Here is a 57,671-nt window from a genome sequence, read left to right as displayed (position 1 = left end):
CTGGCTTCGATGCAGCGCATGCAGCACCAGCTCAAAGCGGTGATCGCCGCGCAGTCGGACATGGCGCGCGAGCACGACCAGGGCCAGATCAGCTACCGCATCGACGAATCCCGCTTCCCCGGCGAGTACGGGCGCATGGTGCGCGAGGTCAATGCCCTGGTCGCCCAGCACATCGGCGTGAAGATGCGGGTGGTCGAGGTGATGCGCCACTACGCCCGTGGCGACCTGTCGGTGGACATGGACCGCCTGCCCGGCGAGAAGGCCGCCATCACCGACGCGATGGACGGCACCAAGGCCAGCCTGTCGGCCATCAACAACGAGATCAAGCGCCTGTCGCGCGCCGCCGCGGCCGGTGATTTCAGCCAGCGTGGCGACATCGACCGTTACGAACACGACTTCCGCGAGATGGTCGGCGGGCTCAACGCGCTGATGCAGACCACCGAGGACAACCTCGGCCACATCTCGCGGCTGCTGCAGGCCATTGCCGAGGGTGACCTGACCCGTCGTGTCGAAGGCGACTTCCACGGCATCTTCGCGCGCATGCGTGACGACGGCAACGCCAGCATCGACCAGCTCGCCAGCATCGTCTCCGGCATCCAGGCCGCCAGCGGCAGCATCAGCCTGTCCGCCAGCGAGATCGCCACCGGCAACAGCGACCTGTCGCGCCGCACCGAGACGCAGGCCGCCAACCTGGAGGAAACCGCCGCCTCGATGGAGGAACTGACCTCCACCGTGCGCCAGAACGCCGAGCATGCCCGCCAGGCCGACCAGCTGGCGCGCGGTGCCGCCGACGTGGCCGCGCAGGGCGGCGAAGTGGTCGGGCGCGTGGTCAACACCATGAGCTCGATCGAGCAGTCCTCCCAACGCATCGCCGACATCATCAGCGTGATCGACGGCATCGCCTTCCAGACCAACATCCTGGCCTTGAACGCGGCGGTGGAAGCGGCCCGGGCCGGCGACCAGGGCCGTGGTTTCGCGGTGGTGGCCTCGGAAGTGCGCACCCTGGCCCAGCGCTCGGCCGGCGCGGCCAAGGAGATCAAGGGCCTGATCGAGGACTCGGTGGACAAGGTCGGCGAAGGCTCGCAACTGGTCCGCCGTGCCGGCAGCACCATGGACGACATCGTGGCCTCGGTGCAGCGCGTGACCACGATCATGGCCGACATCGCCGCCGCCTCGCAGGAACAGACCGCCGGCATCGAACAGGTCAACCAGACCGTGATGCAGATGGACGAGAGCACCCAGCAGAATGCCGCGCTGGTCGAGGAAGCCTCCGCGGCGGCACGCTCGATGGAAGACCAGGCGCGCCAGCTGACCGATGCAGTGGCCCAGTTCCGCCTCTCCGACGCCGTCAGCGCATCACTGGCCCGCGTTGCCGCCAGCGTACCGCCGCCGGCCGCCCCACGGCCACGCCCCACCCTGCGCGCCATCCCGGGCAAGCCGGCAGCCCACGCACCGGTCAGCAGTGACGAGGACTGGCAGGAGTTCTGATCCGTTGCTTGCCGGCGGTGGTCGGGAACTCTCCGGCCTGTCCACCGCCGGCCTCTTTGGCTTCATCCAGGGTCATCGTGTGACGCCTCGTGGACATGGGCCGGCAAAAGGATCGAAGATCCCAGGACGGTCCCTCCCACGCGACGTCCCATGCCCCGCATCACGCGCATTCTCATCGGGCTTGCCGCCCTGCTGGTGGTCGGTGTGGCCGGCAGCCTGCTCATCGGCCAGGCACTGATCACTCCGGTGCCGCGCACCATAGGGCCCCCGCCGGCCTCGCTCGGCGCCCGTCCGGTGCGTATTGATTCGGCTGCCGGCCCGGTCTCTGGATGGTTTGTCCCTGGGCAGGCGGACAAGGGCAGCGTGCTTCTTCTGCACGGCGTGCGCTCGGACCGGCGCCAGATGCTCCCCCGCGCGCAGTGGCTCAAGCAGTTGGGCTACTCCGTGCTGCTCATCGATCTTCCGGCGCATGGCCAATCCCCCGCCGCGCACATCACCTTCGGCGCCAACGAGTCCAAGGCGGTCGACGCGGCAGTCGCGTTCCTTGGCCAACAGGCGCCGGGCCGGCCCGCCGCGGTGATCGGGGTGTCCTTGGGGGCCGCATCCACAGTGTTGTCCGCTTCCACGCGGCAACTGGCCGCCGTTGTCCTGGAATCGATGTACCCCAGCCTCGCTCAAGCCGTCGCCGACCGCCTGGCCATCCGTCTGGGCGCCCCCGGACGTCCGCTGGCGCCGCTGCTGCTGTGGCAGCTGCCGTTGCGCCTGCAGCTCTCGGCCGACGACCTTCGGCCCATCGATCACCTGGCCGCAATCGGCGCCCCGGTGTTGATCGCGTCCGGTTCACGGGACCGCCACACCCCCATCGACGAAGCCCGCGCGCTCTATCGTGCCGCCGCTGCGCCCAAGCAGTTCTGGGAGGTGCCCGGCGCGGCCCATGTCGACCTCTACGCGCATGACCCCGCCGCATACCAGCGGGTGGTCGGGGCGTTCCTCCAGTCGCGCCTGCAGCCATAGCCGCGCCTCTTCCAAGGCCGAAACTGCCCTCCACGTACCCCGCCGGCCAGTGACAGAATTCCGTCTCCGGAATCGCCAGCCGGTGCCAACGGCCACCTGCTTCACAAAAGGCTCGTAACAGTGCGCCTAAAGAGTTAGAAAGAGCGGCCGATATCACAGTTTCCAGGAGACCGATTGCGGGTTCCCTGGCTTCGACCCTCTGCAAGCGCCTCCATGTCCGTACCCGAATCCTTCGAGTCGAGCCCGTCCACCGTCGCCGGCAACCTGTATGCCGATGAACGCTACATGGTGCGCAGCCCGCACCAGATCCGGCACCTGCTGCAGCAGATGATCGACCAGCGGTCGATGGTCAACGCGCACCCGGATGGACGCGACCAGTCCTTCCCCAGCGCCGTGCTGGAAGTGGACGAGGACGGCCTGCTGCTCGATGCCAGCCCGCTGCCGGCGATCAACCGCAGCGCGGAGGTCGCCGCTTCCCTGCTGTGCTTTGGCCAGGTCGACAAGGTCACCGTGCGCTTCCAGCTGCATGGCCACCGTCGCATCGAACAGGACGGCCGGGTGGCATTCCGGGTACCGCTGCCGGAGGAGGTCTACCACCTGCAGCGCCGTGAGTTCTACCGGCTGGAAACCCCGGTGGGCGACTCACCCTACTGCCTGATCCCCGACCCGGACGGCGGCGAGCCCAGCCGCTGGCGGGTGATCGACATCAGCGCCGGCGGCATGGCCCTGATGCTGCCCTCGCCGCAGGACCTGCTCGCCCTGCAGGGCCGCTATCGCGGCTGCGGGCTGCTGATCCCCGACGCGCCGCCGGTGACCACCACCCTGGTGGTCTGCAACCTGCGCCAGCAGAAGCAGGCCAACGGCTTGGAAACCATCCGCGCCGGCCTGCGCTTCGACGACCTGCCACGCGGCGCCGACACGCTGATCCAGCGGTACATCTTCCGCATCGATCGGCTGCGCAAGGCGCGCAGCAACGGCGACTGACCCGGCCCGGGCGCCATCGTGCGCCCGGCCTGGCCGAACGCGCCCCGCCGTCCGCGGCCGTCCGTCGCTAAAGTCCCGCCTCCTGGCGCCGATACCGGTGCAACAGCCACCGGCGCCACGCCAGGACCAGGACCTGCCATGAACGATACGCGTACCACTTCCGCCGAAGGCACCGGCGGCGAGTACCTCAGCTTCACCCTCGGCGCCGAGCACTACGGCGTGGACATCCTCAAGGTGCAGGAGATCCGCGGCTACGACGCGGTCACCCGCGTGCCCGATGCCCCGGACTACATCAAGGGCGTCATCAACCTGCGCGGCACCATCGTGCCGGTCATCGACCTGCGCCTGAAGCTGCGCCTGGACGAGGCACGCTACGACGCCTTCACCGTGATGATCGTGCTCAACGTCGAGGACCGCGTGGTCGGCATCGTCGTGGACAGCGTCTCGGACGTGATCCCGCTGTCGGCCGAGCAGATCCGCCCGACCCCGGAATTCGGTGCCGCGGTGGACACCCGCTTCATCTCCGGCATCGGCACCCAGGACGACCGCATGCTGATCCTGCTGGACATCGAAACCCTGCTTGACACCGCCGACCTCGGGCAGGCCGCGGTGACCGAAGAAGCCGCGGCCTGACCCAACCAACCGGGAGGCGCATCACATTTCCGAACATGCGCCCTCAGCCGCCTGCCCTGTCGGCCGATAGCCCATTGCATGCCCGTCCTCCCCGACTGGCGCCCTCTCGTCATCCCCGGAGATTTTGATGTCCAAGCACCTGATTTGCCTGCTGTCGGCAGCCGTCCTAGCCACCGCCTCGTTCCACGTCGCCGCCGACCCGGCCGAGATGATCCCGCCGGAAAACGCCGCCCGCTTCGCCGGCAAGGACGGCATGGTCTGCGGCAAGGTCGAGAAGGCCCGCTACGCCGAAGGTTCCGAAGGCCAGCCGACCTTCCTGCACATGGGTGGCCAGTTCCCGCGCCACACCTTCTCCGCGCGCATCTCCGGCGCCAACCGTGGCAACTTCGGCTTCCCGCTGGAATCGCTGGAAGGCAAGACCGTCTGCGTCATCGGCAAGATCCAGCGTGACTCCTCGCGCGCCGAGATCGAAGTCAGCTCGCCGGCCAGCCTGAAGCTGGCAAACATCAAGTAATCCCAGCCTGGTGCCGCGCCGGCCCCGCCGGTGCGGCGCACGCTGCCCGTGCGCGCGCGGGACGTCACCGGAGATCTCCAAGATGCAGTGGGTCAACTCGCTCAAACTCAAGCCGAAGCTGATGCTTACCTTCGGCGTCGTGCTGTTCGTCATGCTGTTGCAGGGCATCGTCGCGTTCCGTGGCCTGTACACCCTCAATGAAGCCACCACCGACCTGGCCGACAACCGCATGCCCAGCCTGCGCGCGACCGGTGAACTGAGCGGGATGGTCAGCGAGTACCGCAACGCGTCCTACCAGGGCCTGGTGCGTGCCAGTGACGAGGTCAAGGCCGACGCCAAACGCCGCGCCGAGGAGCTGCGCAAGGAGATCGACGCAACCATCGCCAGCTATCCCAAGCTGATCGACAACCCCGAGCAGAAGAAGCTGTTCGACGCCTTCGCCGCCGACTGGAAGGCCGCCACGGTGTCCTACGACTCGGTGACGGAGATGCTGTCGCTGGACCTGCCCGATGACGCCATCGACACTTTCGTCGGCGAAACCCGCAACCTGCACCGCAAGGCCTACGTGTCGCTGGAAGCACTGGCCGCCAACGACAATGCCCGCGCCCAGGCCGGCGCCAAGGCCGCCGCGGAGACCTACACCACCTCGGCCATCCTGACCGCCATCGCCATCCTGGTCGGTGCGGCCGGCGGCGTGCTGCTGGTATGGCTGTTCGCCCGCTCGCTGGTCGGCTCGGTGCGCGGCGCCGTGGACGTGGCCAACGAAGTGGCCAGCGGCAAGCTCGACGGCCATATCGACGTCAACCGTGCCGATGAAGTCGGCGACCTGCTGCGCGCCATGCAGCGCATGCAGCGCGACCTGCGCGAGCGCATCGAGCGCGACCAGGCCGTGGCCGCGGAGAACCTGCGCATCCGTACCGCGCTGGACTACTCCTCCACCGGCGTGTACCTGACCAACGAAGACCTGGAAATCGTCTACGCCAACCGTGCCCTGCTGGACACGCTGGCCCAGTACAACGACGCGCTGACCGGCGCCCTGTCCCACTACGACGCCAGCACCCCTCTGGTTGGCCAACCGGTCACCGCGCTGGAGCACAACGGCCAGGTCGACAACAAAGTGCTCGAAGCACTGGAAAAGAACGGCGTGGCCCGCCGCCAGATGAGCTTCGGCGATGCCCAGTTCGCGCAGGCGATCTCGGTCATTCGCAACGACGGCGGCGTGGCCGTCGGCCACGTGGTCGAATGGCGCGACCGCACCACCGAGGCGCTGGTGGAGAAGGAAGTAGCGCGCGTGATCGAAGCCGCCGCCGCCGGCGACCTCAGCGGCCGCATCGAGACCAGCGACAAGGACGGCTTCTTCCTGCAGCTGGCCGGCCAGATCAACAGCCTGCTCGACGCCAACGCCAGCAGCCTGGAACAGATTTCCGCGTTGCTCTCGGCGCTGTCGCGCGGCGACCTCACCGTGCGCATGCATGGCCAGTACCAGGGCGTGTTCGCCACCATGCGTGACGACGCCAACGCCACCGCCGAGCAGCTGACCGGCATCGTTGGCCGCATCAAGCAATCCTCGGTTGCCATCAATGCGGCCGCCACCGAGATCGCCAGCGGCAACAACGACCTGTCGCGCCGTACCGAGCAGCAGGCCGCCAACCTGGAGGAAACCGCCGCCTCGATGGAGGAACTGACCTCCACCGTGCGCCAGAACGCCGAATCGGCCCGCCAAGCCAACCAGCTCGCCATCGGTGCCGCCTCGGTGGCCTCGCAGGGTGGCGAGGTGGTCAGCCAGGTGGTGACCACGATGAGCGCCATCGAAGCCTCGTCCAAGAAGATCGCCGAGATCATCTCGGTCATCGATGGCATCGCTTTCCAGACCAACATCCTGGCCTTGAACGCCGCAGTCGAAGCGGCGCGTGCCGGCGAGCAGGGCCGCGGCTTCGCCGTGGTCGCCTCGGAAGTGCGGACCCTGGCCCAGCGCTCGGCCGGTGCCGCCAAGGAGATCAAAGGCCTGATCGATGACTCGGTCGGCAAGGTGTCCGACGGCTCGGCGCTGGTCCGCAAGGCCGGCACCACCATGGGCGAGATCGTGGCCTCGGTGCAGCGCGTGACCGACATCATGGCCGAGATCTCCGCCGCCTCGCAGGAACAGAGCGCCGGCATCGAGCAGGTCAACCAGACCGTCACCCAGATGGATGAGACCACCCAGCAGAACGCCGCGCTGGTGGAGGAAGCCACCGCCGCGGCCCGTTCGATGGAAGAACAGGCCGGCCACCTGGCCACCGTCGTGTCGGTGTTCCGCCTCGATGACAGCCAGCCGGAAGAACCCATCGCCGCGCCACCGCTCGCCAGCAAGCCCGAGCCGCGTCGCCCGGCACCCGCACCGGAACCGGTACGCCGGCGGGTGGCCGGCAACCGCACCGCGGTTGCCGAGCTGGCCGATTCGGACTGGCAGGAGTTCTGACCCACACGACCCCGGCTCCGGCCGGGGTCGTGCGTTATGCGCCGGCTAAACATTCGGCTCCCGCGGCCGATACACCCGTAACTTCCCCTTTCCCGCTCGCCCCCCACGGGCGCTGCCCTTTGCCATGAATCCCTACCGTCTCTGGTCGAACTACATCAGCAACATCTCCGTGCGGCGCAAGCTGAACCTGTTGACGGTGCTGATCGCGCTGGGCGTGATCGCGCTGTCGGTGATCGCCGCCCGCATGCAGTACGTGGATCTGTACGAAACCCGCAAGGAGTCGCTCAAGGCCCAAGTGGAGATGAGCCAGGGCGTGCTGGACTACTACGCCAACCGCGTGAAGGCCGGTGAGCTGTCGCTGCACGACGCACAGCAGCAGGCGCTGGCCGCGCTGCAGAGCATGCGCTCCAACGCCGACGTCAACTACCTCAACGTCTACAACACCGACTACGTGCTGCTGATGCATCCGTTCCGCGCCGACCTGGTCGGCAAGGACATGAAGGACTTCCGTGGCGAGGACGGCGTGCGCCTGTACTACGACCAGGTCGAGGCCGCGCGCCGCGGTGGCGGCTACGTCGGCTACACCTGGGCCAAGCCCGGTACGCAAGGCCCGGTCGCCAAGCTGGCCTACGCCGGCCTGTACGGCCCGTGGAACTGGGTGGTGTCCAGCGGCGTCTACATGGACGAGGTGCAGGGCCAGGCGCTGAAGTTCACCGCCATCATGACCGTCGCCGGTGGCGTGCTGGTGCTGCTGGTGGTCAGCCTGAGCTGGGTCATCGGCAGCCGCATCGTCACGCCGCTGCGCAACGCCACCGCGGTGGCCAATGCCATCGCGCGCGGCCGCATGGACAACACCATCCCCGCACCCAGCCGCGACGAGACCGGCCAGCTGCTCACCAGCATGCAGCGCATGCAGGACCAGCTGCGCGCGGTGATCGAGGCCCAGAATGAGATGGCCCGCCAGCACGACGCCGGCATCATCAGCTACCGCATCGACGCCGAGGCGTTCCCGGGCGACTACGGCGTGATGGTGGCCGAAACCAACGTACTGGTGGCCAACCACATCGATGTGAAGATGCAGGTCATCGCCATCGCGCAGCGCTACGCGGTGGGCGACCTCACCCCGGACATGCCGCTGCTGCCGGGCGAGAAGCGCGTCATCACCGAAACCATGGCCACCATCAAGCAGAATCTGTCGGCCATCAACAGCGAGATCAAGCGGCTGGGCAACGCGGCCGCCGCCGGCGACTTCAGCCTGCGCGGCGACGAGCAGCGCTTCGAGCACGATTTCCTGGACATGGTGCGCAGCCTCAACGCGATGATGCGCACCAGCGACCACAACCTGGAAAAGATCTCGCAGTTGCTGCGCGCCCTGGCCCAGGGCGATCTGACCGCCACCATGCACGGTGACTTCCAGGGCGTGTTCGCCCGCATGCGCGAGGACGCGGACAGCACCATCGCCCAGCTTTCGGGCATCGTCTCGCGCATCCAGTCCGCCGCCGACAGCATCAACCTGGCCGCCGGCGAGATCGCCACCGGCAACAGCGACCTGTCGCGCCGCACCGAAGTGCAGGCGGCCAACCTGGAAGAAACCGCTGCCTCCATGGAGGAACTGACCTCCACCGTGCGCCAGAACGCCGACTCCGCCCGCCAGGCCAACCAGCTGGCCATCGGCGCGGCCGGCGTCGCCGCCCGCGGCGGCAACGTGGTCGAGGAAGTGGTGGTCACGATGGGCCAGATCGAGCAGTCCTCGCGCCGCATCGCCGACATCATCTCGGTGATCGACGGCATCGCCTTCCAGACCAACATCCTGGCCTTGAACGCCGCGGTGGAAGCCGCGCGTGCCGGCGAACAGGGCCGCGGCTTCGCCGTGGTGGCCAGTGAAGTGCGTACCCTGGCGCAGCGCTCGGCGGCGGCCGCCAAGGAGATCAAGGGCCTGATCGATGACTCCACCCAGCGTGTCTCCGAAGGCTCGCAGCTGGTGCACCAGGCCGGTGCGACCATGGGCGAGATCGTCACCTCGGTGCAGCGCGTGACCGACATCATGGCCGAGATCTCCGCCGCCTCGCAGGAACAGAGCGCCGGCATCGAGCAAGTCAACCAGACCATCGTGCAGATGGACGAAACCACCCAGCAGAACGCCGCCCTGGTCGAGGAAGCCAGTGCCGCGGCGCGCCTGCTGGAAGAACAGGCCATCCAGCTCGACCAGGCCGTGGCGGTGTTCCGCATCGAGGCCACCGGCGCCGGCGCGCCGGCCGAGGTCCCGGCCGCGCTGGCGTTGGCCAGTTGAACGGAGCACCTGTCAGCATGTCCAGCGTCGACACCACCCAGCGCGATTTCGAGTTCAACGACCGCGACTTCCGCCGCGTCTGCGAGCTGATCCATGCCCGTGCCGGGATCGCGCTGGCACCGGCCAAGCGCGACATGGTGTACGGCCGGCTGTCGCGCCGGCTGCGCTCGCTGGGCCTGCAGTCATTCAAGGACTACCTGGACCAGCTCGAGCAGCACGGCGGCGAGGAATGGCAGGCGTTCACCAACGCCCTGACCACCAACCTGACCTCGTTCTTCCGTGAGCCGCACCACTTCGACAAGCTGCACGAGGAACTGCAGCAGCGCGCCTCGCATGCGCCGATCAAGTTGTGGTCGTGCGCCGCCTCCACCGGTGAAGAGCCCTACTCCATGGCCATCACCGCCTGCGAGACGTTCGGAACGATGACCCCGCCGGTACGCATCCTCGCTACTGACGTGGACACCCAGGTGCTGGCCACCGCCAGCCAGGGCGTGTACGCGATCGAACGCATCGCCGGGCTGGATGCGGAGACCAAGCGCCGCTATTTCCAGCGCGGCACCGGCCCGAACGAGGGCAAGTGCCGGGTGGTGCCGGCGCTGCGTGCGCTGGTGGAGTTCCGCCAGCTCAACCTGCTCAGCTCCCGCTATGACGTCGGCGGCCCATTCGACGCGCTGTTCTGCCGCAACGTGATGATCTACTTCGACAAACCCACCCAGCGCGCCATCCTGTCGCGGCTGGTCGAGCACATGGGCGACGACGGGCTGCTCTACACCGGCCATTCGGAGAACTACCTGCATGCGGCCGACCTGATCCAGCCATGCGGCCGCACCCTGTACCGCCGTACCCGCCGGAGCGGTGCATGAAGCCTTCCCAGTCCTATCCCGACGAGGTCATGCGCTACCGCGACAGTCGCTTCCAGACCGTCGCCGCCAAGCTGCTGCCCACCCAGTACCTGGTCGTGGACGATGACACCGCGCTGACCACCACGCTCGGCTCCTGCGTGGCCGCCTGCATCCGCGACCCGATCCTCGGCATCGGCGGCATGAACCACTTCCTGCTGCCGGACGGCAACGTCGGCGACGGCGCGCCGGCGCGCTACGGCAGCTACGCGATGGAACTGCTGATCAACGACCTGCTCAAGCGCGGCGCGCACCGCAAACGCCTGGAAGCCAAGGTCTTCGGCGGCGCCAACGTGCTCAAGGGCTTCACCAGCAACCCGGTCGGCACCCGCAACGCCGAGTTCGTGCGCCAGTACCTGCAGGCCGAGCACATCCCCATCGTGGCCGAGGACCTGTGCGGCATCCACCCGCGCAAGGTGTGGTTCTTCCCGATCACCGGCCGGGTCGTGGTGCAGCGCCTGCCGCATGCGCACGATGCTGAAGTGCTGGCCGCCGAAACCGCGGTGCGCGCCAAGCTGTCGCGCACGCCGGTCAGCGGTGGCGTGGAGCTGTTCGAATGAGCCTGGCCCCGCCTTGCCGCGTGCTGGTGGTGGACGACTCGGCGCTGGTGCGCCAGGTCCTCACCGAACTGCTGGCCGCCGACCCCGGCATCGAGGTGGTCGGCACCGCCGCCGACCCGTTGCTGGCACGCGAGAAGATCAAGCGCCTGAACCCGGACGTGCTGACCCTGGACGTGGAAATGCCACGCATGGACGGGCTGGCCTTCCTCGAGAACCTCATGCGCCTGCACCCGATGCCGGTGGTGATGGTGTCCTCGCTGACCGAGCGCGGCGCCGATACCACCCTGCAGGCCCTGGCCCTGGGCGCGGTGGACTTCGTGGCCAAGCCCAAGCTGGACATCGCCCGCGGCCTGGAAGCCTACGCCGACGAGATCCGCGCCAAGGTCAAGATGGCCGCGCGCTCGCGCGTACGTGCCTCGGCCTCACCGCTGCGCCGCCTGCCCGTGCAGAACGCTTCCAGCCACATCGGCTTCCGCACCACCGACCGGTTGATCGCCATCGGTGCCTCCGCCGGCGGCACCGAAGCACTGCGAACCGTACTGGAGACCCTGCCCGCCGACGCGCCGGCCGTGGTGCTCACCCAGCACTTGCCTGCGGCCTTCAGCGCCGCCTTCGCCGAGCGCCTGGATCGCCATTCGGCCATGTCGGTACGCGAGGCCAGCGACGGCGAAGCCATCCTGCCTGGCCATGCCTACCTGCCGGCCGGCGGCAAGCACCTGCGCATCATCCGCGACGGCGCCCGCTGGCGCTGCCGCGTGGACGACACCGCGCCGGTCAACCTGCACAAGCCGGCGGTGGACGTGCTGTTCCGTTCGGTGGCGCAGAACGCCGGCGCCAACGCCATCGGCGCCATCCTCACCGGCATGGGCGAGGACGGCGCGCGTGGCCTGCTGGAGATGAAGCAGGCCGGTGCCGCCACCCTGGCACAGGACGAGGCCACCAGCGTGGTCTGGGGCATGCCCGGCAGCGCGGTGCGACTGGGCGCGGTGGACGAAGTGCTGCCGCTGGAACGCATCGCCGAGCGCCTGCTGGCACTGGCGCGGGCCTGAGTGCCCGCCTGCGCCGCGCAGCTGCGCGCGGCTCACTCCACCGACACCGGGTTCATGCCGCGGCGGGGCATTGGCCGTCACACAGCACATCGCGCAGTGCGATCGCCAGCGCCGTCGTGGTTTCCAGCCGGGCTGCCAACTCGGCCACCGCCGTCTCCAACAGCTGCGGATGGAGCGGGTGCTGGCAGGCTTGCTCCACACGCTCGCAGGCGTGCACCACCTCGCCGGCGTCCACCATCCGTGCACCGCCCTTGATGCCATGCGCCAGCGCTGCCAAGGCCGGTACCTGCGGATCCTCCTTCCAGGCCCGCACCGCGGCCAGGTCGTGGCGGAAGCTGTCGATGGCTTCTTCCAGGAACACACAGGCCAAGCCATCATCGTCGCCGGTCAACGCCCGCACCATCGCCATCATCGAGCCATCCACCGCGGCGGCGACAACACCTTCCTCGGCCATGCCGCTGCCCTGCAGCGACGCCAGCCGCGACGACAACGCTGACAACGTCAGCGGCTTGAACAGGCAGTCGTCCATGCCGGCATCCAGGCAACGGATACGTTCCTCCGGCAGCACGTTTGCGGTGTAACCGATCAACGCGCAGGGTGTTGCACCGCGCGCCTGCTCCTCTTCGCGAATACGACGACTCAACATGTAGCCGTCCATCACCGGCATGCAGCAGTCGGTGATCACCATGTCGAACCCGTGCGTCCGCCATAGCGCCAGCGCCTCTTCACCGTTCTGTGCGCTGACCACGGCCTGGCCGAGGAAAGACAGCTGTTCCACGAGCAGCACCCGGTTGGCCGGGCGGTCGTCCACCACCAGGATCCGCCATCTACGCAGTGCCAGCTGCACGCGCGGACGGGCCGGCACCGCCTGTTGCGCGTCCACTGGCTCCAACACCTCCAGCGGCAGCCGCAGGGTCACGCAGGTGCCCTCGCCCGGACGGCTGCTCACCGCGATATCCCCGCCCATGCGCTCGCAGAGCACCTTGCAGATTGGCAATCCCAAGCCGGTGCCTTCGCGGGCGGTGCCATGCTCGCCCTGCACGAACGGCTCGAACAGCCGCACCAGGCCGGCCGCGTCGATGCCGATGCCGGTGTCGATCACCTCCAGGCAGACCTGCATCGGCGCCGCCTCCGGCCGTGCGCCGGACAGCCGGACCTGGATGCTGCCGCGCTCGGTGAACTTGATGGCATTGCCCAGCACGTTGAACAGCAGCTGCTTGAAGCGTGTCGTGTCGACCAACACATCGTGGTCCGTATCCGCAGCCAGTGCCACCTCTAGGCGCAGCCCTTTCTGCCGTGCCAGCCCGTCGAACATCCGTGTCACCGACAACGTCAGCTCATGCAGGCTGGCCCGCTTCGGGCGCAGGCTCAGGTGCCCGGACTCGGCACGCACCAGGTCCAGGACATCGCCCACCAGCTCGATCAAGCCCAGCGCCGCCTCATGCGCCCCTTTCAGCCCGGCCTCGACCGGCTGTCCCTGCGCGGCATGCAGGCGTGCCAACTCCAGCATGCCCACGATCGCGTTGATCGGCGTGCGGATCTCGTGGCTCAGCGTCGCCAGGAACGTGGTCTTGTCATGATTGGAGGCAGCGGCTGCCTCCAGCGCGGAGGTGAGCTCCTCCATCAACTGGTGGCGCTCACTCACGTCCACCCAGCCGCAGACCACGCCGGCGATCTCGCCGCTGCCATCGCGATAGGGCTGTATCCAGTGATAGACGCTCAGCGTGCGCCCCGGCAGGTGCAGGGTGCGGTCCTTCTCCAGCGGAATGCCATTGGCTACCACCCAGAGGTAGTCGTCGTGGAACTCCTGTGCTTCGCGACGGTCGCGCTTGACGCCCTCCAGCGCCGTCTGCCCCATCACTGCGGCCCGCGAGGTATCAAACACCTTCAGGTAATTGGCGTTGCAGGTCACCATGCGCCCATCCCGGTCCCGCACGTAGATCGGGTGCGGGGTACCGTCGATCAGGGACTCCATGGTGCCCAGCGGGATCGCCGCCGTCGGCCCCTGCCCGCCAACACCGGCAGCTGGTACAGGCGTGCAGCGCCGCAGCCACGCGGTAATGCCACTGCCCATCAGCAGCGCCAGCACGCCCACCGCGATATGGCCGGGTGTCAGCAGGTCCCGCAGGATGCCCAGATTGGTCATCTAGCCACGCACCACGCTGCCGTGGAACCCACGCTGTGACGCCATTGCAGATGCGCCAGTTTGCAGTGGCTGCTTGCGCTGTTTCACCGGGTCTGTGCCTCCAGGCTGCTCTGCAGCCTGAACAGCTCCGAGTCGTTGTGAATGCCCAGCTTGCGGTACGCCGAGCGTTTCTGGCCGCTGATGGTCTTGATGCTGCGCAGGAACTTGCGCGAGATCTGCGTGACCGACATGCCATCCAGGCAACAGCGCAACACTTCCTGTTCGCGCGGTGACAGCAGCGAAGCGCCGTACAGCTCGGCACGCTCATCGCCAACGGCAAAGGGCTCGGGGACCGCGACCCGCTGGCGCATGACGTCGTAGGCCAGGCCTGGCGAAACATAGGTCTCGCCCGACGCCACCCGGCGGATCGCCGAGACCAGCAGTTCCACGTCCTCGGACTTCCCGAAGAAGCCATTGGCCCCCATGCTCAGCGCCAGGCTGGCCACCGAGGCCTTCTCGGCCGAAGACGCTACCAGGATCGGCAGCAGCGGGAAGCGCCGACGGACCACGCCCAGCAGGTGCGCGCCGTCCAGTTCACGCTCGCCGAGCACGTAGTCCATCAACAGCAGGTCGGGCTGTACCAGTGGCATCGCTTCGAGCAACGCGCGGCTGCTGGAGTAGATGCCGACCACATCGAAATCCGCCTCCCGGGCCAGCCTTACCCGCAAGGCCATCCGAATCAGGGAATGATCGTCCAGTACGGCGATGCGCAATGGACTCATGACTGAACGTTTCAACTGGACACCTCTTCACCTCGTCGCTACAGCACCCTGCAACCCAAAGGAATCCGCGCCGCTGACACCCCGCGGGCCGGCCGTTGTCGGCCCTGCGCCCGCCCTGGTCATTCCGCGCTTGCGCTCCCACCCTTCACCGTCGTTACTGGCTCTCCACGCGAATGACGATGCGGCGGTTCTCCGCATGGCAGACACGTTGTTCGTCCGGCGTTCCGTAGCAGCCCTGCCGCACCGGCAGCCGGCCGCCCGAGCTCACCGCATGGACCACGTCCTGCGGCACGCCGCGGCGTATCAACGCCTCGCGCACCCGTTCGGCCCATTGCAGGCCCAGCGCCTGGTTCCGGTCCTCGGCATCCAGCGGGTCGGTATGCCCTTCCACCTCCACCCGCAGGATCCGCGCCTTGCGCGCGCGCATGGCATCCAGCAACTGCTGCAGCTGCGCCGCGCCGGCCTCGTTGAGCAACCCGTTGGACGCCATCACGGCATCGGCCATCAGCACCAGGTCCTGCCGCCTGGCCGCCGGTGCACCGAGGAAGCCATAGCGGCGGCAACTCTCCATGCTGTCCGAGCGCGCCAGCAGGTGGATCTGGCGGCGTGCACCGCGCAATTCGGGCTCGGCGACCCGGCTGCTGACCGGCAGCGGCTGGTTGATGCCCTCCTCCCGCACCTTCAGGTAATAGGTGACCCCCGGCTTGAACTCCGCCTCGTACAGCTCTCGCGTCTTGCCCAGGTAGTCCGGCGCATCGTCGATGTAGGCACCCAGCCGGTGGCGGCCCGGCGCGAGGCAGAACACGGTGAAACCACCGGGGTTCAGCGCCGTCACGAACTGCTGGTCCAGGTACACATTGGCAACCCCGGCCACGCCTTCGACGGCGCTGCGGTAATAGATCACCTGTGACTGATCCTCACCCACCCTGCCCGGCATCGTGTAGGCCTCGCCAAAGGTGGTGGGCGTCGGCTTCCCGGTGGCCCAGGTAGCATCCGGGAAGCCGACACCCGCCAGCAACAGTGCGCTGGCCATCACAGGACGCAGGCGTGTGGAACAGATCCAACGAGGTGCAACGGTGTAAAGCATGGTAATTCGCTCGAAATGCAGGTCACGCCGCCGGATCGGCCAAGCAAGCGTCAAGGGCACGACAGCTCACCCCTGCGCAGGCTCGACCGCCGGCGCGCGGGTGCTCAGGTGTTGTCGGAGGCTTCAACTTCAATCGTCACGCGACGGTCCTTTGCGTGGCAGGCGATCACCTGCTCACGGCTGCCGTGGCAGCCTTCGCTCAGCAGCTCGCGGCTTCCCTCGGAGAACGCCCGCACCCGTTCCGGGTTCATCCCGCCGTCGATCAGCATCTGCCGGACGGTCTGTGCACGGCGCAGCCCCAGCGCATCGTTGTACGCCTCGCTGCCGATCGGGTCGGTATGGCCGATCACCGCGATCCGCTCGACCTTCAGGCTACCCGCGGACAGCCGGCGCTCCAGCTGGTTGAACTCCGCGCGGCCTTCGGCGCGGATGTCCTCATAGGCGGACTTTCCGAAACCGAACAGCACGTCGCTGGACAGCGAGTAGCTGCGCACCTCCGGCTTCTCCACGTACTCGCACGAACGCACCGCATCGGCGCGCGATACGACATGCGCCTGGCGGCGCGCCGTGGCGCTGGCCAGCTCGCGCTCGGCGACATCGCGGTCCACCAGCTGCGGCTCCAACCCGCCGGCCTCATCCACCCGGATGAAATGGGTGCGCCCGGCGGCCAGTCGCACGCCCGGCTGCAGGCGCTTGCCGCCGTACTCCGGGGCCTCGTCCAGCACCGCGCTCAAGCCATGCCGGCCCGGCGTGAGGCAGAACACCGTATAGCCGCCCGGCAGCAGACCGGTGTGGAACTCCTTGTCGATGTAGACGAACGCCGGTGTGTCGGACTGGCCTGCGTTGCCCTGCCGGTAGTAGACCACCTGGCTTTGTGCCATCGAGACGCCGGGCACGGGGCTGTAGCTGTCGGCGAAGGCGGATGCCTGCGTCGCGGCACGCGCCTCACCCAGCAGCAAACCACAGGCCGCCGAGAGCACGAACAGGTTCTTGAAAGCACTATTGATCAGACGCATTTGTAGTATCTCCTGGGCGAGCGAACACCCGGATCAGTTGAATTGGATTGAAAACGCAGGGACACAGAACGCCCGCTTTTCGAACAGTGGTTCCGTCAACCCGCAGGGTTGGGGAAACCATGCAGATGGATTCGGCCGTTGGATGCGCGCCCGGTCCAGGCAAGGAGGTGCAGCCTTCGGCCGTTCCGGCAGCAACGCACGCCTACATTGGTGCGTCGTCGCCGCTGGATGAAGGACACCCGGTCGCGCGTGAAACCGGCGGAATGACGGGCGGCGATGCTGCCGTCGCCACCTGTACATCGCCCTCGGGAGCGCTGCACTCCGAAACACACTGCGGCTCAGATGGCCTTGATTATGAGCAAGCTTGCCCTTCAAACACATGAGGAACCTGCTCAAAACACGAGGAACTCTTCTAGGACTTTGCCCAAATGGCGGGCCACCGGATCACACCTCCCTTTCTTCCCGATGCGCGCATCCAACGCATACGAACACTGGCCGCACAAGCCCACCATTCACTCGAATATGCGTACCGTCAGGTGCGTCTGAACCAGCAGCTCTATGTCGAACCCGGAGTGCTGGTAGCTGTTGTAGCGCACCCCATCGATGAGGTACTGGCCTTCCAGCGCCCAGTCACCCGGGCCACTGCCGCTGCGGTCCAGGTCACCCACCAACCAGATGCTTCCCGCGTCATCGCCCTGGACCATCATCTGTACGTTGTGCCGCTACGAGGCGTGGAACACATCCACGCCGCCGTTCAGCAGCACGTCCTTCACGCCAAGCGTCAGATGCGCATTGACCGGCGACATCCTGATCACTTCGGACCCTACGTCGTCCGCTTCCGGCCGGCACGGCTGAAGGAAAGCGGGCAGTGCTTCCTCTTCATTGATCCAATAGCTGGCAATCACCGCACAACCTCCACTTCCACGTGCGGCGCTTCTGTGCGACGACGCATTTGTTCTCAAATCACACCAAGATCGACGAAACGGCGATCATGAATCCCGCGAACCGCAGCGCTCCCGAGCGGTGATGTATAAGACACTCAATCTGCGCCTGCACCACCTCTGCGCTCCAAGCCCCGACATGCCCATCCATACACCTCCCCCAACGGCACCTGCCGTTGGGGGTCCTTCGATCCAACCCGTCTTCAGCGGCAGCGCATCAGATCAGCGTGACCTTCACGGCATCCTGCACCAGCAGCTCCGCGTCCAGTCCGCTGTGCAGGTACACCTGGTAGGCGCTGCCGGCGATGATCTGCTTCCCGCTGGCTTGCCAATCGCCAAAGTCCAGCCCGTTCAAGCCGAGCAGATCATCCAGATTGACGACATCACCGGCGTTACCACGCACCATCATCTGCACGGTGCCGTTGGCGGTCGCGTGGAAGAGATCCGTCTGGCCGTTCTCCAGCACGTCCTTCAACGACAAGGTCAAGGTGTTGTTGCCCGTGCCTGTCAGATCGATGATCTCCACGCCCGTCAACTTGCCGGCGGACGTCGCCAGATTCAGGTTCATCACATAGCTTGCACCTGCAAACTGCAGGGTGTCCGTGCCCGCACCGCCGTGGATGCCGCTATTGCCCGCGTTGGCCAGATAGGTCGCAGCCGAGTAGCCCAATGTGATCACTTCATCCGCGGCACTGCCGTGGTAACTGTCGGTCAGGCCGTCAACCTTCTGGGTGTCCCGGCTGTCCGCCACATGCAACGCCTGGGTCTGGCTGAAGGCATCCACCACCAGATTGTTGGTTGCCGACACCACCTTGAAGCTGCCCACGTCCACGCCTTCGGCGGCGGTGTACGCATAGGCCTTGATGTAGCGACCCGAGGTCAGCGTGCCGGTCACCGTCTCGCGGTGGATCTCGGCCCCGTGCACATCATAGACGATGACCATGGCACCGCCGGCCGTATTGTCCAGCCCGGACAGGCGCACCGAGAACTTGGTGACCGGTTCGTCAAGCGTGAACACCGCTGTCGCGTTTCCGGCCGAGCCAGAGATCACCTTCAAGCCCGCCAAAGACGTGGTGTCCGCGGCCTTCTTGAGCAACAGCGAGCCCGCCAGCGTACCCACGGTGACTCCGTTGCCACCGTATTCATTGCCAACCACATTGGTAGCGGCAACATTCAAGGTGTCGGCAAGCGCCTTCGTCGAGAACCCGCCACCAACCACCTTGTAGGCAGCAGACGCAGCACCCTTCACGCCGTTGGCGACAATAGCTGCGGAAACATTGAAGTCATACAGCACGCCCTGCCCGCCGGTGGTGCTTGATGTCACGGCCGCCGGCACCTTGACCACCACCATGCCGGACATAATGTCCAGTGCCGTCAGCACCTGGTCGTACAGACCGATGCCCCAGTTCATGTGCACGATGTCGCCGGCCTTGGCACCGGTATCGGCAAGGGACACCACCACATCCACGCCGTTGCTGGCCTCGGTGGAGGTCAGTACGCCCTGGGCTTCGTCAATGCGCAGGATGGCCGGCGCGGCTGCCGGTGGCGTAAAGGTCACATGTTGGCTGCTGCCAAAGCCGGTTGTTCCCTTGCCATCCGCCACGCGCACCAGCACGTCCCAGCTCTCCGCATGTGCGGCCTTGTCGATGTATGCCCAGCGCTTTCCGTTGAAGGTCGTCACTTTGTCCCAGCTCTGGCCACCGTCCGTGGAGATCTCGAGGAACAGGCCGGCGCCGAGCAGGTGGCTCATCTCACCGGACACGACGCGACCCGTGCTTCCGTCACCGGTCACGAAGTCGGCGGGCACGCCGCCGTCCTTGCCGATGGATGTGATGGTCAGCCGACCACCCGACGCAGCACTTCCGCCATCCACCTGGATATGAAGCGTTGCAACCTGCTGCGTACCCGCACTGCTGCTGGCCACGTACGCAAAGCTCTGCGTCTGCATCGAATCGAACTTCAAGACCTTTCCGCTGATGAACGCGTCATAGCGATAGTCGCCCGCCTTGTGGCCTGGCCCGTTTGACATGTAGAGCTTCAATTCCCCCAGCTCGGTCTCCAGAGTAAGCAGCCCACTCGCCGCGTCATAGCTCGCGCGAACGGAACCACCACTACCAGCGATAGTGAGCATTCCGTCACTACCAATCTTGAAGTCCTGGTCTTCCAACGAAACCTGGGATACGCGCTCACTCCCGTCGCGAACCAGATCACCATCGTTGATCAAGATGTTTCCTTCGATGTAATCACTTGTGACTCCAGAAGCGCCGGACAGCAGCTGTCCCCCAATCTCCCCTGGCGCCGGGGAAACAATCGCAGGCCTGTTCGCAAACACATCCATGGCGCTCTGATACTGAGGATATGCAGAACTCTTCGGCTCCATAGGAATTGCGATATGTGCGACATTCACTTGAATCTTGCTTGAAGCGTCGTCCAGCATTGCCCGCCAAGGACTGGCTACGACAGCGTTTAGCGGATTTTGACCATCACCCACATATAGAACCTGCTTCAGCGTACCCGCGTCGTAACGGCCTGCTGCAAGGTCGGCCTTGATGTCTTCCATGATCATGGAAACATCATTCTGAAAACTGAATCCGGTGCTGCCATTAACCTTGGAAACAAACTGCAAGTAGACTGGATCACTCTTTCCAGAGAACGTATAGGTGCCAAGCCTAGTGCCGCCGTACAGCCTCACGGAAACTTGCATCCCTGCTTCCAGATAGGCGCCAACGGCTTCAATTGCTGCTGCTTTTGCCGTAGCAGCATCACTGCCCATGGAGCCTGAAACATCAACGATCATGTCCAAGCTGACCTTCTGCGGGACACTGCTCAGAACACGCGGATGGTCATCACCACCACCAACCACTTCAAACCCGAATGCCTCCGATATCTTGCTCTGGTTGCCAGCCCGATCAACGGCCTGCACGGTGATCTGATGTACACCCTGCGCCAGCGGAGCCACCGGCGTAAAGCTCCAACGCCCACCCGCATCGGCCTGTACCCGCCCGATCTCAATGCCGCCATCGAACAGCACCACTGTACTGCCTGCCTCGGCCTTGCCAGCGATGTCCGGACGCGTGTCGTCCGTGGATCCACCGGAAACCAGATTGCCCGTCGTGCCACCCACATCGTCATACACCGTATCGATCACCGGCGGGTTCGGCGCAGTCGTATCGACAGTCACCGCATACTCCGGTGACCGTGCACTGCTGTTGCCCGCATCGCTCACCGCGACGACGGTGAAGCCATGCGCACCATCGGCTAGTGGTGCGGAAGGAGTGAACGCCCAGGTGCCATTGGCACCGGCAAGAGTCGTTCCGAGCAGAACGAGGTTGTCGTATACGTGCACGGTGCTACCCGCTTCGGCCCTGCCGCTCAGGGCGGGCCTGGCGTCATCTGTATGTGCGCCCTTGCCCAGCAAGCCCTGCACCGTGCCAACATTGTCGTGCACCGCATCGATGACGGACTGCCCGAGCGCGACGGTCTGCACAACCAGTTCGAACTGCTTGCTCAGTGGGCTCTCACCCTTGGCCGGCAACGTCACGGTGGCAGTCAATGTATGGGCACCGTCTGCAAGTGGCGTATTGGGCGTGAACGACCAGGTGCCATCCACTTCCGCCGTGGTCTGGCCGAGCAGCACGTTGCCCTCATAGATCTTGACGATGCCACCGGCCGTGGCAGTACCCATCAGGCTCGGGGTGGTGTCATCGGTGACGCCACCGCTGTAGACCAGACCGGTGACCGAGCCTGCGTCGTCTTCGGCCATATGGATGGTGACGCGCTCGGCGCGGGTATCCACGATGAACTCGAACGGCTCGGAGAACTCGCTCTGGTTGCCCGCACGGTCCACCACCGAATAGCTGAACAGGTGGGTGCCGTCGTTGAGGGCCGTCTGCGGTGTGAAGCTCCAGTCGCCCTTCGCATCCACCGTGGCCCGTCCAATCTCCTTGCCCTTGTCGTACACAATCACCGTCGCGTGCGCTTCGGCGGTACCACTGACGGTCGGCCACGCATCGTCGATGATATCGTCTTCGGCCACCACACCGGTGATACGCCCTTCGTCGTCAACCATGCCCAGAATCTCCGGAAGCTCCGGGCTGGATTTGTCGACATGGATCACATGAGGATTGGAGAAGTCGCTGATATCGCCATTGGCGTACTCATACGCAATGGACAGCTCATGCCGTCCTTCGGCCAGCGGGATCCGCGGGGTGAACGACCAACTCCCGGAAGCGTCGGCCGTCACGCGACCAATGAGCATCACGCCGTCATAGATGTGCACCAGAACACCAGGTGCCGCCTGTCCGCTGATCCTGGGGCTGCCGTCGTCGGTGTAGCCCTCATGGCTGACCTCGCCCTGGATCGAACCACGGGAGTCGAGAATCGCCCCAATCCTGGGCGCGGCAAGGTCCAGCAAAGCGCTTGCACCGTCGCCGCTTGCTGCAGCCAGGGCACCTGCGGCCATGCCGGCTGCCGTCATCTCCAAGTAGGACCACACCTCGCCTCCAGCCTTTCCATGCTGGCTTTTGAATTCATCCGCCGCAGCAGTGATGTTCATTACGTTCTATACCTTCGAAGTTGTCTTTCGACTTGATCTGTTGACAAAGACACACTCGCTGCCCGAAGCCTGCGCTCCAGGAAGTGGTCTCGTTCTGTGTGGTGGGGAGTATTCCCGTCCGGTGGTGGCGATCACATGGGATCGCTCCCAAATATCTGCCTGTCCGACCATCGACCAGCAGCTTCGGATACGCCTTGTCGCAGCCAGGCAGAAGGGACCGGCCATGATCGTCCGCGCATGCATTGCGCATACGCACGAGGCGCTGCCGAAGCAGCGCCATTCCAAGGTTCTTCAAGAATGAGAGAGGGATTCACCGAATCCCTCTCACCCGTACCGCATCAGCCCAGCAGATGCGTTTCCACTGGCTGTACGGTGGGCAGCTCCATCGGCAGCACCGATGTTGACGTTTGCACGCCACCGACCACCGCCGGTTCCTGCAAGGCGGCACTGATGTCGGCAACGCTCAGCATGACCGGCTCGCCTTCCGCCGAGGCAACGCTCGCTGCATCACCGAAGCCCAACTCCCCGTCGACCAGCAGGTCGACGACCATGGGCAGTGCATCGCCCTCGGACGGGACCGCCGGCGAACGGCTGGCGGCACCGACCATGACCACCCACCCCTCGGAAAGCTCACCGTAGTTGAGGGCGCGGTCGACGGCCTGGAACGTGAAGGTGTACTCACCATAGGTCAGTGGCTCGGCGGTGTAGGTCCAGTCACCGTTGGCATCCACTCGGCAAATCCGATTTCCTCGCCGTTGATGAAAACCAGCAGGGTCGAACTCGGGTCCGCCTTGCCCTTGAAGGTGGGTGTACGGTCATCGGTGAAGTCACCATTGTGCAGCTCGCCCGTCCAGCTGCCGGCATTGTCCACCACCGAGACCACCACCGGGCTTTCCGGCGGCAAGGTGTCCACGGTGATCAGGTACCCGGCACTGGCCGCGCTTTCCACGCCCGACGGGCTGATCGCCACCGCGGTGAAGGTGTGCAGGCCTTCGGCCAGGTCGGTCGATGGCGGCACGTTCCAACGGCCATCGGCACCGACCACCGCCGTGCCGACGGCAACACCATCAACACGCAGTTCGATGAGGTCACCCGGTTTGCCGGTACCCGTGGCCATCGGTCGCGTATCGTCGGTGTGGCCGCCGCTGCGCTGGATACCCTGGTAGCCGCCCACGTCATCGCGCAGGTTGCTGATCTTCGGCGTTTCCGGCACGGCGGTATCCACCGTGAACGCGAATGCCTCGGACGGCTCTCCCTCGCTGCCGAGCGCATCCACGGCCGTGACATGGATCGAATGGGCACCCTGCTGCAGCGCGACCGTAGGCGTGAAGTTCCAGTTGCCACTGGCATCGGCCAATGCCTGGCCGATCTTTACCCCGTTGTCCCACACGGTGAGCGTGCTACCGGGCTTCGCGGTGCCGGAGAGGCTCGGATTCACGTCATCGGTGCTCTCGCCCGCCGCCAACAGTCCCTGCCTCGGCCCTTGGTCATCCGCCACCGCAGTGATCACCGGCTTGCCGCCACCGCTGGCATCGATGGTGAGCACGAACGGGTCGGACGGCAGGCTCTGGTTGCCGGCCGCATCCACGTTGACCACGCTGAGCGCATGCTCACCGTCGTCCAGCGGCTGATCGGGCTCGAAGCTCCAGTTGCCGTTGCCATCGACCTGCACGCGCCCGATTTCCTGGCCGTTGTCCTTGATCACGATGGTGCTGTTCGGCTCGGCCGCACCGCTCAACGTCGGGGTCGCGTCGTCGGTTTCGGCACCGGACACCAGGTTGCCGGTGCTGCCGCCCTGATTGTCATGCACACCACCGATCACCGGCTTGCCCGGCGCAGCGGTATCCACGATCACCACCTGCACATCGGACGGCACGCTGACGTTGCCCGCCTTGTCCTCGCTGGTCACGGTGAAGCTGTGCGAACCGTCGCCCAGCACCACCGCGGGCGTATAGCTCCAGCTGCCGTCGGCGCCAGCCACCACGCTTCCTGACAGGGTGCCGTTGTCGTACACGTGCACGGTACTGCCTGCTTCGGCGGTGCCCTTCAGGGTCGGGGTGGTGTCATCGGTGGCCTGGCCCGGGCCGATCGCTCCCTGCACGCTGCCCACGTTGTCCTCGATCGCGCCGATGGACGGCTTGTTCGGTGCCTCCAGGTCGACGATCAGCGTGAACGGTGCGGTGTGATCGCCCTCGCCCTTGCTGTCGATCGTCACCGTCGCGGTCAGATCATGCGTACCGCTTGCCAGCGCCACCGGCAGCTCCAGGCTCCACGTGCCCGCCGCGTTGGCCGTGGTCTGGCCCACCAGCACGCCGCCGTCGTAGATCTTGACGATACCACCGGCGGCAGCCCGCCCGTGCAGGATCGGGGTCGCATCATCGGTCACGCCACCGGCGCTGAGCGCACCGGTGATACGGCCTGCGTTGTCGGTGGCCCCGTCGATATGGATCTCCGCGCCACGGGTATCCACCACGAACGCGATGGCCTCCGACCGCTCACCCAGATTGCCTGCTTCGTCCTTCACGGCATAGCTCAGCGCGTGGTCGCCGTCCTCCAGCGGCACCTTCGGCGTGAAGCTCCAGTTGCCGAGTTCGTCAATGCGCGCCTGCCCGATCACCTGCCCGTTGTCGTACACGATGACCGTGCCGTTGGCCTCGCTGCTGGTGCCGGAGAAGGTGGGGGTGCTGTCGTCGGTGGTGCTGCCGTCGGTGATCACGCCGCGTATCGGCCCTTCGTCATCGAACAACTCGGCCTCACCCGCACCCGGGCGTGCCGGCAGCGTGGTGTCGACCGTGATCGGGTACGCCGCCGCCGGCGCGCTGGCATTGCCTGCCAGGTTGGTGGCGATGGCGGTGATCGTGTGCAGTCCATCGGCAAGGTCCGCGCCCGGGGTGAAGCTCCACTCACCGTTGGCGTTGGCCTGCACCTGGCCCAGCAGCGTGCCGTTGCTGTACAGCGAGACGGTCATGCCCGCCTGCGACGTACCGCTGATGGTCGGGCGCGTATCGTCGGTCACTGCGTGCCGGCCCAGCTCGCCGGTGATGCTCCCCACGTCGTCGACCACCCGGGTGATTGCCGGTGCCGCCGGAACTTCATCATCAACCACGATGAGGTCGAAGCGGTCCGAGGTCACACTGCTGTTGCCAGCGGCGTCCACCACCACCACGGTGAAGGAATGTTCGCCCTTGCCCAGCGGCATGCCTGGCTCGAACGTCCACTTGCCATCCGCATTGGCCTGCGCGGTGCCCAGCGTCAGCCCATTGTCCTTGACGACCACGGTGGCGTACGGCTCGGTGGTTCCCACCAGGGTCGGCTTGGCGTCGTCGGTGTAGTCACCGCTGTTCAGGGCACCGGTCACCGCGCCCTGGTCATCCAGCACCTGGTCGATGCTCGGCTTGCTCGGCAGGACGGTATCGACCACCACGGTGAAGGGCTGCGAGGACACACTCGGATTCCCCGCCGCATCCTGGCTGGTCACGGTGAACTGATGGCTGCCGTCAACCAGCGGCACGCCGGGCGTGAAGCTCCAGTTGCCTGCGGAGTCGGCCATGACGCTACCCACCTGCGCGCCGTCGATGTACACCTGCACCAGGCTGTTGGCCTCTGCCTTGCCGGTCAGCGTCGGGGTGCGGTCATCGGTGCTCATGCCGTTGCCGATCAGCCCCTGCACCGCGCCCACGTTGTCATAAGCACCGTCAATCACCGGCTGCACCGGTGCCACCGCATCCACCGTCAAGGTGAACGGCTTGCTGCGCTCGCTCTCACCCTTGGCGACCAGCGTCACCGTGGCATGCAGCGTATGGGGGCCTTCGGACAACGGCGTGCTCGGCGTGAACTGCCAGGTGCCGTCCACGTCCGCCACGGCCTTCCCCAGTAGCACGGAGCCTTCGTAGATCTTGACGATGCCGCCGGCAGTGGCCGAGCCACGCAGGGTTGGCGTGCCGTCGTCGGTGATGCCACCGCTGACGATGACCCCGGTGATGGCACCGACATCATCGTCGGCCAGCAGGATGTCGACGCGCTCGGGACGGGTATCGACCAGGAACTCCAGTGCGGCGGTCTTCTCACTCTGGTTGCCGGTACGGTCCACCGCGGCGTACTCGAGGATATGCAGGCCATCGGCCAGTGCCACGCCCGGCGTGAAGGACCATTTGCCCTGTGCATCCACCGGCGCACGGCCGATTTCCACTCCCTTGTCGTAGACGATGACAAAGGCATTCGGCTCGCCGGTGCCGGTGATGGTCGGCAGGTTGTCGTCAGTGACGCTGCCGTGCGAGATGGCACCGATGATGCGCCCCTGGTCATCGACCATGCCGTGCACGGTCGGAATGTCCGGGGTCACCTTATCCACGTGCACGACGTAGGTATCGGAAAACTCGCTGATGTCACCTGCCGGCGATTCGTGGACAATGGACAGCTCATGGCGACCATCGGCCATTGGCACGCGCGGCACGAACGACCAGTTGCCGTTGATATCCGCCGTCACCCGGCCGATCAACAGCACACCGTCATAGATGTGCACGGTCGTGCCGGCGTCGGCCTTGCCGCTGATCCTGGCGCGACCGTCGTCAGTGTAGCCTTCATGGACAACCGCGCCCTGGATGGGCCCGTGCTTGTCCAGCACGGTATCGATGCGAGGTTCGGCACGTACGACGGCATCGTGAGGCGCACCCTCGGCTGCGCCGGCATTGCCACTGATTGCGGCGGTTGCGTCCAAGAACTCGCCGGAACCGGTTTGCAGCAGAGCGTCCGCTGCGTACGAGGTGTTCTTTGCGACAGCTTCGAAGAAGATCGTCGAGGTCTGCGTCTGGCCCAGATTGTTGGTGACCACGTATTCAAAGCTCTGGCTCAGGCCGCCGGCTCCCTGGCCTGCGGCGAACAGCACGTCGTATCGGTAGTTGCCCGCTTTGCTATCACCCGCATTCTTCATCCACATCCACAGGGTGCTGCCATCCGTCTCCAGCTTCAGCAGGCCGCTGGCCGCGTCATACGACGCCTTTACCGCGCCCGTCGCATTGTCAATGACCAGCTTGTTCGCACCGGTGATGCGGAACACCTCGGCGCCGCACCTGACCTGGGTCAGGTGCTCACTACCGTTCCGGGAAACATCCAGATCATTGTCGACGACATTCCCTACTGCTGTATCAACCACCAGCTTCTTTGGAATGATCTGGCCCAGTTCCGCCGGTGCCGGCGAAACGAGGATAGGCGTAGTCACCATGCTCTGCATGGTCGTTAGATACGTCCCCGTGGGCAATTTTGGAATCGCGATGAATGACATGTCCAATGTCGCTGGGAAGGGATGATGGATTCCTTCATCGACCAGGAGCCGGAGACTGCGATAGTTTCCAATGCCCGATACGGTCGCATTCACTCCGTCCCCGATGTACAGGATTGAGGCGGGGCTTCCTCCCCAGGGCTTGTGTATCGCCGCATCAAGATCGCTATCGAAGTTGTATCCGCTCTGGATGGCGAGCTCGTTGACCTTGGTCGAGTACCGGGCCAGATCCCCCTGCGAACTGATCTTCTGCGTATGTACCAGGCCATTGGAGTACAGGTCCACGGACACCTCGACGCCGCGCTCCACGTAGGCTGATAGCGCATCAATCGCCGCCTGCTTGGTCGCGGCGAAGTTCACCGCCGTCTGCGACGACGAATCCAGCAGGAGGCGCAGTTCCACCACCGGCTTCTTCAGCTCCAACGCGGCCGGATGATCATTCCCGTTGACCTCGGTCACGAACCCGAAGGCATCGGACAGCGTACTGCCATTGCCGATTGCATCGATTGCCTGCACGGTCAGCGTATGCGTTCCCTTGGACAGCGGGGTCGCCGGGGTGATCGACCAATGCCCATTCACATCGGCCGTGGTGCGGCCGATCTCGACGCCCGCATCGAACAGGACCACGGTGCTTCCTGCCTCAGCGCTGCCCTTTACCTGAGGCTGCCTGTCATCACTGACACCGCCGTTCTGGATCTCACCGACCTCGCTGCCCACATCATCCAGCACGCTGGTGATGGCCGGCTTGTCCGGGGCAACGCTATCGACCCACACCACGTACGGTGCAGTGGGTGCACTCTCGCCACCGCCCGCCCCCACGGTGGTAACCACCAGCGCGTTCTCGCCCTGGGCCAGTGCACCGGTCACCTTGAAGGTCCACTGTCCGCCGCCATCGGCCACTGCCGAGCCCAGCAGTACGCCATTGCTGTATAGCCGTACCGTCGCGTTGGCCTGGGCCGAGCCGCGCAGGGTCGGCGCGGCATCATCGGTGGCATCGCCCTGGCCCAGCACGCCTTGCACGCTGCCGTGACCGTCGATCACCTCGGTGATCTGCGCCGAGTTGGGAACCTCCACCTCGATGGTCAGCTGGAACACCGGCGAACGCGCGCTCTCGCCCTTGGCCGGCAGCGTGACCGTCGCCTGCAGCGCATGCAGGCCTGCTGCCAGTGCGGTGCCCGGGGTGAAGCTCCAGCGGCCGTCGAAGCCGGCCGTGGTCTGCCCCAACAGCGTGGCGCCGTCGTAGATGCGGACGATGCCGCCGGCGGTGGCCGAGCCCTGCAGTGTCGGCAAGGTGTCGTCGGTGGTGCCGCCGGTACCAACCGTGCCGGTCACCGCACCCACACCATCTTCGGCGCCGTGGATGTTGACCAGCTCCGGGCGGGTATCCACGTTGAACTCGAACGCACCGATGCGCTCGCTCTGGTTGCCGGCGCGGTCCACGGTCGCGTAATCGAAGATGTGCAGGCCTTCCTTCAGCGCCGAGTCCGGCGTGAAGCTCCACTTGCCCTGCGCATCCACCAGCGCCCGGCCAATCTCCCGGCCGCGGTCATACACGATCACCGAGGCATGCGGCTCGGCCGTGCCCTGGATGGTCGGGCGGCTGTCGTCGGTGATGCCATCAAAGGCAATGGTGCCGACCAACCGGCCTTCGTCGTCCATCACCGCGTCGATCACCGGCACGTCCGGGATCAGCTTGTCCACGGTGATCACGTAGGGCTCGGAGAAGTCGCTGACCTCGCCGTCCTCGTATTCGTGCAGGATCGTGATCTCGTGCCGGCCATCGGCCAGTGGAATGCGCGGGGTGTACCACCAGTTGCCGCCGGCGTCAGCCGTCACCCGGCCGACCAGCAGCGCACCGTCATAGATGTGGACCAGCACGCCTTCCGGCGCGGTGCCGCTCATCAGCGGGCGGCCATCGTCGGTGAAACCGCCATTGGCCACCTCGCCCTGCACCCCGCCCTGGTCGTCCCAGACGATGTCGATGGAAGGCGCGCCACTTGTCCGTACCTGCGCCACCGCAACCGTGTCCGTCAGGTGCAAGGTCGTCGATTCACCGTCAGCCAGGCGCAGCGCTTCGGCGGCCGTGCCATATGCACGATAGGTTCCCTCGGTGCCATGGCCCAGCAGTTGCGCCTCGCTTCCGAAGAAGTTCTCAATGACCACGGCCGTCGCCGATGTGGCGCTGGCATCAATCACGTTCAGATCCATGCCGCTACGTACCACTGTGATCTGCTCTGGCGCGGCCGAGCCAGCGGCATCGGCCACGAGGTAGCGATGCAGGGATTCGGCCTGCACTGCGTCATCCGCCGCGCCGAAGGGCAGCAACCTGCCCTTGCCCGCCAACGCCCTGCCAACCGTCGAAACAATCAGATTCATCTACTTCCATCTCCTACGGGGTATTTGGTCTTCCGGCTGCCTGACGCCATCGCATGGACACACCAGCGGCCCCGTTGGGGCCGCTGCATCTGTGTTCTGGTGGGAGCGTTGGCGTGACAGCGCCGGTGGAAAGGGAGGCCGCCTGGCAGCGGCCTCCTGTCATGCATCAGCCCAGCTGCGGGCTTTCGATCACGTGCAGGTCTTCCATCTTGGCGACGACGCCGGTCCCGACCTGCACGCCAGCATCGGCGTTGGCCGAAACCTGTTGCAGGGCAGCGGACACCTGGCTGGCATCCATGCCGCTACCGGCCTGACCCGGCTCGGTCAGCGCCGGTTGCACGAGCAGCTCCGCATCCGCCTCGGCCAGGACATCCTGCAGCTGCGGCAAGCCTTCGTCGGTTATCTCCGTCGAGGCGGAGCGGCTGGCGGCACCCACGTAGACGTACCAATCCTCGGACATCGCACCGGGGTTGAGTGCCTTGTCCACCGCCTGGAAGTTGAAGATGTACTCGCCATAGGTCAGCGGATCCGGGCTGTACGTCCAATTGCCATCCGCATCCACGGCGGCGAAGCCCAGTTCCTCGCCATTGATGTAGACCAGCAGCGTGGTGTTCGGCTCGGCCTTGCCACTGAAGGTGGGTGTACGGTCGTCAGTGAAGTCGCCATTCTCCAGCTCACCCTTCCAGGTGCCCGCATTGTCGGTGACGGTGATGACGACCGGGCTCTCCGGTGGCGTGGTGTCAATGGTGAGCTCGTAGCTGTTGCTGAGGGCACTTTCCACGCCAGAAGGGCTTACCGCCACGGCGGTGAACATGTGCAGGCCTTCGGCGATGTCGAAGCTCGACGTCACGCTCCAGCGTCCATCCACCCCCACCACCCCACGACCAATCGCGACACCGTCCACACGGACTTCGATGGTATCCCGGCCTTGCCGGTACCGGTGACGGTCGGACGCGTGTCGTCGGTGTGCCCACCACTGCGCTGGATGCCCTGATACTCGCCCACGTCGTCGCGGATGTTGCTGATCCTCGGCGTTTCCGGGGTCCCGGTATTCACCTCGAAGGCAAACGGAGCGGACGGCTCAGCCTCGCTGCCCAGCGCATCGACGGCGGTCACGTGGATCGAATGGCTACCTTCCAGCAACGCGGCATCCGGCGTGAATGTCCAATTGCCGGCCGCATCGGACTGCACCTGGCCGATCTTCACGTTGTTGTCCCAGATGCTGACCGTGCTGTTCGGCTTGGCGGTACCGGAGATCTTCGGCTTCACGTCATCCGTGCTCTCTCCTGCATTCACCAGGCCCTGCTTCGGACCCTGGTCATCGATGACCGCAGTGATTTCCGGCTTGCCGCCGCCGCTACCGTCCACGATCACCACGAACGGATCGGACGGACGGCTCTCGTTGCCGGCCGCATCCACGTTCACCACGGTGAGCGGGTGCTCGCCATCGGCCAACGGCGCCGTCGGCACGAAGCTCCAGTTGCCATTGGCGTCCACCGGTACGCGGCCGATCTCCACCCCGTTGTCCTTCACGATGATGGTGCTGTTCGGCTCACCGGTGCCCTTCAACTCCGGCCGGGTGTCGTCGGTTTCATCACCGGACACCAGATTGCCGGTGCTGCCGCCCTGGTCGTCGTACACGCTGCCGATGGCCGGCTTGCCAGGGGCCACGGTATCGACGGTGACGACATAGGCGTCGGACGGCACGCTGACGTTGCCGGCCGGATCCACACCGGTCACGGTGAAGCTGTGCGGGCCGTTGTTCAGCGGCGTGGTCGGGGTGAAGTTCCAGTTGCCGGCGCCGTCCACCACGACGCTGCCCAGCAGGCTGCCATTGTCGTAGATGCGCACCGTGCTGCCGGCTTCGGCCTTGCCACTCAAGGTTGGCGTGGTGTCGTCGGTGCTCTGGCCATTGGCCAGCACACCCTGGGGATTGCCAACGTCATCCTCGATCTTCTCGATGACCGGCTTCAGCGGCGCAGTCATGTCCAGGAGCAGGTTGAACGCCGGGGTCTTCTCCGACTCCTCGCTGGCGCCGGTGGTCACCGTGGCATACAGCGTCACGGCACCTTCGGGCAGCGGCGTTGCAGGCGTGAAGCTCCACTTGCCTTCCGCATTGGCGATGGCTTCACCCAGCAGTACATTGTTGCCGTCGTAGATCTTGACGGTGCCGCCGGCCGTAGCCGTGCCATGCAGGGTCGGGGTTGCATCGTCGGTCACGCCACCGTTGGCGAGCTCGCCGGTCACGCCACCGGCATTGTCGGTCGCGCCTTCAATCCGCACCGTCACCGCGCTGCTATCCAGCGTGAAGTTGATCGGATCGGATTTCTCGCCGACGTTGCCCGCCTTGTCGACCACCTGGTAGCTCATGCTGTGTGCGCCATCCACCAGCGCCGGTGCCGGAGTGAACGTCCAGTTGCCGTTGGCGTCGGTCGGCACGCGGCCGATTTCCTTGCCGTTGTCATGGATGACCACGGTGGCGTTCGGCTCGGCATTGCTGCCGGAGAACGTCGGCGTGCTGTCGTCGGTGATCGAACCGTTGGTGATGGTGCCCTGGATCGACCCTTCGTTGTCGACCAGATCTGCGTCACCGGCACCTGGCTTGCCCGGTGCAAGGGTATCCACGGTGATCGGGTACTCACCCGTCATTTCACTGTCGTTGCCCAGCGCGTTGGTGGCCTTGGCGGTAATGTTGTGCAGGCCATCTGCCAGATCGGTACCCGGTGTGAAGCTCCACTCGCCCTTGGCGTTCACTACTGCGGTGCCCAGCAGGATCCCGTTGCTGTAGACCGACACGGTCACGCCCGGCTCGGCCGTACCGTTGACGGTCGGACGGGCGTCATCGGTGACATCCGTCTTCTGCAGGTTGCCCTTGATGGCACCCACATCGTCCATCACGCTGGTGATCGACGGCATGGCTGGGGCGCCATCATTGAGCACGTCCACCACGAACGCGTCCGACGGCTGGCTGACATTGCCGGCTGCGTCCATCGCCTCGACGGTCAGCGCATGCGTGCCGTTGGCCAACGGGTAGGTGGGTGTGAACGTCCAGTCGCCGTTGGCATCCACCGGCGCACGGCCGATCTCCTCCCCATTGTCCTTGACGATCACCGTGCCGTTCGGCTCGGCCTTGCCGCTCAATTCCGGCTTGGCATCGTCGGTTGGATCGCCGCCACTGACCAGCGGGCCCTGCTTGCCGCCCTCATCGTCCATCACCGACTCGATCGACGGCTTGCCCGGCGGCACGGTATCGACGATGACGACATGGGCATCGGACAGCGCACTGACGTTGCCGGCCTTGTCTTCGCTGGTCACGGAGAAGCTGTGCTCACCGTTGTTCAGCGGGGTGGTCGGGGTGTAGTTCCACACGCCATTGCCGCCCGCGACCACGGAGCCCAGCAGGCTGCCGTTGTCGTAGATATGCACGGTGCTGCCGGCTTCGGCAGTGCCCTTCAGCGTCGGGGTGGTGTCGTCGGTGGTCTTGCCCTGCCCAATCGCCCCCTGCACGCTGCCCACGTCGTCCTCGACCGAGCTGATGACCGGCTTGTTCGGAGCGCTCAGGTCCACGGTCAGGCTAAACGGCGGCGTCGGCGCACTCTCGCCACCGGCGGCGGTGGTCACGGTCGCGGTCAGGCTGTGCGGACCGGCCGCCAGGGCCGCCGGCAGTTCCAGGCTCCACTTGCCTTCGGCATCGGCCGTGGTCTGGCCCACCAACGCGCCACCGTCATAGATCTTGACGGTGCCGCCCGACGTGGCCTGTCCATGCAGGGTCGGCGTTGCATCGTCGGTCACGCCGCCAGCACTGATCGCACCTTGCACCTTGCCGGCATTGTCGGTGGCACCGTCGATGCGCACGGTCACGTCGCGGGTATCGACCACGAACCCCAGCGGATCGGACGGCTCGCTCACGTTGCCGGCCTGGTCCACCACTTCGTAGCTCAGGCTGTGGTCACCATCGGCCAGCGGGACGGTCGGAGTGAACGTCCAGTTGCCTTCCGGGTCGGCCGTCACGCGGCCGATCTCGTTGCCATTGTCAGAGATCACCACCTCGGCGCCCGGCTCGGTCTTGCCGGCGAAGGTCGGGGTGCTGTCGTCGGTCTTGTCACCGGGCTTGATCTCGCCGGTGATGGAGCCTTCGTTGTCCGTCAGCGTGGCATCGCCGCTGCCCGGCTTGGCCGGCGCCGCGGTGTCCACCACGATCGGGTACGGGCCGGTCTCCGGGCTGCTGTTGCCCATCGCATTGGTGGCCTTGGCGGTCAGGTTGTGCGGGCCATCGGCCAGGGCCGTCGTCGGCGTAAAGCTCCACTCCCCCTTGGCATTCACATCGGCGGTGCCCAACAGCTTGCCGTTGTCGTACACCGAGATGGTCATGCCCGGCTGTGCGGTGCCGGTGATGGTCGGACGCGCATCATCGGTGATGGCGTTCTTCTGCAGGTTGCCCTGCACCGTACCCACGTCATCGATCACACCGGTCACCGACGGTACGGCCGGCGCGGCACTGCTGCCCACGTTCACCACGAAGGCATCGGATGGCAGGCTCTCGTTGCCGGCCGCGTCCACGTTCACCACGGTCAGCGGATGCTCGCCCTGCAGCAGCGGGGTCTCCGGCACGAAGCTCCAGTTGCCATCGGCATCCACCGGCGCACGGCCGATCTCCACCCCGTTGTCCTTGATGATGATGGTGCTGTTCGGTTCAGCGGTACCCTTCAGCTCCGGCTTGGCGTCGTCGGTGACCTGGCCCGAGGTCAGGTTGCCGGTCACCTCGCCCTGGTCGTCATACACGCTGCCGATCGACGGCTTGTCGGGGGCGGTGAGGTCGATCAGAAGCTCGAACTTCCCTGTTGGCAATCCCTCGCCCTGCGCAGGCGTTGTCAATGTCGCCCTGAGGTTGTGCACCCCTTCATCGAGAGAATGGGAGGGTGTAAAGCTCCAGCGGCCATCAGCGCCTACCGTTGTTTCACCCAACAGGACGAGGTCATCGTAGATCTTAACGACCCCTCCCACCGTGCCGGACCCATGCAGGGTCGGTGTTGCGTCGTCAGTGACGCTTCCGCTCTTCAGCCCCCCCTGCTTCGAGCCGACGTTATCGACAGCACCCTCGATGAAAACACGTGCATCCGATGTATCAACGGTGAACTCGATGCCATCTGAGCGCTCGCTGACGTTCCCCGCCCTGTCCATCACCTCATAGCTGAAGCTGTGAACGCCTTCGACCAGCGCAGTGGCAGGGGTGAATTCCCAATGGCCATTCTCGCCAACAACAACGCGACCAATCTCTGTGCCGTCGTCGTAGATCACAATGGTCGCGCCCTCCTCAGCATCACCCGAGAAGGTCGGCAGGGTGTCATCGGTCGTATCACCGGAAAGGATCTCCCCGATAACAGCACCCACGTCGTCCATCAACGTCGCATCCTCCGCCGACGGCTTATCCGGCGCGGTGGTATCCACTTCGATCACAAACTCCGTGGACGACTGGCTTGCGCCGGTCGCGGCAACCACCACCGCCTTGATGGCATACGAACCATCGGCAAGTGCGACGGCGGGCGTATAGCTCCACTTTCCATCCGCACCGACCGTTGTCTTGCCAAGCAGGACACCGTTGGCGTGGATTTCCACGGTCGCACCCGGGGTCGCCGAACCATGCACGGTCGGCGTCGCGTCATCGGTGACACCACCAGCCACCACCGGCCCGGTCACGCTGCCGACATTGTCCGTGACGCCGTCGATGCGAACCGACAACGCGGAGGTATCGACCACGAATTCGATGGGATCGGACGGCTGGCCGGCGTTACCGGCGCCGTCCACCACGTAGTAGTCCAGGCTATGCGCCCCATCACCCAGCGGCGTATCGGGCGTGAAGCTCCACTTGCCATCATCACCCACCGGCACCCGGCCAATCTCCTTGCCGTTGTCCTGGATGACCACGGTCGCGCCCGGCTCGCCCTTGCCGCTGAAGGTCGGCGTGCGGTCATCGGTGGTGTCGCCCGGCTTGATCTCGCCCACGACAGGGCCTTCATCGTCCCACAGCATCGAATCGGCGCCATTGGGCTTACCCGGCGCGGACGTATCCACCACGATCAGATGGCCGTCCGACAGCGGGCTGGTGTTGCCCGCGGCGTCACTGCAGGTGACGGTGAACACATGCTCACCTTCGCCCAGCGGCGTGGAAGGCGTGAAGCTCCACGCCCCCTTGCCGTCAACGGAAGCACTGCCGAGCAGCCTGCCGTTGTCATAGATGTGCACCACGGCGCCCGGCTCCGCCGTGCCGTTGAGCGTGGGCAGCGTGTCATCGGTGCTGCCGCCCTTGGCGACCGGACCAACCACGGCGCCCTGGTCATCCATGACCGAGCCGATCACCGGCTTCGCGGGGGCCGTCGTATCGACGATGATCGTGAAGTCATCCGAGGGTTTGGAGGCATTGCCGGCCGGATTGGTCACGACGACCTCCAGCACGTGCTCACCCTCGCCCAGCTCCTTCTCCGGGGTGAAGGACCACTCGCCCTTGTCATCCACGATCACTTCGCCGATGACCTTGCCGTTGTCGATGATGGTCACGGTGTCACCGGGCTCCTGCCCGCCGCCGACCAGGGTCGGGGTATTGTCGTTGGTGGACGCGCCATCCTTCAGCTCGGTCCTGCCGCCATCCTTGTCGTCGATGACCGAGCCAATGCCCTTGTTCTCCGGAGGCGTGGTATCGGCCGGTTGCGGCTTGCTGTCGTCGTCATTGTGGCGCTCGATCGCGACACCCGCCGCGGCCACGCCCAGACCCGCCAGCACGTACGGCAGGATGCCCACCGGTGCGGCCATCAAGGCGCTGGCGATGCCACCGATCACGGCCGTGCCCAGCGCCAGCGGCGAGGTGCTGCCGTCATACAGCGCCGTCGCGGCGCTGGCCTGCTCCCCGTCCACGGCGATGTACTCGTGGTACTCCCCGTCCTCGGCCAGGCCCACCAGCTGCCCTTCGCTGCCGAAGAAGTCTTCGATGATCAGCTCCGCATGTTCCGGCTTGGTGCCTTCCAGTGCGACGAGCAGGTTCTTGCCAACCCGTTTGACGGTGATGTTCTCCGGCCCGATGCGCTGCTCGCCTTCGGCGAGCACGTACTTGCCTCCACGGATCGCCTTGATTCGCACCGGCTTGCCACCCTTGGCTGCCACGAGCTCCTTGCTGGATACCACCGAACTACCACCGACAACCGAAACGATAACGGACATTGTTGAAACACCTATCTGGAAGAAGACTCGTCGCCGAGCGCACGAAAGCCAGAGCCACGCCACCCACGCACGGCGCGACCCACAGTTGATGAAAGTGTGTTTTCAGCCCGGCCGCAGATACATAGGAACGCTCCCAAAGCAGGCAGCGCTGGACCATGAAGCGGATCGCCGGGCAGGCACCGCAAGCTGGGGGCATGCAAAGCCCCCAGCTTGCAACGCGGGATACATGCAGCCGCGTGGTTACGGACGCGGACGTTCCATTCGGCCAGACACACTGTTGCCCAACCAACGCACCAGCACCCCGGAGGTGGCGTACTGGGCGATCACGGCCTGGTAGCCGTCAAAGCGCGTGGCCACTTCGGCAACCTGGTTGTTGTAATGCTCGCTCTCCGAGCTCAGCACATCCAGCAGGGTCCGACGGCCGAGGTGATACCACTGCTCGTAGAATGCCTCGCGCACCCGGTTGGTCTCCACGATCAGCCCGCGATACAGGTCCGCGCGCGCAGACAACACGCCAGCGTCGTGGTTGGCCGCACGAATGCGATACTCGATATCGCGCACCTGTTGTTCCGCACTGTGCCACCCTGCTTCGGCGCGCTGCCGCGCCGCGCGTTGCGACGCACGGTTGGAACCACCGCGGAACGCCGCCCACGACAAGGTCAGGCCGGTATGCCACGCCGGCTCGCGGCCGTCGGCGCCTTCGGCCGTGGTCTTGCCCACGATCCAGTTCACCTGTGGCAACGCCGCCGAGCGCACCGCGTCCGCCTGCAGATCGGCCGACCTGGCCTGCGCCTGCGCCTGCAGGATCGACGGATGGTTCTGCGATTCGGCCAGCAGCCACTGCAGGTCCGGCAGATGGATGGACCACGCCTTGCCGGCCGGCAACGAGGGAATTGGGCGATCCCCCACCATCTTGCGCAGCGCGATCTCGGTATCGCGCGCCTTGGCCACGGCACTGGTGCGCGATGCCTCCGCGTTGAGTAGGCGCGAGCGTGCCTGCGTCAGCTCGCTGACCCGACCGGGGTCCACGGCCACGATGCCTTCCAACATCTTCACCAGCTCGCTCATGCGGTCCACGTAGCGCTGGCTGATATCCACGATCAGGCGCTGCTTGCCCAGCTCGATCAGGTTGAAGGTGGCCTCGTAGGCAAGGTTCTCCATCTCCGCCTGCAGCGCGGCTTCGGCGGCGGAAGCCATATGGTTCCTGCTCTTGATCGTCTTGCTCAGGCGCCCCCAGTCGAACACCGGCATGCTCATGTCGATACTGAGATTCTGCTCGGTCGAGGTGTTCTTTCCCGGGACGCCGAAGTTGACGAATGGGCTGCGTGCACCGATCTCCAACTGCGGGTAGCGCTGGCCCTTCGCTTCGGCCACATCGGCCAGCGATGCCGACTGCTCGGCCATGGCGCGCCCCACTGCGGGACTCATCTGCAGCGCAGCACCGACCACGCGCTGGAAGATATCGCGAAGTTCACGCTCGGAATGCTCCATCGCCTGCTCGGGCAGCACGATGTCACCTGGCAGGACGCGTCCCAGCACCGTCGGCCGGTAGGTCAAATCGAGCGCAGGGGACTGCGCGGTGCTGGCGACGGTATCCACGGCCTCGCGCCCAGGCGCCGCCGCGGGTGGATCCATCGACACACCGCCTTCACCGGCACGCTGGAACACCAGCACCGGCTCATCCACGACCGGGCGGCGCAAGGGTGGCACGCCCTCGAGGATCGCATCGATCACCTGCTGCGCATCACCACCGCGCGGCGCCACCGCGTTCAGCGGCTCATCGATGGCATCGCGTCGGGACCGCACGTGCTGCGGTGGCCTGGCGATATCCTCCGGGGCAACCTTGTCGAATTGCAGGATCTCCTCATCGGCCCGCGCAACGCCGATGCCCAACGCGACCAGGGCGATCGCCAGCACCGAAGCACGCGGCAACGCATCACGCCTGACCACCACCACACCCACATCCTTGTTCCGCCTGCGATAGGACACAATCACCTCAACACCAGGCAGTGCTCGGAACAACGTGCAACGCACGCAACGCGCCCCACCGGGATAGCAACATCAATAGGACCCCCGGACGTGCCGCCCTGCGTGGCTGCTGTGGCAGCTTCCTGGACAGTCCGGCACCGGGAATGGGAACGCATGGACATGCCATGCTCCGTTCGGCCTCAACCGAAGCCCGCGCCACGTCGGACGCGTACGCGCAGGAAGAAAGCCTCAACGAGCGCGAAGCCTAGGCAGCTGCGCACGGCAAGTACATGAGAAACGTCTCAGCCATCCACGCCGCATGCATGGTCAAGGAGCATGCGTTACCGGCACCGGGCGCCCCTCGCCGCTTGGCAGGTGCCAGCTCCTGCCGGGCACGCTTCATTCCCCATCCGCTTTCAGCCCTCGACCTACACCGCACAACCCTGCTTTCAGCATCGTCCCATTCGCCCCCACGACGACAGCGACGACAATCCGTGGCTCATCCGAGCCCGCCCATCGCGTCACGCCGTTGGTGGCAGGTCACGCGTGCGATCGGTCCCTCCTTCCAGGATCCGCCCCATGAACACCCCCTCTTCCTCCGCATTACCGGAGGATGCTGCCGTGCAGGCGGCCGAGAAGACCAGCATCGACGACACGCTCCTGCAGAGCGTGTCCTGGCTCTGCAACCACTACGACCTGCACCGCAGCACCGATGCGCTGCTCGCCGGCCTGCCGCGTGCCAACCTGGTCACGCCCTCGCTTGCGCTGTCGGCACTGGCCAACGCCGGCATCACCGGCGGGCTGGTCAAGCGCCATCCCCGTGCCCTGCCTATCCAGCTGATGCCGTTGATCCTGCTGCGCGCCGATCAGGGTGGCTGCATCCTGCTGGGCCGCGAGGAACTCCGCGACACCGACAACAAGCTGCAGGTCCGCTACTCGGTGGTGATTCCCGAAGTCTCCACCACCCCGGTGGAGATGACCCAGGAAGAGATGGATGCCTTTCATTCCGGCTACGCCATCCTGGCCAAGCCCCACGCCAGGCCGGATGACCGCGCCGGTGAGATGCTGCCCACCCCCAAGGGGCATTGGTTGTTCAGCACGCTGTGGCGCTATCGCCGCTACTACCGCAGCGCCGCCATCGCGGCCTTGCTTGCCAACATCCTGGCGTTGGCCAGCATCTTCTTCACCATGAATGTCTACGACCGCGTGGTGCCCAACCAGGCATTCGTGACCTTGTGGTCATTGGGCATCGGCGTGCTGGTCGCCATGGTGTTCGAGGCCCTGATCCGCTTCGTCCGTGCACACCTGCTGGACGTGGCCGCGAAGAAGGCAGATCTGGTGTTGGGCTCGATGCTGTTCCGGCAGGCGCTCTCGGTGCAGATGGAACACAAGCCGGCTTCCTCGGGCAGCTTCGCCAACCAGCTGCGCGAGTTCGAATCCGTCCGCGACTTCACCACGTCGGCCACGCTGGCCACCATCACCGACCTGCCGTTCGTGCTGCTGTTCGTCGGCGTCATCTTCGCCATCGGCGGGCAACTGGGCTGGGTCACGACGATGGTGCTTCCACTGATCCTCATCATCTCTGTCTCTATCCAGTGGCCGCTGGCCAGGGTAATGCAGGAGAACCTGCGCGAGTCTTCGTTGAAGCAGGGCGTGCTGGTCGAGTCGATCGAAGGGCTGGAGACACTGAAGGCCACCAACGGCCAATCGCACATGCAGCGTCGCTGGGAGCACTTCAGTGGCCTGCAGGCCACCACCTCGATGAAATCCCGCCGGTTGTCGGCCATGGCGACCGGCGCGGTGGCGTTCCTGCAGCAGACGCAGACCGTGGCATTGGTCATCACCGGTGTCTACCTGATCGATGCCGGCAAGCTGAGCATGGGGGCGCTGATCGGCACGGTGATGCTGGCCGGCCGTGCCAGTGCGCCGCTCGGCCAGGTCATCGCACTGGCCACCCGCTATCAGCAGGCCAAGGCGGCACTGACCTCGTTGAATCGCTTGATGGGCCTGCCGGTGGACCGCGACGTCCGGCGCGACTACCTGTCCGCGCCGGACCTGGATGGCCAGCTCACCCTCAAGGCGGTTGGCTTCTCGTATCCGGCGCCGCCCATGCAGCCCAACCCACCGGTGCTGACCGACATCAACCTGAGCATCGCACCCGGCGAGCGCATTGCCATCCTTGGCCGCATCGGCAGCGGCAAGTCGACCCTGCTGCGGGTCATGTCACGCCTGTATGCGCCGGTTGGCGGACAGATGTTCAGTGGTGGGCTGGACGTCAACCAGATCGACCCGGCCGACTGGCGTCGCGCGGTGGGCTACGTCGGCCAGGACGCGCGCCTGTTCTATGGCTCGCTGCGCGAGAACATCATGATCGGGAAACCCGAAGCCACCGCCGAAGAACTGCTGCGCGTGCTGCGCCTCACCGGTCTGGATCATGTGGCCGCAGCCCATCCGCGCGGCATCAACCTGCCCATCGGCGAGATGGGTGAAGGCGTCTCCGGTGGCCAGCGCCAACTGGTCTCGCTGGCCCGCAGCCTGCTGGCGCGTCCCCGACTGTTGCTGATGGATGAGCCCACCAGTGCCATGGATTCCCAGACCGAGGCGCAGTTCCTGCAGCACCTGCAGCGCGCCACCCAGGGCCAGACGCTGGTCGTGGTCACCCATCGTCCGTCACTGCTGGCCCTGGTCGACCGCGTGATCGTCATCGACGCCGGCAAGGTCGTGGCCGATGGTCCGAAGGCCGTGGTGATGGCAGCACTGCGCGGCAACGAGGCACAGCCCTCCGCCGCCGGCGAGGAGGCCGTGCACCCCACACCGCCGCCGCGTCCCCGTCGTCCGGCCCTTGCTGCCCGGGAGGCACACTGATGGCTGCCTGGTTCAAGCGCAACAACACACAAGCCGGCATCAGTGCCGCCGATGCCGCCTTCATGAACGACGTGCAGGAGTCGCTGCTCGCGCAGACCACGCCGGGTTCGCGCCTGGTTGTCTACATGGTCCTGGCCGTGATCGTCTGCGGGCTGGTCTGGGCGCATTTCGCACGGGTGGAGGAAATCACCCAAGGCGAGGCAAAGGTGATCTCGCGCAGCCGTGAGCAGGTCATCCAGAGCCTGGAAGGCGGTATCCTGGCCGAGATGTCGGTGCGTGAAGGCGACGTCGTCAATCCGGGCCAGGTGCTGCTGAAGATCGACCCCACCCGCGCCAACGCCAGCTACCGCGAGGCACTGAGCAAGGTCATCGCGCTGAAGGCCACCATCGCCCGCCTGCGCGCCGAAGCCTACGGCCAGCCGCTTGAGTTCGATGCACAGGTACGCGAGTTCCCCGAGGAAGTGGATCAGGAGACGCGTGCGTTCAATGCGCGGCGCCGTGCCCTGGTCGAAAGCGTCGCATCGCTGGAGCGCAGCTATGCACTGTCCATCCGCGAGATCAACCTGGCCGAGCCACTGGCCGCCAAGGGGCTGCTGTCCGACGTCGAACTGCTGCGCATGCGCCGCCAGGCCAACGACATCAGATCGCAGGTGGTCGAGCGCCAGAACCGCTATCGCGCCGATGCCAACTCCGAACTGGTCAAGCTGGAAATGGAGCTCTCCCAGACCAACGAGAACCTGGTAGGTCGCGCCGACGTCGTCGAACGCACCACCATCACCGCGCCGGTGCACGGGACGATCAAGAACGTCCGGGTGAACACCATCGGCGGCGTGATCCAACCCGGCGAGCACATCCTGGAGATCGTGCCGCTGGAGGACCAGTTGCTGGTCGAAGGCAAGATCCGGCCCAAAGACGTGGCCTTCCTGCGGCCCGGCCTGCCCGCCACGGTGAAGATCACCGCCTACGACTATGCCATCTACGGCGGCCTGACCGGCAAGGTGGAGCACATCAGTCCGGACACGCTCAAGGATGACCAGAAGGCCGCGGCCGGCCGTGCGGACGACACGTACTACCGCGTGCTCGTGCTCACCGAAAAGAGCGCCCTGCAGGCGGGCGGCAAGGAGCTGCCGATCATTCCCGGCATGGTCGCCTCGGTGGAGATCCGCACCGGCGAGAAGAGCGTCCTGGACTATCTGCTCAAGCCCGTCCTCAAGGCGCGCGAGGCATTCCGCGAACGCTGAACCGTCGGCAGCCAAGCGCAAGCGGGATGGATGGCACGCCGCTCTCCCGCACCTCAACGCCGCCAAGTCGATAACGCCTTGGCGGCGTTTTTGTTTCCGGCACAGCGGATATCCTGCGTCACCGCGTGATGGGCGCCGCCCTCGCGGCCGATGCACCCGACCTCCCTCGGCCTGGCCATCACACCGAGCCACCCCACGGCATTCCAGGCCGCGCCTCCTCCAACGATTTCACCAGCGACGGCTGTTTCCACGTCCAAGCGGCGCGTCGGTTGATTCGGCCGCGGCAAGCCCCTTCCTATCCTGCCCACGGGTAGCGTGCGTGTGCGCGCTGGACATCACTGCGACCGCGCCAGCTCCATTCACCCCTTGCCGCGCGACAAGGAGGTCGGCAGAAAGGCGCCCTTCGCCTGCAACCCAGGACACCCGGGCCTCTTGCCTGCCGGGAAGCGACGGTCAACCCCGGACTCCACCCGTGCCCCTTCCCTGTCGGAAACAACAAAGGCCCCTGCTTTTCAGCAGGGGCCTTGTTCCTGGCCAGACCAGATCCGCGCAACCCCGCTCCGGTACATCCGGAACGGGGCCACATCCGTGAACGGCAACGCCTTCCGTCAGATCAGCGTCACCTTCACCAGGTCCTGCACCAGCAGCTCCGCATCCATGCCGGAGTGCTGATAGGTGGCATACGACACGCCGTTGACCACCTGTCTGCCGCCCTGCACCCAGTCACCCAGGTCCTCACCACCTACGCCCAGGAGGTCATCCAGCCGCAGTGCATCGCCGGCGTTGCCCTTGACCATCATCTGCTGCCGGGATTCGGCCGGGTTGCCAAACAACCCCACCTGCCCGTTCTCCAGCACATCCTTCAACGACAATGTCAGCGTGTTGTTGCCGGTACCGGTGATGTCGATGATCTCCACGCCGCTCAGCTTGCCGGCTGACGTCGCCAGCGTCAGGTTCATCACCTGGCTGGCGCCCTGCAGCTTGAGTGTGTCCACTCCATCACCGCCGTGGATGCCCTTGTTGGCGGCGCTGGCCAGATAGGTCGCCGTCGCATAGCCCAGGGTGATGGTGTCCTGGCCCGCACTGCCGTAGTAGGTATCGCTCACCTCATCCAGCTTGTGCGGGTCACGCGCATCGGCCACGTGCAGGGCCTCGACCTGGCTGAAGGCATCCATGGTCACGCCCTTGCCGCTGGTGATCACCTTGAAGCTCCCCACATCGACCCCTTCGGCCGCATTGAAGGTGAACGCCTTGATGTAGCGCCCGGAGCTGAGTGTCCCGGTCACGGTCTCGCGATGAATCTGCTTTCCGTCCACATCGTAGACCACGACCTGCACACCGCCGCCCGCGTTGTCCACGCCGGAGAAGCGCAGCGAGATCCGGCGCGCCGCGCCGTCCAGCGTGAACAAGGCACCTGCCTCATCCCCACCCGGCGACACCAGCTTCAGCCCCGCCAACGTCGCGGTGGTGGAAGCCATCTTGGCAAGCTTGGCCGACCCGAATGTCCCCACGGTGACGCCATTCCCGTCGTACACGTCGTTCACCACTGCGGTCGCGGCCACGTTCAGGGTGTCGGCCACTGTCTTGCTGGAGAACCCGCCACCGATGACCCGGTAGGCTTCCGATGCCGGCCCCTTCACCCCCTGCGAAACGATGCTCGCCATCACGTCGAAGTCGTAGCTCACGCCCTGGCCGGTAGTGGTACCGGTGCGGGTCACGGCAGTGGGCACCTTGACCAGCACCGCGTCGGCGGCAATGTCCTGCGCGGTCAACACCTGCTGGTGGACGGCAATCCCCCACTGCACGTGGACCACATCACCGACCACCGCCTTGCTGCCAGCCAGTGATACCTGCATGTCCACGCCGTTGTTCGCTTCGGTCGCCGTCAGCACGCCTTCGGCTTCGGCGATGCGCACGATCCGCGGCGCCTGGACACCGTCGGCCAGCGTCACCTGGCGCTCCACGCTCTGGATCGGCATGCCGTTGGCGCCGACGATGCGGGCCTGGATGTTCCAACCGGCGGTATGCGCGGACAGGTCGGTGAAGTACCACTTCCCGTTCTGGACGATGGCATCGCCCCAATGCTTGCCGTTGTCGGTCGAGACCTGAACCTTGGCGCCGACGGACAGCTCGGCGATCACCGTGCCCTGGAGCAGGCGCCCGGCACTGCCATCGGCCGTCACGAAGTCACCGGCGGTTCCCGTATCCTTGCCCATCACATCGATCGTCAGCCCGGAGCGCACCTCCACGCCCTGCTGCACCAGCACCTCGGCCTCGTACGCCGAATGCCGGTACACCACGTAGGTGGCATCGCCCACCTGCAGCGTGCCGCTCATCTTCCATTCGCCCTGCAACGGACCGCCGGCGGTGCCATTGAGCTCCAGCAGGTCACCGGCATTGCCCTTGACCAGCATCTGCACCTTGCCGTCGTTGGTGAACAGGTTCCTGCCGCCACCGGCCAGCACGTCCGCCAACGTCATCCTGAGCGTGTTGTTGCCGCTGCCGGTGATGTCGATGATCTCGATCGAGTCGATCTTCTGCCCGATTTCCCCAAGGTCCAATACTTGCTTGGCACCGGTCAGCTTCAGCGTATCAATACCCTGCCCTGCGGAGATCCCGCCGCCGGTCGTTGCGGCGAGGTGCGCCACGTTGGCCAAGGAGAAGATATTGTCCTCGTCGCCACCGTAGTAGGTACCCTTCGCGCCGCTGATGGTCTGCTGGGCAAGCGTATTGAGCTTGCCAGGCCCATGGCGCATCTCGAAATTGTCCAGGCCGATCCAGTCGTAGTCGCCATACGGATTCACTCCGGGAATCTTGTATCCGGTATTTACCACCATGTACGAGAATTCCTTACCCGCAGGCGCCTTGAATGACGCATTGAGTGCGTTCGGCCAATCTGCTGACAGTGTCAGTTGCCCGACCAGCGCTCCGTTTGCACTGTAGAACCTGGCAGTACTCGATGCATAGGCATCGGCTTGAAGGTTGGTGACCATGAACTTCAGTTCCGTCAACGGACCTTCCATGAAGTCGATGCGGCTGCTTCCCACCACACCGATCTTCATGCCACTGGCGATGCCAGGGTCATAGCTGCTGAAACCATTGATGGCCTGCGACGATTGCCATTGCTTGTAATCAAACAGTGAGGTGACACGAATTCCGGCATAGCTGGCGCTTTGGCCAGCCTTGAGATCCACCGTGCTGGCACCGCTGAAGTCAACATAGGTGTACTCCCCCTGGTCCAGGTAGCACGATGCGTTGCCGGCCTTGTCGACGATGGCGGCCATCACATTGCTCTGGGCCACCGACATGCCTGGGTTGATCCGCACGGTGCCTGCTGCCGCTTCCTGCGCGGTCAGGACATGGTCGTGGCGCAGGCCGCCGGCTACGATGCTGACGATGTCACCTTCGGCGACGTCGGCCTTGTTGAAGTTGACGCGCACATACGCGCCATCCGTGGCCACCAGGGTCGGCGCATCCGGTACCAGCGTATCGAGGACCACGTTCTTGAACTGGACCTCACCGGCCTTGCCGGCGCTGTTCACCACCTTGGTCTGGATCTCCCAGCTGCCGCCATGGCTGTTGTTGTCCTGTGCCGCCCACTGGCGACCATCAACGATGGCGTCCACCCAGCTGCGGCCACCATCGGTGGACACCTGCAGCCGCTCGCCGGACAGCAGAGGGGCGCTGATGACGCCCTGCATCAGGCGCCCCGCGCTGCCGTCGCTGGTAAGACGGTCGGTGCCGCTCACGCCCCAGTCCTTGCCGATCGCGGTCACTGTTGCGACCTGCTCCGGCCCTTGGGTGCCAACCACGACGATGTAGGCCTCCGACGTCTCCGACGGGTTGCCGGCCGGGTCGGTCATCATCACCTCGAACGCATGCTGCCCGTCCACCAACGGGGTGGCCGGGGTGAACGACCATGTGCCGTCCTTGCCGACCGTGGTCTCGCCGATCACGTTGCCATTATCGAGAATGGTGACCTTGTCGCCCGGATCCGCCTTGCCGGTCAGGGTTGGCGTGTTGTCATCGGTGGTTCCTCCATGGGCAACAGGGCCGACGTCCGGCCCCTGGTCGTCCACGACCGCGTCGATTTCGGGCCGTTCCGGTGCGTGCAGGTCCACGTTGATCAGGTAGACCGGCGAGAACTCGCTGGTGTTGCCATCCGGGTCTTCGTGGGTAACGCTGATCCCGTGCGCGCCCTCGGCCAGCGGCCGCAGCGGCACCAGCGACCATTGACCGCTGGCAGGAACACGCACCCGGCCCAGCAGCAGGTCGTTGTCATAGACATGCACCAGATCGCCCGGCCGGCCGCGGCCGCTGATGGTCGGCCGGCCATCGTCGGTGTAGCCACCGGGGGCGATGGCCCCCTGCACGCTGCCCACGCCATCAACGATCGCGTCGATCACGGGCACCGTGTAGACAATACCGCGCACGGCGGCGTCACGGCTGGCGGCCAAGGGGTCCACGTTACGGGTGTCGTTCAATTTCCAGCTCCATCAGGTAGTGAAACCGCCCCGCGTGGGGCGATACAGGTCGTTGTTGTCGATGCCATGCCACCGGCGCGAGGCCAGGGGCATCCGGTGCCGATTCCATCGCCCACAAGAAAGATCCAGGGGGCGCGGCCACGAGGTCGCCGCGGGGAGGCACGCTCCTTCATCGCGCGACGTCATCGCCGTATGCACTGGTGTAGCGTCAGTTCCGCAGCGCGGCCATCCCGTGGCTCGGGGTTTCATCTGAAATCAACGCGTCGCGAAGGCCGGCATTCTGGTGAGTGCCCCGGTAGCCATATATGAGATTCACCTCAAACATCACCTTCCGCCCCGCAGCTCCGACAGCCTGGCGACAGGCAACAAAAAACCCCCGGCTTGCGCCGGGGGTTTCCTTCAACACTCAACTACCGTGATCGAACTCAGGCGTTGACCGAATCGGCCACGTCCTTGTAGTCGGCGATCTGGTCGAAGTTCATGTAGCGGTAGATCGTGTCGCCATTGGCGTTGATCACGCCGATGTCCGCCATGTACTCCTCCTTGGTCGGGATGCGACCCAGGCGCGAGCAGATCGCGGCCAGCTCGGCCGAACCCAGGTACACGTTGGTGTTGCGGCCCAGGCGGTTCGGGAAGTTGCGGGTCGAGGTCGACATCGCGGTGGAGCCTTCGCGGATCTGCGCCTGGTTGCCCATGCACAGCGAGCAGCCCGGCATTTCCATGCGCGCGCCGGCGGAGCCGAAGGTGCCGTACACGCCTTCCTTGGTCAGCTCGGAGGCATCCATCTTGGTCGGCGGGGCCACCCACAGGCGGGTCGGGATGTCGCGCTTGCCTTCCAGCAGCTTCGCAGCGGCGCGGAAGTGACCGATGTTGGTCATGCACGAACCGATGAACACTTCGTCGATCTTGGCACCGGCAACTTCAGACAGCGTCTTCACGTCGTCCGGGTCGTTCGGGCAGGCCACGATCGGCTCGTGGATGTCGGCCAGGTCGATCTCGATGACAGCGGCGTACTCGGCGTCGGCATCCGGCTCCAGCAGCTGCGGGTCAGCCAACCAGGCTTCCATCTTCTCGACGCGACGGGCCAGCGAACGCGCGTCGGCGTAGCCTTCGGCGATCATCCACTTCAGCAGCGTGATGTTGCTGTTGAGGTACTCGATGATCGGCTCCTTGTTCAGGCGCACCGAGCAACCGGCAGCCGAACGCTCGGCCGAGGCGTCGGACAGTTCGAACGCCTGCTCGACCTTCAGGTCCGGCAGACCTTCGATTTCCAGGATGCGGCCGGAGAAGATGTTCTTCTTGCCCGCCTTGGCCACGGTCAGCAGACCGGACTTGATCGCGTACAGCGGGATCGCGTTGACCAGGTCACGCAGGGTCACGCCCGGCTGCATCTTGCCCTTGAAGCGCACCAGCACCGACTCCGGCATGTCCAGCGGCATCACGCCGGTGGCCGCGGCGAAGGCGACCAGGCCCGAACCGGCCGGGAACGAGATGCCGACCGGGAAACGGGTGTGCGAGTCGCCACCGGTGCCTACGGTGTCCGGCAGCAGCATGCGGTTGAGCCAGCTGTGGATCACGCCATCGCCCGGGCGCAGCGAGACGCCGCCACGGGTGGAGATGAACTCCGGCAGGGTGTGGTGGGTCTTCACGTCCACCGGCTTCGGGTAGGCGGCGGTGTGGCAGAACGACTGCATCACCAGGTCGGCCGAGAAGCCCAGGCAGGCCAGGTCCTTCAGCTCATCGCGGGTCATCGGGCCGGTGGTGTCCTGCGAGCCCACCGAGGTCATCTTCGGTTCGCAGTAGGTGCCCGGGCGCATGCCCTTGCCTTCCGGCAGGCCACAGGCGCGGCCCACCATCTTCTGGGCCAGCGAGTAACCCTTGCCGGTATCGGCCGGCTGCACCGGCAGGCGGAACAGGTCGGTCACCGGCAGGCCCAGCGCTTCACGCGCCTTGGCGGTCAGGCCACGGCCGATGATCAGCGGAATGCGGCCACCGGCGCGCACTTCGTCGAACAGCACGTCGCTCTTGACCTGGAATTCGGCGATCACTTCACCGTTCTTCAGCGCCTTGCCGTCGTACGGACGCAGCTCGACGACATCGCCGTGCTCCATCTTCGACACGTCCAGCTCGATCGGCAGCGCGCCGGCGTCTTCCATGGTGTTGTAGAAGATCGGGGCGATCTTCGAACCCAGGCAGACACCGCCGAAGCGCTTGTTCGGGATGAAGGGGATGTCTTCACCGGTGAACCACAGCACCGAGTTGGTGGCGGACTTGCGGCTGGACCCGGTACCGACCACATCGCCGACGTAGGCAACCAGGTGGCCCTTTTCCTTCAGCGACAGGATTTCCTGGATCGGGCCACGCTTGCCGTCTTCTTCCGGCACGAACGGGGCATCCGGACGCTTGTTCTTCAGCATCGCCAGGGCGTGCATCGGGATGTCCGGGCGGGTGGTCGCATCCGGGGCCGGCGACAGGTCGTCGGTATTGGTTTCGCCCGGCACCTTGAACACGGTGATGGTCAGGCTCTGCGGCACTTCCGGCTTGCTGGTGAACCACTCGGCATCGGCCCAGCTCTGCAGCACGCCCTGTGCGTTGGCGTTGCCGGCCTTGGCCTTTTCCTGCACGTCGTGGAAGGCATCAAACACCAGCAGCGTGTGCTTCAGGCCGTTGGCGGCGATGGCGCCGACTTCGGCGTCGTCCAGCAGCTGGATCAGCGGGGCGACGTTGTAACCGCCGAGCATGGTGCCCAGCAGTTCGGTGGCGCGCGCACGGCTGATCAGTGCGTTCTTTTCGGTGCCGAAGGCAATGGCGGCCAGGTACGAGGCCTTGACCTTGGCGGCGTCGTCCACACCCGCCGGCACGCGGTGGGTGATCAGGTCGAGCAGGAACTCGGCCTCACCGGCCGGCGGGTTCTTCAGCAGCTCGATGACGTCGGCCGTCTGCTGTGCGGTCAGCGGCAGCGGCGGGATGCCAAGCGCGGCGCGCTCGGCTACGTGGTGGCGGTAGGCTTCCAACATGACAACTCCCGGGTGTTACGGTTTGAGTAATGGATGGGCTCAGGCTTGCGGCACGATCAGCTTCAGGCCCTTGAAGTAGTCGCGATAAAACGTGTCGTTCCAGGTGATCAGGCCGTCGCACTGCAGCAGCGCGTGGGCACCGACCATGAAATCGTCGATGCGGCGGGTTTCGCCGCTGCGCTGGCGGTGACGGCGGTGCATCTCGCCGGCGCGCAATGCGGATTTGGCTTCCAGCGGATTGAAATGAACGCCCATTTCCTCCAGCGCCTCCTGCACTTCGGCACCGCCGCGCAGCGAGGCGCAGACCTCGGCCAAGGTCGTGCCGCAGATGACCACCCGGCCACCGACCAGTGCCTGCCGCAGGCAGGCCTCCACCGCGTCGGCACGCGGGCCATCGCTGAGCAGTTCGATCAGGACCGGGGAGTCGACGGCGATCATGCGTCGTCGGCCTCGTCACGCACGGTGCGCACGGCCTGCTCGGCCGTGTCGAAGCCGTCCAGCGCGAACTTGCCGCGCGCACGGGAAATGGCGTCGTCCACGCTCTTGCGCAGGATGATCCGGCTGCCTTCCAGCTCGACCTTCAGCAACGTGCCCTTGGTCAGGCCCAGCGCGTCACGTACGGCCTTGGGCAGGGTGATCTGCCCGCGTTCAGCTACGGTGGCTTCCATGGGACCTCCAATGAAGTATGCACGAATTATACATACTTTCGCCGGCATACCCCACCCCGCCGCTGACCCGCCAGGCCCCGCCCCGCCTGGCCTCCCCGGCAAAAGCACCGTTACACAACCGCAACACGCCGTTGTCTAAACTGGCCCGGACCGCCATGCGCCCAAGCATGCGTGCATCGTCCATACTCGGACCTGCATTCAGTGACAGGGCCCACGGCCCTGAAAGCCCGCGCGGCGCCGCACCGGCACCGCGGCAAGCCATCTGTAAAGAGGAGTCAGCTGTATGAGCGATACCTTCTCCACCCGCAGCCAACTGGAAGTTGGCGGCCAGCAGTACACCTACTGCAGCCTTCCCAAGCTCGGCCAGAAGTTCGACATCTCCCACCTTCCCTACTCGATGAAGATCCTGCTGGAGAACCTGCTCCGGCACGAGGACGGCGGCCAGACCGTCGGCCCGGAGCACATCGAGGCGGTGGCCCGGTGGAACCCCAAGGCCGAACCGGACACCGAGATCGCCTTCATGCCGGCCCGCGTGGTGCTGCAGGACTTCACCGGCGTGCCCTGCGTGGTCGACCTGGCCGCCATGCGCGACGCGGTGACCAAGCTCGGCGGCAAGGCCGAGCAGATCAACCCGCTGATCCCCTCCGAACTGGTCATCGACCACTCCGTGCAGGTGGACGTGTTCGGCCGCGCCGACGCGCTGGACCTCAACGGCAAGATCGAGTTCGAGCGCAACCGCGAGCGTTACAGCTTCCTGCGCTGGGGCCAGAAGGCCTTCGAGAACTTCAAGGTGGTTCCGCCCAACACCGGCATCGTCCACCAGGTGAACCTGGAGAACCTCGCCCGCGTGGTGATGGAACGTGACGTCGACGGCACCCGCTGGGCGTTCCCGGACACCGTGTTCGGCACCGACTCGCACACCACCATGATCAACGGCATCGGCGTGCTGGGCTGGGGCGTGGGCGGCATCGAGGCCGAGGCCGCCATGCTCGGCCAGCCGTCCTCGATGCTGATCCCGCAGGTGGTCGGCTTCAAGCTCACCGGCAAGCTGCCCGAGGGCACCACCGCCACCGACCTGGTGCTGACCGTCACCCAGATGCTGCGCAAGCACGGCGTGGTCGGCAAGTTCGTCGAGTTCTACGGCGACGGCCTGCAGCACCTGCCGCTGGCCGACCGCGCCACCATCGCCAACATGGCCCCGGAGTACGGTGCCACCTGCGGCATCTTCCCGATCGACGCCGAGTCGCTGAACTACCTGCGCCTGTCCGGCCGCAGCGAGGCGCAGATCGCGCTGGTCGAAAGCTACGCCAAGGCCCAGGGCCTGTGGCACGAGCCCAGCAGCCCGCACGCGCAGTACAGCGCCACGCTGGAACTGGACATGGGTGACGTCAAGCCGTCGATGGCCGGCCCCAAGCGCCCGCAGGACCGCGTCCTGCTCGGCGATGTGCATGACAACTTCACCGAGGCGCTCAAGGGCCTGACCGTCAACCGCGACCAGCGCAACGGCGACGTCGCCGACTTCATCAATGAAGGAGGCGGCGCGGCGGTCGGCAACGAGCAGTTGGCCAAGGGCCACGCCGACGTGGTCATCGACAACCAGTCCGTGCGCCTGAAGGACGGTGCGGTGGTCATCGCCGCCATCACCTCCTGCACCAACACCTCCAACCCGGCGGTGATGCTCGGTGCCGGCCTGCTCGCGCGCAACGCCGCGCGCCTGGGCCTGAAGGCCAAGCCGTGGGTGAAGACCTCGCTCGGGCCGGGCTCGCGCGTGGTCACCGACTACCTGGAAAAGGCCGGCGTATTGACCGACCTGGAGAAGCTCGGCTTCTACGTGGTCGGCTACGGCTGCACCACGTGCATCGGCAACTCCGGCCCGCTGCCGGTCGAAGTCAGCGCCGGCATCGCTGCCGGCGACCTGGTGGTGGCCTCGGTGCTGTCGGGCAATCGCAACTTCGAAGGCCGCGTGCATCCGGAAGTAAAGGCCAACTACCTGGCCTCGCCGCCGCTGGTGGTGGCCTACGCCATCGCCGGCACCGTGCGCATCGACCTGACCAAGGAGCCGATCGGCCAGGACAGCAGCGGCAAGGATGTGTACCTGCGTGACATCTGGCCGACCAACAAGGACATCGGCGACATGATCGCCGCCACCGTTGGCCCGGAGATGTTCAAGCAGAACTATGCCGACGTGTTCAAGGGCGACACCCGCTGGGCGCAGATCGCATCGCCGGAAGGCCAGGCCTACCAGTGGAACGGCGACTCCACCTACATCAAGAACCCGCCCTACTTCGACGGCATGACCATGCAGGTCGGCACCATCAGCGATGTGCATGGTGCGCGCGTGCTCGGCCTGTTCGGTGACTCGATCACCACCGACCACATCTCCCCGGCCGGCAACATCAAGAAGGACTCGCCGGCGGGCCGCTTCCTGCAGTCGCGCGGCGTGCTCCCGGCCGACTTCAACAGCTACGGCAGCCGTCGCGGCAACGATGACGTGATGGTGCGCGGCACCTTCGCCAACATCCGCATCAAGAACCTGATGTTCGGTGGCGAGGAAGGCGGCAACACCCTGTACTACGCCCCGGGCAGCACCGACGGCGAGAAGCTGGCCATCTACGACGCGGCCATGAAGTACAAGGCCGACGGCGTGCCGCTGGTGGTCCTGGCCGGCAAGGAATACGGCACCGGCTCCTCGCGCGACTGGGCGGCCAAGGGCACCAACCTGCTGGGCGTCAAGGCCGTGATCGCCGAGAGCTTCGAGCGCATCCACCGCTCCAACCTGGTCGGCATGGGCGTGCTGCCGCTGCAGTTCATCGACGGCCAGAACGCACAGTCACTGGGCCTGGATGGCTCGGAGACCTTCGACGTCACCGGCCTGGACGACGGCAAGGCCAAGACTGCCACGGTCACCGCGACCAAGGCTGACGGCAGCAAGCAGTCGTTCCAGGCCAAGGTGTTGTTGCTGACCCCGAAGGAAGTGGAGTACTTCCGCAACGGCGGCCTGCTGCAGTACGTGCTGCGTCAGTTGGCGGCGAAGAAAGCGGCCTGACGGATGGATTGATTTGATGAAGCAAAGAACGCCCCTTTCGGGGCGTTCTTTTTTACCCCTCCCCAGCCCTCCCCTTCGCGATGCGAAAGGGAGGGGGCGGTTTCCGTTGACCTGTCAGACCGCGATCGAGCTGCACGGCGGCGACTAGAGTTCGAGATCGCAGCGAACCGGCATCTTCCCCCTCCCTTTCGCATCGCGAAGGGGAGGGCTGGGGAGGGGTGACGCTCCCGCTCCTGCTCTTGCTTCTACCCCCACTCCCCCACCCGCTTACCCGCGCTCACCACCCACCGGCCCCCAGCTGGCGCTATACACCCGCCACTGGCCGTCCTCGTCCCGCCAGCCGGTCTGGATCTCCTGCATGTCGCCGCGCACGGGCAGCAACCCGCCCGTGCCCCCGACCAGCAGGGCACTGAAACGTACTGTCGCCGTCTTGTTGTCCGCTGCCATCTCGATGGCTATCGGACCGGTCTGCACCGACACCTTGCTGTTGAGCAGCAACTGCGCCTTGACCAAGCGCTCCAGCCCCGCCCGGTCCACGCCCTCGTTGCCCACGAACTCGGGCGAGACCGCCTCCATGAAGTCCGCGGGACTGCCCGACTCCACACCCTTCTGCATTGCAGCAATCGTGTCGCGCAGCCGCTGTTCCGGCGGCGCGCGCTTGCAACTGGCGACGGAAAGCACAATCACCGCAATAAGCATGTATTTCAGAACCGTTCGGATCATCTGAACCCTTCGCCTTTTCCATTCTGGACGGTATGCTGGCATCAGCGGCTGTGGCGCCCCGGCGCCCCGCTCCCATCACTAGATCACATCCATTTCCTGGAGGGGAAGATGAATCAGGAACGTCCCTGGCTGCAGAGCTACCCGGCCGGTGTCCCGGCTGAAATCGACGTCAACGAATTCCGTTCCGTTGCCGCGGTGTTCGATACGTCCGTAGCCAAGTTCCGTGATCGCCCCGCCTACTCCAACTTCGGCAAGGTCCTCACCTACGGTGAAACCGACGCGCTGGTCACCCAGTTCGCCGCCTACCTGCTGGGCGAGCTGCAGCTGAAGAAGGGTGACCGCGTCGCGGTGATGATGCCCAACTGCCTGCAGTACCCGATCGCCATCTTCGGCATCCTGCGCGCCGGCCTGACCGTGGTGAACGTCAACCCGCTGTACACCGCCCGCGAGCTCAAGCACCAGCTGGTCGACGCCGGCGCCAGCGTGCTGCTGGTGGTCGACAACTTCGGCGACACCGTGCAGCAGGTCATCGCCGATACCCCGGTCAAGCAGGTCATCACCACCGGCCTGGGCGACATGCTCGGCTTCCCGAAGGGCGGCATCGTCAACTTCGTGCTGAAGTACGTGAAGAAGATGGTCCCGGACTATGACCTGCCCAACGCGATCCGCTTCAAGGACGCGCTGAAGCTGGGCAAGCGCCACCCGATGCCGGTGGTGGACATCGACCATGACGACATCGCCTTCCTGCAGTACACCGGCGGCACCACCGGCGTGGCCAAGGGCGCGATGCTCACCCACCGCAACCTGATCGCCAACATGCAGCAGGCCTCGGCCTGGATCAGCGGCTCCGGCGTAAAGCAGGGCGAGGAAGTGATCATCACCGCGCTGCCGCTGTACCACATCTTCGCCTTGACCGCGAACGGGCTGGTCTTCATGAAGATCGGCGCGCTGAACTACCTGATCACCAACCCGCGCGACATGAAGGGCTTCGTCAAGGAGCTGAAGAACAACCGCTTCACCGCCATCACCGGCGTCAACACGCTGTTCAACGGCCTGCTCAACACCGAAGGCTTCGACCAGATCAACTTCTCCGAACTGAAGGTGGCACTGGGCGGCGGCATGGCCGTGCAGCGCGCCGTGGCCGAGAAGTGGAAGAAGGTCACCGGCGTCACCCTGGTGGAAGCCTACGGCCTGACCGAAACCTCGCCGGCGGCCTGCATCAACCCGCTGGACCTGAAGGACTACAACGGCGCGATCGGCCTGCCGATCCCCTCCACCGATGCCTGCGTCAAGAACGACGAGGGCCAGGTGCTGCCGGTCGGTGAAGTCGGCGAGCTGTGCATCCGCGGCCCGCAGGTGATGAAGGGCTACTGGCATCGTCCGGACGAGACCGAGAAGGTGCTCGATGCCGACGGCTGGCTGCATACCGGCGACATGGCGCGCATGGACGAACAGGGTTTCTTCTACATCGTCGACCGCAAGAAGGACATGATCCTGGTGTCCGGCTTCAACGTGTACCCGAACGAAGTCGAGGATGTCATCGCGATGATGCCCGGCGTGCTGGAAGTGGCCGCGGTCGGCGCACCGAGCGAGAAGTCCGGCGAAGTGGTGAAGGTGGTCATCGTCAAGAAGGACCCCAAGCTCACCGAGGAAGACGTCAAGGAGTTCGCCCGCGCCAACCTCACCGGCTACAAGCACCCGCGCATCGTCGAGTTCCGCAAGGAGCTGCCAAAGTCCAACGTGGGCAAGATCCTGCGCCGCGAACTGCGCGACTCCAAGCCGGAAGCCTGATCCGCCAGGCCCCGGAATGACCCAAGCCCTCCCCTCACCGGGAGGGCTTTTTGTTTGGGCACACGCGGGCCAGCAGGAGCGGCCTCGGCCGCGAACCCGACGCACCTGCCCCGCCACGGAAACCGGCTGCAATCACAGCAACCCGCTGCACCTGTGCATCACCTGCTTCGCGGACGGAGCTGCGCCTACCGCCATGCCCACGAAAAAGCCCCGCTTGCGCGGGGCTCTCGGTTCAACCCGGCGGGCCTCAGGCCTCCGGGCGCATGTACGGGAACAGCAGCACGTCACGGATCGACGCACGGCCGGTCAGCATCATCACCAGGCGGTCGATGCCGATGCCCAGGCCGCCGGTCGGCGCCAGGCCGTACTCCAGCGCACGAATGTAATCGGAGTCGTAATGCATGGCCTCGTCGTCGCCGCCGTCCTTCGCTGCAACCTGGGCCTGGAAACGCGCCGCCTGGTCTTCCGGGTCATTCAACTCGGAGAAGCCGTTGGCGATCTCCTTGCCGTTGATGAACAGCTCGAAGCGATCGGTGTAGCCCGGTTCGTTGTCGCTGGCGCGGGCCAGCGGCGAAACTTCCACCGGATGGTCGGTGATGAAGGTCGG

33 protein-coding genes (2 of these 33 only partly in view) are annotated in these 57,671 nt (G+C 65.6%); 15 read left to right on the top strand and 18 right to left on the bottom strand.

The annotated features are described in order from the left end of the window. The 10 genes from VA603_RS04635 to VA603_RS04590 all read left to right on the top strand — a co-directional run. Positions 1–1,488, top strand: partial view of a methyl-accepting chemotaxis protein gene (locus tag VA603_RS04635; RefSeq protein ID WP_323438063.1) — the 3' portion only. The gene continues 750 nt to the left of window position 1, outside the view; 1,488 of the gene's 2,238 nt are visible here — the last part of the coding sequence; its start codon lies off the left edge, out of view; the stop codon is at positions 1,486–1,488. Between the two features lie 150 nt (positions 1,489–1,638). Beyond that, positions 1,639–2,502, top strand: a complete 864-nt coding sequence (locus tag VA603_RS04630; protein ID WP_323438062.1) for an alpha/beta hydrolase — start codon at positions 1,639–1,641, stop codon at positions 2,500–2,502. A 213-nt stretch (positions 2,503–2,715) separates the two neighbouring features. Next, positions 2,716–3,486 (top strand): flagellar brake protein, encoded by a 771-nt coding sequence (locus tag VA603_RS04625; RefSeq protein ID WP_323438061.1) that lies wholly within the window; start codon positions 2,716–2,718, stop codon positions 3,484–3,486. 138 nt (positions 3,487–3,624) lie between these two features. After that, positions 3,625–4,119 carry a chemotaxis protein CheW gene (locus VA603_RS04620; protein WP_132863148.1) on the top strand — a complete coding sequence of 165 codons (495 nt, stop codon included), beginning with the start codon at positions 3,625–3,627 and terminating at the stop codon, positions 4,117–4,119. A gap of 127 nt (positions 4,120–4,246) precedes the next feature. Further along, complete coding sequence (locus VA603_RS04615; RefSeq protein WP_165931125.1) at positions 4,247–4,633, top strand: hypothetical protein; 387 nt, start codon at positions 4,247–4,249, stop codon at positions 4,631–4,633. An 82-nt stretch (positions 4,634–4,715) separates the two neighbouring features. After that, on the top strand, positions 4,716–7,091 hold the full coding sequence (locus VA603_RS04610; RefSeq protein ID WP_323438060.1) for a methyl-accepting chemotaxis protein: 2,376 nt from the start codon (positions 4,716–4,718) through the stop codon (positions 7,089–7,091). Positions 7,092–7,215: 124 nt separating this feature from the next. Then, entirely contained in the window at positions 7,216–9,381 is a 2,166-nt protein-coding gene (locus tag VA603_RS04605) for a methyl-accepting chemotaxis protein (protein ID WP_323438059.1), read from the top strand. 17 nt (positions 9,382–9,398) lie between these two features. Next, a complete protein-coding gene (locus VA603_RS04600; protein WP_132863145.1) occupies positions 9,399–10,244 on the top strand; it encodes a CheR family methyltransferase in 846 nt (281 codons plus the stop codon). Beyond that, positions 10,241–10,840, top strand: coding sequence for a chemoreceptor glutamine deamidase CheD (gene cheD / locus VA603_RS04595; RefSeq protein ID WP_323438058.1), 600 nt, complete (start codon positions 10,241–10,243; stop codon positions 10,838–10,840). The genes VA603_RS04600 and cheD overlap by 4 nt, the downstream gene beginning before the upstream one ends. Beyond that, positions 10,837–11,889 (top strand): protein-glutamate methylesterase/protein-glutamine glutaminase, encoded by a 1,053-nt coding sequence (locus tag VA603_RS04590; RefSeq protein ID WP_323438057.1) that lies wholly within the window; start codon positions 10,837–10,839, stop codon positions 11,887–11,889. The genes cheD and VA603_RS04590 overlap by 4 nt, the downstream gene beginning before the upstream one ends. 52 nt (positions 11,890–11,941) lie before the next feature. Here VA603_RS04590 and VA603_RS04585 read toward each other — a convergent pair whose 3' ends face one another. The 7 genes from VA603_RS04585 to VA603_RS04555 form a co-directional block, all read right to left on the bottom strand. Next, positions 11,942–14,035, bottom strand: a complete 2,094-nt coding sequence (locus VA603_RS04585) for an ATP-binding protein (RefSeq protein WP_323438056.1) — start codon at positions 14,033–14,035, stop codon at positions 11,942–11,944. Between the two features lie 83 nt (positions 14,036–14,118). Next, positions 14,119–14,796, bottom strand: a complete 678-nt coding sequence (locus VA603_RS04580; protein ID WP_323438055.1) for a response regulator transcription factor — start codon at positions 14,794–14,796, stop codon at positions 14,119–14,121. Positions 14,797–14,950: 154 nt separating this feature from the next. Further along, the gene (locus VA603_RS04575) at positions 14,951–15,829 is read right to left on the bottom strand and encodes an OmpA family protein (protein ID WP_323438054.1); all 879 of its coding nucleotides are present in this window, start codon (positions 15,827–15,829) and stop codon (positions 14,951–14,953) included. 158 nt (positions 15,830–15,987) lie between these two features. Then, positions 15,988–16,899: an OmpA family protein gene (locus VA603_RS04570; protein WP_323438053.1), complete on the bottom strand. Its 912-nt coding sequence runs from the start codon at positions 16,897–16,899 to the stop codon at positions 15,988–15,990. 512 nt (positions 16,900–17,411) lie between these two features. Then, positions 17,412–17,603, bottom strand: coding sequence for a hypothetical protein (locus tag VA603_RS04565; protein ID WP_323438052.1), 192 nt, complete (start codon positions 17,601–17,603; stop codon positions 17,412–17,414). A gap of 18 nt (positions 17,604–17,621) precedes the next feature. Continuing rightward, positions 17,622–17,804 carry a hypothetical protein gene (locus VA603_RS04560; protein ID WP_323438051.1) on the bottom strand — a complete coding sequence of 61 codons (183 nt, stop codon included), beginning with the start codon at positions 17,802–17,804 and terminating at the stop codon, positions 17,622–17,624. A gap of 253 nt (positions 17,805–18,057) precedes the next feature. Then, complete coding sequence (locus VA603_RS04555; protein WP_323438050.1) at positions 18,058–22,395, bottom strand: Ig-like domain-containing protein; 4,338 nt, start codon at positions 22,393–22,395, stop codon at positions 18,058–18,060. Between VA603_RS04555 and VA603_RS04550 the strand changes: the two genes are divergently transcribed. Next, positions 22,388–22,696, top strand: a complete 309-nt coding sequence (locus tag VA603_RS04550) for a hypothetical protein (RefSeq protein ID WP_323438049.1) — start codon at positions 22,388–22,390, stop codon at positions 22,694–22,696. The genes VA603_RS04555 and VA603_RS04550 overlap by 8 nt on opposite strands. Positions 22,697–22,733: 37 nt before the next feature. Here the strand turns inward: VA603_RS04550 and VA603_RS04545 are convergent, their stop codons facing one another. The 5 genes from VA603_RS04545 to VA603_RS04525 all read right to left on the bottom strand — a co-directional run bounded on the left by VA603_RS04545 (position 22,734) and on the right by VA603_RS04525 (position 39,214). Further along, the gene (locus VA603_RS04545; RefSeq protein WP_323438048.1) at positions 22,734–23,126 is read right to left on the bottom strand and encodes an Ig-like domain-containing protein; all 393 of its coding nucleotides are present in this window, start codon (positions 23,124–23,126) and stop codon (positions 22,734–22,736) included. Next, positions 23,084–30,049 carry an Ig-like domain-containing protein gene (locus VA603_RS04540; RefSeq protein ID WP_323438047.1) on the bottom strand — a complete coding sequence of 2,322 codons (6,966 nt, stop codon included), beginning with the start codon at positions 30,047–30,049 and terminating at the stop codon, positions 23,084–23,086. The genes VA603_RS04545 and VA603_RS04540 overlap by 43 nt, the downstream gene beginning before the upstream one ends. Positions 30,050–30,215: 166 nt before the next feature. Beyond that, entirely contained in the window at positions 30,216–30,899 is a 684-nt protein-coding gene (locus tag VA603_RS04535) for an Ig-like domain-containing protein (RefSeq protein ID WP_323438046.1), read from the bottom strand. Continuing rightward, complete coding sequence (locus tag VA603_RS04530) at positions 30,896–37,261, bottom strand: Ig-like domain-containing protein (RefSeq protein WP_323438045.1); 6,366 nt, start codon at positions 37,259–37,261, stop codon at positions 30,896–30,898. Before VA603_RS04530 ends, VA603_RS04535 begins: the two co-directional genes overlap by 4 nt. Positions 37,262–37,501: 240 nt before the next feature. Beyond that, on the bottom strand, positions 37,502–39,214 hold the full coding sequence (locus VA603_RS04525; RefSeq protein ID WP_323438044.1) for a TolC family protein: 1,713 nt from the start codon (positions 39,212–39,214) through the stop codon (positions 37,502–37,504). A gap of 594 nt (positions 39,215–39,808) precedes the next feature. Between VA603_RS04525 and VA603_RS04520 the strand changes: the two genes are divergently transcribed. Then, complete coding sequence (locus tag VA603_RS04520) at positions 39,809–42,094, top strand: type I secretion system permease/ATPase (protein WP_323438043.1); 2,286 nt, start codon at positions 39,809–39,811, stop codon at positions 42,092–42,094. Further along, on the top strand, positions 42,094–43,335 hold the full coding sequence (locus VA603_RS04515; protein ID WP_323438042.1) for an HlyD family type I secretion periplasmic adaptor subunit: 1,242 nt from the start codon (positions 42,094–42,096) through the stop codon (positions 43,333–43,335). Before VA603_RS04520 ends, VA603_RS04515 begins: the two co-directional genes overlap by 1 nt. Positions 43,336–43,943: 608 nt before the next feature. Here the strand turns inward: VA603_RS04515 and VA603_RS04510 are convergent. The 4 genes from VA603_RS04510 to VA603_RS04495 all read right to left on the bottom strand — a co-directional run bounded on the left by VA603_RS04510 (position 43,944) and on the right by VA603_RS04495 (position 51,504). Further along, positions 43,944–47,819 (bottom strand): Ig-like domain-containing protein, encoded by a 3,876-nt coding sequence (locus VA603_RS04510; RefSeq protein ID WP_323438041.1) that lies wholly within the window; start codon positions 47,817–47,819, stop codon positions 43,944–43,946. A 425-nt stretch (positions 47,820–48,244) separates the two neighbouring features. Continuing rightward, positions 48,245–50,836 carry a bifunctional aconitate hydratase 2/2-methylisocitrate dehydratase gene (acnB, locus tag VA603_RS04505; protein WP_323438040.1) on the bottom strand — a complete coding sequence of 864 codons (2,592 nt, stop codon included), beginning with the start codon at positions 50,834–50,836 and terminating at the stop codon, positions 48,245–48,247. A 39-nt stretch (positions 50,837–50,875) separates the two neighbouring features. Next, complete coding sequence (locus VA603_RS04500; protein WP_132863140.1) at positions 50,876–51,274, bottom strand: type II toxin-antitoxin system VapC family toxin; 399 nt, start codon at positions 51,272–51,274, stop codon at positions 50,876–50,878. Further along, entirely contained in the window at positions 51,271–51,504 is a 234-nt protein-coding gene (locus tag VA603_RS04495; protein ID WP_323438039.1) for an AbrB/MazE/SpoVT family DNA-binding domain-containing protein, read from the bottom strand. The genes VA603_RS04500 and VA603_RS04495 overlap by 4 nt, the downstream gene beginning before the upstream one ends. Positions 51,505–51,787: 283 nt before the next feature. Between VA603_RS04495 and acnA the strand changes: the two genes are divergently transcribed. Then, entirely contained in the window at positions 51,788–54,550 is a 2,763-nt protein-coding gene (gene acnA / locus VA603_RS04490; protein WP_323438038.1) for an aconitate hydratase AcnA, read from the top strand. 267 nt (positions 54,551–54,817) lie between these two features. Here acnA and VA603_RS04485 read toward each other — a convergent pair whose 3' ends face one another. After that, positions 54,818–55,273 (bottom strand): nuclear transport factor 2 family protein, encoded by a 456-nt coding sequence (locus VA603_RS04485; protein WP_323438037.1) that lies wholly within the window; start codon positions 55,271–55,273, stop codon positions 54,818–54,820. A 108-nt stretch (positions 55,274–55,381) separates the two neighbouring features. Between VA603_RS04485 and VA603_RS04480 the strand changes: the two genes are divergently transcribed. Beyond that, entirely contained in the window at positions 55,382–57,064 is a 1,683-nt protein-coding gene (locus VA603_RS04480; protein WP_192285896.1) for a long-chain fatty acid--CoA ligase, read from the top strand. A gap of 247 nt (positions 57,065–57,311) precedes the next feature. Here VA603_RS04480 and lysS read toward each other — a convergent pair whose 3' ends face one another. Then, positions 57,312–57,671 carry the end of a lysine--tRNA ligase gene (gene lysS, locus VA603_RS04475; protein ID WP_132863135.1) on the bottom strand. The gene runs 1,152 nt beyond the window's last position, so 360 of the gene's 1,512 nt are visible here — the last part of the coding sequence; the start codon falls outside the window, past its right edge — the gene reads right to left on this strand; it ends in the stop codon at positions 57,312–57,314.

This window comes from Stenotrophomonas capsici, from assembly GCF_034961085.1.
Taxonomy (GTDB): domain Bacteria; phylum Pseudomonadota; class Gammaproteobacteria; order Xanthomonadales; family Xanthomonadaceae; genus Stenotrophomonas; species Stenotrophomonas capsici.
Note: the sequence above shows the minus strand (reverse complement) of the source record. Positions and strands in the feature narration are given on the sequence as shown.

Excerpts from the sequence above, each read along its gene's own strand:
- VA603_RS04575 (WP_323438054.1), bottom strand. The coding sequence starts at position 15,829 with ATGGCCAGCGCACTGTTGCTGGCGGGTGTCGGCTTCCCGGATGCTACC.
- VA603_RS04485 (WP_323438037.1), bottom strand. The coding sequence starts at position 55,273 with ATGATCCGAACGGTTCTGAAATACATGCTTATTGCGGTGATTGTGCTT.
- VA603_RS04500 (WP_132863140.1), bottom strand. The coding sequence starts at position 51,274 with ATGATCGCCGTCGACTCCCCGGTCCTGATCGAACTGCTCAGCGATGGC.
- VA603_RS04520 (WP_323438043.1), top strand. The coding sequence starts at position 39,809 with ATGAACACCCCCTCTTCCTCCGCATTACCGGAGGATGCTGCCGTGCAG.
- VA603_RS04550 (WP_323438049.1), top strand. The coding sequence starts at position 22,388 with ATGTTCATTACGTTCTATACCTTCGAAGTTGTCTTTCGACTTGATCTG.
- VA603_RS04600 (WP_132863145.1), top strand. The coding sequence starts at position 9,399 with ATGTCCAGCGTCGACACCACCCAGCGCGATTTCGAGTTCAACGACCGC.
- VA603_RS04580 (WP_323438055.1), bottom strand. The coding sequence starts at position 14,796 with ATGAGTCCATTGCGCATCGCCGTACTGGACGATCATTCCCTGATTCGG.
- VA603_RS04495 (WP_323438039.1), bottom strand. The coding sequence starts at position 51,504 with ATGGAAGCCACCGTAGCTGAACGCGGGCAGATCACCCTGCCCAAGGCC.
- acnA (WP_323438038.1), top strand. The coding sequence starts at position 51,788 with ATGAGCGATACCTTCTCCACCCGCAGCCAACTGGAAGTTGGCGGCCAG.
- VA603_RS04610 (WP_323438060.1), top strand. The coding sequence starts at position 4,716 with ATGCAGTGGGTCAACTCGCTCAAACTCAAGCCGAAGCTGATGCTTACC.
- cheD (WP_323438058.1), top strand. The coding sequence starts at position 10,241 with ATGAAGCCTTCCCAGTCCTATCCCGACGAGGTCATGCGCTACCGCGAC.
- VA603_RS04515 (WP_323438042.1), top strand. The coding sequence starts at position 42,094 with ATGGCTGCCTGGTTCAAGCGCAACAACACACAAGCCGGCATCAGTGCC.
- VA603_RS04615 (WP_165931125.1), top strand. The coding sequence starts at position 4,247 with ATGTCCAAGCACCTGATTTGCCTGCTGTCGGCAGCCGTCCTAGCCACC.
- VA603_RS04620 (WP_132863148.1), top strand. The coding sequence starts at position 3,625 with ATGAACGATACGCGTACCACTTCCGCCGAAGGCACCGGCGGCGAGTAC.
- VA603_RS04565 (WP_323438052.1), bottom strand. The coding sequence starts at position 17,603 with ATGGTCCAGGGCGATGACGCGGGAAGCATCTGGTTGGTGGGTGACCTG.
- VA603_RS04590 (WP_323438057.1), top strand. The coding sequence starts at position 10,837 with ATGAGCCTGGCCCCGCCTTGCCGCGTGCTGGTGGTGGACGACTCGGCG.
- VA603_RS04625 (WP_323438061.1), top strand. The coding sequence starts at position 2,716 with ATGTCCGTACCCGAATCCTTCGAGTCGAGCCCGTCCACCGTCGCCGGC.
- VA603_RS04480 (WP_192285896.1), top strand. The coding sequence starts at position 55,382 with ATGAATCAGGAACGTCCCTGGCTGCAGAGCTACCCGGCCGGTGTCCCG.
- VA603_RS04530 (WP_323438045.1), bottom strand. The coding sequence starts at position 37,261 with ATGTCCGTTATCGTTTCGGTTGTCGGTGGTAGTTCGGTGGTATCCAGC.
- VA603_RS04540 (WP_323438047.1), bottom strand. The coding sequence starts at position 30,049 with ATGAATCTGATTGTTTCGACGGTTGGCAGGGCGTTGGCGGGCAAGGGC.
- VA603_RS04605 (WP_323438059.1), top strand. The coding sequence starts at position 7,216 with ATGAATCCCTACCGTCTCTGGTCGAACTACATCAGCAACATCTCCGTG.
- VA603_RS04555 (WP_323438050.1), bottom strand. The coding sequence starts at position 22,395 with ATGAACATCACTGCTGCGGCGGATGAATTCAAAAGCCAGCATGGAAAG.
- VA603_RS04585 (WP_323438056.1), bottom strand. The coding sequence starts at position 14,035 with ATGACCAATCTGGGCATCCTGCGGGACCTGCTGACACCCGGCCATATC.
- acnB (WP_323438040.1), bottom strand. The coding sequence starts at position 50,836 with ATGTTGGAAGCCTACCGCCACCACGTAGCCGAGCGCGCCGCGCTTGGC.
- VA603_RS04570 (WP_323438053.1), bottom strand. The coding sequence starts at position 16,899 with ATGCGTCTGATCAATAGTGCTTTCAAGAACCTGTTCGTGCTCTCGGCG.
- VA603_RS04630 (WP_323438062.1), top strand. The coding sequence starts at position 1,639 with ATGCCCCGCATCACGCGCATTCTCATCGGGCTTGCCGCCCTGCTGGTG.